This is a genomic window from Rhodococcus sp. no. 34, assembly GCF_054589475.1.
The window spans coordinates 465,014-520,057 of the sequence record NZ_BAAILK010000012.1 but is presented as its reverse complement, the minus strand read 5'-3'; the positions used below and the strand labels follow the sequence as shown (position 1 = coordinate 520,057).

59 protein-coding genes and 2 pseudogenes (1 of these 61 running past the window's edge) are annotated in these 55,044 nt (G+C 61.9%); 33 read left to right on the top strand and 28 right to left on the bottom strand.

The window, feature by feature from the left end; translation table 11 throughout:
- Positions 1-347 carry the 5' portion of an ABC transporter permease gene (locus ACYP01_RS03385; RefSeq protein WP_459678657.1) on the bottom strand. Its footprint begins 301 nt before the window's first position, so only the first 347 of its 648 coding nucleotides appear in the window; the start codon lies at positions 345-347; its stop codon lies off the left edge, out of view.
- 300 nt (positions 348-647) lie between these two features.
- Entirely contained in the window at positions 648-1,268 is a 621-nt protein-coding gene (locus ACYP01_RS03380; protein ID WP_030535208.1) for a malonic semialdehyde reductase, read from the bottom strand.
- A gap of 109 nt (positions 1,269-1,377) precedes the next feature.
- Here ACYP01_RS03380 and ACYP01_RS03375 point away from each other — a divergent pair, with 109 nt between their 5' ends.
- The 6 genes and pseudogenes from ACYP01_RS03375 to ACYP01_RS03350 all read left to right on the top strand — a co-directional run bounded on the left by ACYP01_RS03375 (position 1,378) and on the right by ACYP01_RS03350 (position 5,346).
- Positions 1,378-1,731, top strand: coding sequence for a winged helix-turn-helix transcriptional regulator (locus ACYP01_RS03375; protein ID WP_007731459.1), 354 nt, complete (start codon positions 1,378-1,380; stop codon positions 1,729-1,731).
- A 155-nt stretch (positions 1,732-1,886) separates the two neighbouring features.
- Positions 1,887-2,054 carry a hypothetical protein gene (locus ACYP01_RS03370; RefSeq protein WP_155277909.1) on the top strand — a complete coding sequence of 56 codons (168 nt, stop codon included), beginning with the start codon at positions 1,887-1,889 and terminating at the stop codon, positions 2,052-2,054.
- Positions 2,055-2,077: 23 nt separating this feature from the next.
- Positions 2,078-2,422, top strand: a pseudogene (locus ACYP01_RS03365) (transposase); the annotation flags it as partial.
- Between the two features lie 175 nt (positions 2,423-2,597).
- The gene (locus ACYP01_RS03360) at positions 2,598-3,560 is read left to right on the top strand and encodes a DUF389 domain-containing protein (protein ID WP_021332068.1); all 963 of its coding nucleotides are present in this window, start codon (positions 2,598-2,600) and stop codon (positions 3,558-3,560) included.
- Positions 3,561-4,103: 543 nt separating this feature from the next.
- Positions 4,104-4,952: an alpha/beta fold hydrolase gene (locus ACYP01_RS03355; RefSeq protein ID WP_020970664.1), complete on the top strand. Its 849-nt coding sequence runs from the start codon at positions 4,104-4,106 to the stop codon at positions 4,950-4,952.
- A gap of 190 nt (positions 4,953-5,142) precedes the next feature.
- On the top strand, positions 5,143-5,346 hold the full coding sequence (locus tag ACYP01_RS03350) for a PspC domain-containing protein (protein WP_019745155.1): 204 nt from the start codon (positions 5,143-5,145) through the stop codon (positions 5,344-5,346).
- 9 nt (positions 5,347-5,355) lie between these two features.
- Here the strand turns inward: ACYP01_RS03350 and ACYP01_RS03345 are convergent, their stop codons facing one another.
- The gene (locus tag ACYP01_RS03345) at positions 5,356-6,015 is read right to left on the bottom strand and encodes a TetR/AcrR family transcriptional regulator (RefSeq protein WP_019745154.1); all 660 of its coding nucleotides are present in this window, start codon (positions 6,013-6,015) and stop codon (positions 5,356-5,358) included.
- A 99-nt stretch (positions 6,016-6,114) separates the two neighbouring features.
- Here ACYP01_RS03345 and ACYP01_RS03340 point away from each other — a divergent pair, with 99 nt between their 5' ends.
- A complete protein-coding gene (locus ACYP01_RS03340) occupies positions 6,115-7,611 on the top strand; it encodes an MFS transporter (protein ID WP_003940566.1) in 1,497 nt (498 codons plus the stop codon).
- A gap of 49 nt (positions 7,612-7,660) precedes the next feature.
- Here ACYP01_RS03340 and ACYP01_RS03335 read toward each other — a convergent pair whose 3' ends face one another.
- Complete coding sequence (locus tag ACYP01_RS03335) at positions 7,661-8,368, bottom strand: TetR/AcrR family transcriptional regulator (RefSeq protein ID WP_459678654.1); 708 nt, start codon at positions 8,366-8,368, stop codon at positions 7,661-7,663.
- A 141-nt stretch (positions 8,369-8,509) separates the two neighbouring features.
- On the opposite strand from ACYP01_RS03335, the gene ACYP01_RS03330 reads away from it, so the two are divergent.
- Complete coding sequence (locus ACYP01_RS03330) at positions 8,510-8,947, top strand: GtrA family protein (protein ID WP_459678791.1); 438 nt, start codon at positions 8,510-8,512, stop codon at positions 8,945-8,947.
- Positions 8,948-8,997: 50 nt separating this feature from the next.
- Positions 8,998-9,768 (top strand): ABC transporter permease, encoded by a 771-nt coding sequence (locus tag ACYP01_RS03325; RefSeq protein ID WP_459678653.1) that lies wholly within the window; start codon positions 8,998-9,000, stop codon positions 9,766-9,768.
- On the opposite strand, the gene ACYP01_RS03320 is transcribed toward ACYP01_RS03325, so the two are convergent.
- From ACYP01_RS03320 to ACYP01_RS03310, 3 genes are all read right to left on the bottom strand, one after another.
- Positions 9,746-10,417, bottom strand: a complete 672-nt coding sequence (locus ACYP01_RS03320; RefSeq protein WP_459678652.1) for an SDR family oxidoreductase — start codon at positions 10,415-10,417, stop codon at positions 9,746-9,748. The two genes, ACYP01_RS03325 and ACYP01_RS03320, sit on opposite strands and share 23 nt — an antisense overlap.
- A gap of 362 nt (positions 10,418-10,779) precedes the next feature.
- Entirely contained in the window at positions 10,780-12,261 is a 1,482-nt protein-coding gene (locus ACYP01_RS03315) for a flavin-containing monooxygenase (protein ID WP_459678650.1), read from the bottom strand.
- Positions 12,262-12,336: 75 nt separating this feature from the next.
- Positions 12,337-12,795: a DUF5990 family protein gene (locus ACYP01_RS03310; RefSeq protein WP_459678649.1), complete on the bottom strand. Its 459-nt coding sequence runs from the start codon at positions 12,793-12,795 to the stop codon at positions 12,337-12,339.
- A gap of 38 nt (positions 12,796-12,833) precedes the next feature.
- On the opposite strand from ACYP01_RS03310, the gene ACYP01_RS03305 reads away from it, so the two are divergent.
- Entirely contained in the window at positions 12,834-13,988 is a 1,155-nt protein-coding gene (locus tag ACYP01_RS03305; RefSeq protein ID WP_459678648.1) for an alpha/beta hydrolase, read from the top strand.
- A 46-nt stretch (positions 13,989-14,034) separates the two neighbouring features.
- Here the strand turns inward: ACYP01_RS03305 and ACYP01_RS03300 are convergent, their stop codons facing one another.
- The 4 genes from ACYP01_RS03300 to ACYP01_RS03285 form a co-directional block, all read right to left on the bottom strand.
- Positions 14,035-14,367 carry a CD225/dispanin family protein gene (locus ACYP01_RS03300; protein WP_459678647.1) on the bottom strand — a complete coding sequence of 111 codons (333 nt, stop codon included), beginning with the start codon at positions 14,365-14,367 and terminating at the stop codon, positions 14,035-14,037.
- Positions 14,368-14,546: 179 nt separating this feature from the next.
- The gene (gene msuE, locus ACYP01_RS03295) at positions 14,547-15,113 is read right to left on the bottom strand and encodes an FMN reductase (protein ID WP_459678646.1); all 567 of its coding nucleotides are present in this window, start codon (positions 15,111-15,113) and stop codon (positions 14,547-14,549) included.
- A gap of 8 nt (positions 15,114-15,121) precedes the next feature.
- Positions 15,122-16,180: an LLM class flavin-dependent oxidoreductase gene (locus tag ACYP01_RS03290; RefSeq protein WP_459678645.1), complete on the bottom strand. Its 1,059-nt coding sequence runs from the start codon at positions 16,178-16,180 to the stop codon at positions 15,122-15,124.
- An 11-nt stretch (positions 16,181-16,191) separates the two neighbouring features.
- Positions 16,192-16,695 carry a MarR family winged helix-turn-helix transcriptional regulator gene (locus tag ACYP01_RS03285; RefSeq protein WP_311093895.1) on the bottom strand — a complete coding sequence of 168 codons (504 nt, stop codon included), beginning with the start codon at positions 16,693-16,695 and terminating at the stop codon, positions 16,192-16,194.
- Between the two features lie 158 nt (positions 16,696-16,853).
- Between ACYP01_RS03285 and ACYP01_RS03280 the strand changes: the two genes are divergently transcribed.
- Positions 16,854-18,158 (top strand): HNH endonuclease signature motif containing protein, encoded by a 1,305-nt coding sequence (locus ACYP01_RS03280; RefSeq protein WP_459678643.1) that lies wholly within the window; start codon positions 16,854-16,856, stop codon positions 18,156-18,158.
- A 91-nt stretch (positions 18,159-18,249) separates the two neighbouring features.
- On the opposite strand, the gene ACYP01_RS03275 is transcribed toward ACYP01_RS03280, so the two are convergent.
- On the bottom strand, positions 18,250-19,212 hold the full coding sequence (locus ACYP01_RS03275) for a GGDEF domain-containing protein (RefSeq protein WP_459678642.1): 963 nt from the start codon (positions 19,210-19,212) through the stop codon (positions 18,250-18,252).
- Positions 19,213-19,385: 173 nt separating this feature from the next.
- On the opposite strand from ACYP01_RS03275, the gene ACYP01_RS03270 reads away from it, so the two are divergent.
- Complete coding sequence (locus ACYP01_RS03270; RefSeq protein WP_459678641.1) at positions 19,386-20,651, top strand: vWA domain-containing protein; 1,266 nt, start codon at positions 19,386-19,388, stop codon at positions 20,649-20,651.
- A 1-nt stretch (position 20,652) separates the two neighbouring features.
- On the opposite strand, the gene ACYP01_RS03265 is transcribed toward ACYP01_RS03270, so the two are convergent.
- The 4 genes from ACYP01_RS03265 to ACYP01_RS03250 all read right to left on the bottom strand — a co-directional run bounded on the left by ACYP01_RS03265 (position 20,653) and on the right by ACYP01_RS03250 (position 24,057).
- Positions 20,653-21,744 carry an alpha/beta fold hydrolase gene (locus ACYP01_RS03265; protein WP_256063084.1) on the bottom strand — a complete coding sequence of 364 codons (1,092 nt, stop codon included), beginning with the start codon at positions 21,742-21,744 and terminating at the stop codon, positions 20,653-20,655.
- Between the two features lie 170 nt (positions 21,745-21,914).
- On the bottom strand, positions 21,915-22,541 hold the full coding sequence (locus tag ACYP01_RS03260) for a superoxide dismutase (protein ID WP_003940303.1): 627 nt from the start codon (positions 22,539-22,541) through the stop codon (positions 21,915-21,917).
- On the bottom strand, positions 22,534-23,106 hold the full coding sequence (locus ACYP01_RS03255) for a flavin reductase family protein (RefSeq protein WP_003940431.1): 573 nt from the start codon (positions 23,104-23,106) through the stop codon (positions 22,534-22,536). Before ACYP01_RS03255 ends, ACYP01_RS03260 begins: the two co-directional genes overlap by 8 nt.
- Positions 23,107-23,211: 105 nt before the next feature.
- Positions 23,212-24,057, bottom strand: a complete 846-nt coding sequence (locus ACYP01_RS03250) for an LLM class F420-dependent oxidoreductase (RefSeq protein WP_231782506.1) — start codon at positions 24,055-24,057, stop codon at positions 23,212-23,214.
- 88 nt (positions 24,058-24,145) lie between these two features.
- On the opposite strand from ACYP01_RS03250, the gene ACYP01_RS03245 reads away from it, so the two are divergent.
- The 5 genes from ACYP01_RS03245 to ACYP01_RS03225 all read left to right on the top strand — a co-directional run bounded on the left by ACYP01_RS03245 (position 24,146) and on the right by ACYP01_RS03225 (position 28,391).
- Entirely contained in the window at positions 24,146-25,072 is a 927-nt protein-coding gene (locus ACYP01_RS03245; RefSeq protein ID WP_459678639.1) for a class I SAM-dependent methyltransferase, read from the top strand.
- Positions 25,073-25,316: 244 nt separating this feature from the next.
- Entirely contained in the window at positions 25,317-26,174 is an 858-nt protein-coding gene (locus ACYP01_RS03240) for an ABC transporter permease (protein WP_003939782.1), read from the top strand.
- Positions 26,171-27,271: a taurine ABC transporter substrate-binding protein gene (locus tag ACYP01_RS03235; RefSeq protein WP_459678638.1), complete on the top strand. Its 1,101-nt coding sequence runs from the start codon at positions 26,171-26,173 to the stop codon at positions 27,269-27,271. The genes ACYP01_RS03240 and ACYP01_RS03235 overlap by 4 nt, the downstream gene beginning before the upstream one ends.
- Positions 27,255-28,082 carry an ABC transporter ATP-binding protein gene (locus ACYP01_RS03230; RefSeq protein WP_459678636.1) on the top strand — a complete coding sequence of 276 codons (828 nt, stop codon included), beginning with the start codon at positions 27,255-27,257 and terminating at the stop codon, positions 28,080-28,082. Before ACYP01_RS03235 ends, ACYP01_RS03230 begins: the two co-directional genes overlap by 17 nt.
- Before the next feature lie 81 nt (positions 28,083-28,163).
- Positions 28,164-28,391: a hypothetical protein gene (locus ACYP01_RS03225; RefSeq protein ID WP_007733785.1), complete on the top strand. Its 228-nt coding sequence runs from the start codon at positions 28,164-28,166 to the stop codon at positions 28,389-28,391.
- Between the two features lie 40 nt (positions 28,392-28,431).
- Here the strand turns inward: ACYP01_RS03225 and ACYP01_RS03220 are convergent, their stop codons facing one another.
- The 6 genes from ACYP01_RS03220 to ACYP01_RS03195 all read right to left on the bottom strand — a co-directional run bounded on the left by ACYP01_RS03220 (position 28,432) and on the right by ACYP01_RS03195 (position 33,093).
- Positions 28,432-28,620 carry a helix-turn-helix transcriptional regulator gene (locus ACYP01_RS03220; RefSeq protein ID WP_373937780.1) on the bottom strand — a complete coding sequence of 63 codons (189 nt, stop codon included), beginning with the start codon at positions 28,618-28,620 and terminating at the stop codon, positions 28,432-28,434.
- Positions 28,620-29,039 carry a hypothetical protein gene (locus tag ACYP01_RS03215; RefSeq protein WP_030535224.1) on the bottom strand — a complete coding sequence of 140 codons (420 nt, stop codon included), beginning with the start codon at positions 29,037-29,039 and terminating at the stop codon, positions 28,620-28,622. The genes ACYP01_RS03220 and ACYP01_RS03215 overlap by 1 nt, the downstream gene beginning before the upstream one ends.
- Before the next feature lie 90 nt (positions 29,040-29,129).
- Positions 29,130-29,648 (bottom strand): GNAT family N-acetyltransferase, encoded by a 519-nt coding sequence (locus tag ACYP01_RS03210; RefSeq protein WP_003940356.1) that lies wholly within the window; start codon positions 29,646-29,648, stop codon positions 29,130-29,132.
- A gap of 19 nt (positions 29,649-29,667) precedes the next feature.
- Positions 29,668-30,546 (bottom strand): SDR family oxidoreductase, encoded by an 879-nt coding sequence (locus ACYP01_RS03205; RefSeq protein WP_007733788.1) that lies wholly within the window; start codon positions 30,544-30,546, stop codon positions 29,668-29,670.
- Complete coding sequence (locus ACYP01_RS03200; protein ID WP_054187715.1) at positions 30,543-32,075, bottom strand: flavin-containing monooxygenase; 1,533 nt, start codon at positions 32,073-32,075, stop codon at positions 30,543-30,545. The genes ACYP01_RS03205 and ACYP01_RS03200 overlap by 4 nt, the downstream gene beginning before the upstream one ends.
- 13 nt (positions 32,076-32,088) lie before the next feature.
- Positions 32,089-33,093 carry a patatin-like phospholipase family protein gene (locus tag ACYP01_RS03195; protein ID WP_054831204.1) on the bottom strand — a complete coding sequence of 335 codons (1,005 nt, stop codon included), beginning with the start codon at positions 33,091-33,093 and terminating at the stop codon, positions 32,089-32,091.
- A gap of 130 nt (positions 33,094-33,223) precedes the next feature.
- On the opposite strand from ACYP01_RS03195, the gene ACYP01_RS03190 reads away from it, so the two are divergent.
- Positions 33,224-33,814 carry a TetR/AcrR family transcriptional regulator gene (locus ACYP01_RS03190; protein ID WP_030535226.1) on the top strand — a complete coding sequence of 197 codons (591 nt, stop codon included), beginning with the start codon at positions 33,224-33,226 and terminating at the stop codon, positions 33,812-33,814.
- Here ACYP01_RS03190 and ACYP01_RS03185 read toward each other — a convergent pair.
- Positions 33,750-34,874 (bottom strand): alpha/beta hydrolase, encoded by a 1,125-nt coding sequence (locus ACYP01_RS03185; RefSeq protein WP_459678633.1) that lies wholly within the window; start codon positions 34,872-34,874, stop codon positions 33,750-33,752. The genes ACYP01_RS03190 and ACYP01_RS03185 overlap by 65 nt on opposite strands.
- 19 nt (positions 34,875-34,893) lie before the next feature.
- On the opposite strand from ACYP01_RS03185, the gene ACYP01_RS03180 reads away from it, so the two are divergent.
- The 3 genes from ACYP01_RS03180 to ACYP01_RS03170 are packed head-to-tail and all read left to right on the top strand — an operon-like array spanning position 34,894 to position 36,916.
- Positions 34,894-35,658: an MBL fold metallo-hydrolase gene (locus tag ACYP01_RS03180; protein ID WP_459678631.1), complete on the top strand. Its 765-nt coding sequence runs from the start codon at positions 34,894-34,896 to the stop codon at positions 35,656-35,658.
- Positions 35,655-36,314, top strand: coding sequence for an alpha/beta hydrolase family protein (locus ACYP01_RS03175; protein ID WP_054825157.1), 660 nt, complete (start codon positions 35,655-35,657; stop codon positions 36,312-36,314). The genes ACYP01_RS03180 and ACYP01_RS03175 overlap by 4 nt, the downstream gene beginning before the upstream one ends.
- Before the next feature lie 50 nt (positions 36,315-36,364).
- Positions 36,365-36,916, top strand: coding sequence for an SRPBCC family protein (locus ACYP01_RS03170; protein WP_003940599.1), 552 nt, complete (start codon positions 36,365-36,367; stop codon positions 36,914-36,916).
- Between the two features lie 4 nt (positions 36,917-36,920).
- Here the strand turns inward: ACYP01_RS03170 and ACYP01_RS03165 are convergent, their stop codons facing one another.
- Positions 36,921-37,991 carry a LacI family DNA-binding transcriptional regulator gene (locus ACYP01_RS03165; protein ID WP_054831205.1) on the bottom strand — a complete coding sequence of 357 codons (1,071 nt, stop codon included), beginning with the start codon at positions 37,989-37,991 and terminating at the stop codon, positions 36,921-36,923.
- A gap of 159 nt (positions 37,992-38,150) precedes the next feature.
- On the opposite strand from ACYP01_RS03165, the gene ACYP01_RS03160 reads away from it, so the two are divergent.
- Complete coding sequence (locus ACYP01_RS03160) at positions 38,151-39,323, top strand: acyl-CoA dehydrogenase family protein (protein WP_003939770.1); 1,173 nt, start codon at positions 38,151-38,153, stop codon at positions 39,321-39,323.
- The gene (locus tag ACYP01_RS03155) at positions 39,320-40,468 is read left to right on the top strand and encodes a CaiB/BaiF CoA transferase family protein (protein ID WP_003939934.1); all 1,149 of its coding nucleotides are present in this window, start codon (positions 39,320-39,322) and stop codon (positions 40,466-40,468) included. Before ACYP01_RS03160 ends, ACYP01_RS03155 begins: the two co-directional genes overlap by 4 nt.
- A 54-nt stretch (positions 40,469-40,522) precedes the next feature.
- Here ACYP01_RS03155 and ACYP01_RS03150 read toward each other — a convergent pair whose 3' ends face one another.
- Positions 40,523-41,524, bottom strand: a complete 1,002-nt coding sequence (locus ACYP01_RS03150) for an NADP-dependent oxidoreductase (RefSeq protein ID WP_003939765.1) — start codon at positions 41,522-41,524, stop codon at positions 40,523-40,525.
- A gap of 111 nt (positions 41,525-41,635) precedes the next feature.
- On the opposite strand from ACYP01_RS03150, the gene ACYP01_RS03145 reads away from it, so the two are divergent.
- Entirely contained in the window at positions 41,636-42,559 is a 924-nt protein-coding gene (locus ACYP01_RS03145; protein WP_404649274.1) for an alpha/beta fold hydrolase, read from the top strand.
- The gene (locus ACYP01_RS03140) at positions 42,556-42,987 is read left to right on the top strand and encodes a nuclear transport factor 2 family protein (RefSeq protein ID WP_003940510.1); all 432 of its coding nucleotides are present in this window, start codon (positions 42,556-42,558) and stop codon (positions 42,985-42,987) included. The genes ACYP01_RS03145 and ACYP01_RS03140 overlap by 4 nt, the downstream gene beginning before the upstream one ends.
- Before the next feature lie 18 nt (positions 42,988-43,005).
- Here the strand turns inward: ACYP01_RS03140 and ACYP01_RS03135 are convergent, their stop codons facing one another.
- Positions 43,006-43,779, bottom strand: coding sequence for an SDR family oxidoreductase (locus ACYP01_RS03135; RefSeq protein ID WP_459678630.1), 774 nt, complete (start codon positions 43,777-43,779; stop codon positions 43,006-43,008).
- 234 nt (positions 43,780-44,013) lie between these two features.
- Between ACYP01_RS03135 and ACYP01_RS03130 the strand changes: the two genes are divergently transcribed.
- Positions 44,014-44,925, top strand: a complete 912-nt coding sequence (locus ACYP01_RS03130; protein ID WP_459678629.1) for a hypothetical protein — start codon at positions 44,014-44,016, stop codon at positions 44,923-44,925.
- Here ACYP01_RS03130 and ACYP01_RS03125 read toward each other — a convergent pair.
- Positions 44,913-45,524 (bottom strand): phosphoribosylanthranilate isomerase, encoded by a 612-nt coding sequence (locus ACYP01_RS03125; protein WP_459678628.1) that lies wholly within the window; start codon positions 45,522-45,524, stop codon positions 44,913-44,915. The genes ACYP01_RS03130 and ACYP01_RS03125 overlap by 13 nt on opposite strands.
- 69 nt (positions 45,525-45,593) lie before the next feature.
- Here ACYP01_RS03125 and ACYP01_RS03120 point away from each other — a divergent pair, with 69 nt between their 5' ends.
- The 5 genes from ACYP01_RS03120 (at position 45,594) to ACYP01_RS03100 (ending at position 50,986) form a co-directional block, all read left to right on the top strand.
- Positions 45,594-46,895, top strand: coding sequence for an alpha/beta hydrolase (locus ACYP01_RS03120; protein ID WP_378446603.1), 1,302 nt, complete (start codon positions 45,594-45,596; stop codon positions 46,893-46,895).
- A gap of 91 nt (positions 46,896-46,986) precedes the next feature.
- Entirely contained in the window at positions 46,987-48,216 is a 1,230-nt protein-coding gene (locus ACYP01_RS03115; protein WP_230814689.1) for an acyl-CoA dehydrogenase family protein, read from the top strand.
- 126 nt (positions 48,217-48,342) lie between these two features.
- Positions 48,343-48,939, top strand: a complete 597-nt coding sequence (locus tag ACYP01_RS03110; protein WP_459678627.1) for a CatB-related O-acetyltransferase — start codon at positions 48,343-48,345, stop codon at positions 48,937-48,939.
- 300 nt (positions 48,940-49,239) lie between these two features.
- The gene (locus tag ACYP01_RS03105) at positions 49,240-49,593 is read left to right on the top strand and encodes a VOC family protein (protein WP_003939907.1); all 354 of its coding nucleotides are present in this window, start codon (positions 49,240-49,242) and stop codon (positions 49,591-49,593) included.
- Between the two features lie 73 nt (positions 49,594-49,666).
- Positions 49,667-50,986 (top strand): M18 family aminopeptidase, encoded by a 1,320-nt coding sequence (locus ACYP01_RS03100; RefSeq protein ID WP_118606539.1) that lies wholly within the window; start codon positions 49,667-49,669, stop codon positions 50,984-50,986.
- Positions 50,987-50,997: 11 nt separating this feature from the next.
- Here ACYP01_RS03100 and ACYP01_RS03095 read toward each other — a convergent pair whose 3' ends face one another.
- The gene (locus tag ACYP01_RS03095; RefSeq protein ID WP_459678626.1) at positions 50,998-51,984 is read right to left on the bottom strand and encodes a Dyp-type peroxidase; all 987 of its coding nucleotides are present in this window, start codon (positions 51,982-51,984) and stop codon (positions 50,998-51,000) included.
- A 251-nt stretch (positions 51,985-52,235) separates the two neighbouring features.
- Here ACYP01_RS03095 and purL point away from each other — a divergent pair, with 251 nt between their 5' ends.
- Positions 52,236-54,524: a phosphoribosylformylglycinamidine synthase subunit PurL gene (gene purL / locus ACYP01_RS03090; protein ID WP_373937792.1), complete on the top strand. Its 2,289-nt coding sequence runs from the start codon at positions 52,236-52,238 to the stop codon at positions 54,522-54,524.
- Between the two features lie 3 nt (positions 54,525-54,527).
- Positions 54,528-55,044: pseudogene (locus tag ACYP01_RS03085) on the top strand (alpha/beta-hydrolase N-terminal domain-containing protein); the annotation flags it as partial.

Here is a 55,044-nt window from a genome sequence, read left to right as displayed (position 1 = left end):
CGGGCTGCGTCCGTGATCGCCGGGTTGACTGCATCCAGACCTATGATCGTGTTCCGAATGATCGGGAGCAGGGCATACAAGATCAACGCGGTGATCGTGGGAGCGACGCCGAGACCGAGAATCGGAATGAGCAGTCCGAGGAGGGCGAATGAAGGAACCGTCAGGATCGTGCTGGCCAACGCCGTAGCGATGGAGGATCCCGCCGGGCTCCGGTAGACGAGAATGCCGATGATCACGGCGGCGATCGTCGCGATGATCACGGACTGGATAACTGCTGAAACATGAAGGTACGAGTCGGTCAACAACTGTTGTCGTCGTGCAACGACAAAATCCCATAGCGCGCCCATATTTCCGAACCCACTTTCTTCGGACTTCTGCTCGCTCGAACGTCTTCCCTCGACACCGACCGGCGCACAAGGGCTTTCCCCACAGCCTCCGTAGGCCGAGGGGTTTCCCTCGACTGTCGTCCAAAAACTGAGATACTGCAACTAATTCCGATTGCAGCGTGTCGGATGTTGTTCTGGACGTGAGATTTTGCGAGACGCGGGTATGTACCCACTGCGAGCAGAGTTGAAACGCGCTGGAGATGGCAAAGCGGGAGAGTTCCGCAGAACTCTCCCGCATTGCTTGATTTGTCCGAATTGGCCTCAGGCCCAGCTGAGCGCATCCTCATCGGAGAGGCGCGGCAGACGATCGAACCAGGGGTTCTCACCGGGATGGCCGATGTTCACCACGAGGATCGTCTTGAAACGTCCGTCTGCGAAGAATTCGCCGTCGATGCCGTCGGCGTCGAACCCGGCCATCGGGCCGGCGACCAGACCCTGTGCGCGAATCGCGAGGATCACATAGCCGGCCTGAAGTGCGGCATTGAACCGACTCGTCGAACTGGCGGCAGCCTCGTCGGATTCGAAGTAGTCCTTCATCTCCGGGCGAATGGGGAACAGGTTGGGGATGTGCTTGTAGAACTCGGTGTCCACCGCCAGTACGGCAACTGCAGGAGCGGCCTCGGTCTTGGCTTTGTTGCCGTCTGCCATGTGCTCGACGAGGCGTGCTTTGCCTTCCTCGGTACGGACGAACAGCACACGTAGCGGATTGGTGTTGGCCGCGGTCGGTGCCCACTTCGCGAGCTTCCAGATTGCAGTCAGTTCGTCGTCGGTCACAGGTTCGTTCGAGAAGGAGTTGGCGGTGCGAGCCGCAGTGAAGAGGAGCTCGCGGCCGGCTTCGTCGAGTTGCTGGGCGGTGAATGGGGTGGCTGCGTCGAGAGACATCGGGGGTTTCCGTTCCGTGGTAGCTCGACCGAGCATTACCCGGTAAAGCTAGTTGCTAGTAAAAAAAGAGTGCCTACGGATACGTTAGCACTGTGGCTAGGATGGTGGGGTGGCAAGCAAGAGCGAAGCGGGACATGAGCCCCGCGCATGTGACGGGGCTCTGGCCCGCGCGTTCGGCTTCCTGGGCAAACGGTGGAACGGCGTCATTCTCGGCACGCTGCTGAACGGGCCGGCGGGATTCTCCGAACTCAAGCGCGCGGTGGGCGGGATCAGTGATTCGGTGCTCTCGGAACGCCTGACGGAGTTGGCAGGGGCAGGCCTGGTGACGAGGAGCGTCGATGCAGGTCCCCCCATCGCCGTGGAGTACGAACTCACAGCGTCGGGGCAGGCGCTGCTCCCCGCTCTCAGTGAACTGACAACGTGGGCCGCCGAAAATCTGCCACCCGAGAGTTGCTCGAACTGAGCGCTAGCTCGAACGGCAGTTCGGCGACTGCGCGGGTCCTGTTTCTGCCAGTTGTTATTTCCTTACCGTTTTTCCCGGGCGATACTGGCCGAACATTTGTCGGTTCGGGGCTGCCTGGGGACGCCGGGTATGGCTCTTTTTGTGCTGCTGTTCGCATGGCTGAAGGAGAACGGCCGCCCGGTGTTCTCGACGACTCGACCTATCAATCGCCTGACGGACTTCGAAAATTCGGCCGGACGAAGTCGGAAGTGTGGTTCCGGAACAAGAAGGCATACAACGCCTCTCGGATTGACGACGCCGCGGTCGAGGCCGCAAACGGGTAGTTGGTGCGGGTGGCTGGGCAGATGTCGCCGCCACGGGTGGTGACGTGTCTGCGTTCGGAAGCGCAGACAGATTGGCCGGCATCTCAGGGTCTAGCGCCTGTGCCGCGAGATTCGGGCCGAGTCAGTGGAAATCTGCGCCGGCCGCGCAGGTACGACCGCAGGCTGTTGCGGGCCTTCTATCTGTCCGCGCAGCACAGTATCCGGCACAACGCTCAGTCGTAGGCTTTTTGTACCCGCAAACGGGCCGAGGGGCAGTGTCATACGCAGGCGGTTCTTGCGTTGGGAGGCGGAGACTGAACGTGTGGTGGGCGCTCCTCCGCGATAACGCGATCTATCAACTTGGACCGACTACCGCCGCGGCTGCGTGAGCGCCCTAGCGACTAACGCAGTGCGGTAGATGTATGTGCGCCGGGGGAGTGTGGCTCGTAGCGCTGAGAATCCACGGTGTTGAGACATGTCCGAGCCCGCTATGGTTTCCGGTGATGGACCGGCCGTCGATGCTGCCTGCACCCGAGGCCACCGCCGGCTGAAGGAGACAATACTGTGCTGCATCTGCGTGTCATCTCGCCGAGTGAGCGGACCGGAGATGTGCTGAACATGTTGGCCGCCGAACCTGGGGCTACTCATGTGACACTCGCACTCAGAGCCGCTGTCGATCCGCCGGGAGATGTGATCGAGGCCGATGTAGCCCGCGCATGCGCGAACGACGTGCTTGCCGCGTTGACTGCTCTGGACCTGGTGAGGGCTGGCGGTATTTCGTTCGAGCCGGCGGGAACCATGCTGTCCTTCTCCGCAGAACGGGCGGACACTGCGGCCCCGAGAAGACCCGACGAGACAGTGGTGTGGGAGCAGTTGCTCGGTCAGGTGCGCGAAGGTGCCCGACTGACTCCGGCGTTCCTGGCCTTCCTGGTGATCGCGTTTTTGCTCTCGGCAGTCGGTGTTGCCACGGCGTCGCCGCTGACCCTGGTCGGTGCAATGGTGGTGGGGCCGGAGTTCCGGCCGCTGGCAGCGCTTTCAGTGGGTCTGGTACGTCGAGACAAAGATCTCGTGCGAAATTCGATTCGTACCCTCGCGATCTCGTTTCCGGCCGCGATGGCCCTTACCGGCCTGGCTACCTTGCTGTGGATTCGTCTGGGCTGGGTCGGAATCGGCGATGTCGAGAACGCCCGCGCATTCGACTTCATCTACGAGGTGGGGCCGTTCTCACTGGTGGTAGCACTGCTGGCGGGAGCGGCTGGCATGCTGGCAACGGTCACCTCTACCTCTACGGTCCTGGTGGGGGTGTTCATCTCGGTGACGACGGTGCCAGCTGCGGGATTGGCGGTCGTTGCGGTCTTCGCAGGTAAGTGGAATGTCGTGCTGAGTTCGCTGGCTCAGCTCGGTGTCAATCTGATCGGTATCGTGCTCGCTGGAGTAGTTGTGCTGCTGCTGTTCTCGTTGCCCCGATCCGGCCGCCAATGGAAATCAGTCACGCGCCGGGACGCCAGGCCTGGCACATCGCCGTAGGCGCCTGACCCACTGCCGGAACTGGACTTTCGAGGCTTCAGGCTGACAGCTGTCTTGCGGATCGGTGGGAATGTCTGCGCCGACAAACGTCGCGACAAACAGATCCGGCATGCGAACTGTCGGATCTGGGTACCGCTGTCTGTACCGATCATGGCTTCCAGGCTGGTTGCAGCGACTGGAAAAGGGGATCAATCGAGACGCAACCGATTGGCCGCGTGACTTCACTCAGACCCTTCGGACCTGCAGCGCCGACGGCTCTGCCGGAGGAAACGGCCTACCGCAGTGCTTGACAAGACTTGTCGAGATTCTCCTTGGTAGCGACGAAACATCTACGCAACGTAGATGCAACGTAACCAAAACTAGTGTTCTGGATCACACAGTGTTCGTGTGGCCGAGAGGCCTTTGGTCACGAATCTGTGGGCAGAACGGGTCCTGGTTCGCTACCGGTGGTGGATGAGGGCAAGGTTCCGCGGGTTGAGCACACAGCTCGCGGAACCGCCCAACCACACGCCCCGACGAGGGCACCGGCCGACAGGAGTTCAGGTGTCCGTAGTTGCGGAAGTCTCGGCGATCGATTTCGCGGAGACCGAATTCGATTGGGCGCAGCGATCGACGCTGATTCGTGAAGTCGACCCACTCGTTCCGGGGCCACCATCCTTGGCGATGTGTCTGAGCGAGCCGACGCGCGGACTGGTCGACATCGCTTCACTGCTTCTCGCGGCTCCTTGGTTGCTTCGATCGCCGCGTGGGGACGGGCATCCGGTCCTCGTTCTCCCCGGATTGCTGACTTCGGACGTTTCGACTCTCGCCTTGAGGACATACCTGAGCTTTCTCGGATACCGGGTTCACGGTTGGAATCTGGGTCTGAACACCGGTCCGACGGCGACGGTGGTCGACGGACTGCCTGCCGCATTGGCCGAGGTAGCAGATCGATACGAGCAGAAGGTGTCGGTGATCGGCTGGAGTCTGGGCGGTATCTACGCTCGAAAGCTGGCGAGGGACCTGCCGGATTCGGTGCGTCAGGTAGTGACACTCGGAAGTCCTTTCGGTCTCACCAGTCTGGAGCAGACGAGAGTCGGATCTCTCTACGCTCGTTTGTCCGGCAATCACGCGATACTGCCTCCGGTCGACGGCATCGAATCCGAACAGGGATCGCCTATTTCCGTTCCCGCCACGTCGGTCTACTCCAGGCACGACGGTATCGTTCCATGGCAAGCGTGCTGTGAAACCTCGGCAGGCCTGTCGGAAAGCATTGCGGTGCAAGGCAGTCACATGGGGTTGACCCACAACCCGTCGGCGTTGTGGACCGTTGCCGATCGTCTGGCGCAGGACGTCGACAACTGGCAACCTTTTGCGGCTCCGAAACGACTTCGACGCATGTTTCCCTGCTGAGGTGCGAGGCTGAGGTCCGAGGCTGGGGTGTGGGGGAGAACCCTGAGTCCGACGCGGGGACGGACTCGTACCTGAGGACACACCGCGTCGGAAAAGATGGGTCCATGGCCTGATGCGCACAGGTGGATCGGAAGCGGATAGTGGAGGTCGACGCGGATGAACCGCGAGTTCCGTTGAAAGGAAACAACACATGACCTCCCCGATGAAGACCCGCAAGCTCACCCGCGCCCGCTCGGGAGCAATGTTCGGTGGAGTGTGCGCCGGAATCGCTCGATACTTCGGTTGGAAGTCGTCGACTGTCCGCTTGCTGTTCGTACTCTCGTGCCTGCTGCCCGGCCCGCAGTTTCTGATCTACATCGTGATGTGGATTTTCATTCCTCGTGAGCAGATCTGACCGAACCGCTCAACGGCGGCGGTCTTTCAGGCATTGCTTGGCCTCGTGCAATTCCTCCGAACTCAGCGGAGGAAGGGGTAGTGCGTCACGGTGCAAGCCCTCCGTGCGTAGGCCGTCGAGCATTACCGAGAGGTATCGACGCCACACGGTCGGGTTGACGGGCTGAGCAAATTCGGTGACTGCGCCCACCATGAAGATGAGGCCGAACAGGTCCGTCGGTACGGCATCGGGGCGCAGCATCCCGGCCTCCTGGGCCCGGTAGAAGATCCTCTCGACCGACGGTTCGATGATGGATCGTTGGCATGCGACTTGCTCGCATCCCTCGTCGGTTCCGTTCAGGACGTCTTTGAGTCCGCGGTTGACCGACATACGGCTGCAGGCGAATTCGGCAAAGGTGACAAGTCCGTCCCACGGATCCGGATTGGCAAGTGACGCGTCCGCGGCCGCTGCCATGTCGGCGAAGTTCTGCTGGAAGACTCCGTCGATCAATTCTTCTTTGCTGGCGAACCGCCGATAGACCGTTCCGACGCCGACCCCCGCGCGCCGGGCGACGTCGTCGAGTGTGACGTCGATCCCTTCTTCGGCGAACAATTCACGTGCGGCGTCGATGATCAACTGCCGATTACGTGCAGCATCGGCGCGAAGGGGGCGCTCCATTGCGGTACTCATGTCCCCACTCTACCCGCCAAGTGGAGACAGCCTCTCCGTTTTCGTGTAGCGTTTTTGCTAACCGGAGAAGCCATCTCCGCATAGGTTGGGCGAGGGACTATGTCAGACATTGCTGAACGGACTGAATTCGAGCAGTCCTCAGCGCCTTCAGGGGACAACCACGCAAAGCGGTGGCTGGTTCTCGCGGTTCTGGGAATTGCGCAGCTGATGGTGGTCTTGGATGCCACCATCGTCAACATCGCGCTGCCTGCTGCGCAGCGCTCACTGGAGTTCGGTGATTCGGACCGCCAGTGGATCATCACGGCATACGCATTGGCGTTCGGCAGTTTGCTGCTACTCGGCGGTCGATTGAGCGACTTGTTCGGGCGCAGGCGAACTTTCATCGTCGGCCTGATCGGCTTCGCAGTCGCTTCCGCCATCGGTGGCGCAGCCGTCAACTTCGAAATGCTTGTTGCCGCTCGTGCCGGCCAAGGCGTATTCGGTGCGCTCCTTGCCCCGGCAGCCCTGTCGCTGCTGTCCGTGACATTCACGGATCCAGGTGAGCGTGCCAAGGCGTTCGGTATCTTCGGTGCCGTTGCCGGCGGTGGTGGCGCCATCGGACTGCTGCTCGGCGGCGCACTCACCGAGTGGGTCGACTGGCGCTGGTGCCTCTTCGTGAATCTCTTCTTCGCGGCGATCGCTCTGGTCGGAGCAGTCCTGTTGCTCGCGCCGCACACCAGTGACTCGCGACCCAAGCTCGACATCCCCGGAACGATCCTGGTGTCGATCAGCTTGTTCAGCATCGTCTTCGGATTCTCGAAGGCCGAGTCGGACGGGTGGAGTGCAACTCCCACTATCTCTTGGCTCGTTGCCGGCGTCGTGTTCATGGCGGCGTTCATCTACTGGCAGACCAAGTCCGAGCACCCACTTCTTCCGCTGCGGGTGGTCCTCGACCGAATCCGGGCTGGCTCGTACCTGGCGATCTTCCTTTCCGGCGCAGGCATGTTCGCAGTCTTCCTGTTCCTGACGTACTACATGCAGCTGATCCTCGGGTACAGCCCGATCATGACCGGCCTCGCATTCATGCCGATGGTGTTCGGAATCGTAACAGCGGCAACGCTTTCGACAGCGGTTTTGCTGCCGCGCGTCGGTCCGCGAGTGCTGATCGTGAGCGGAATGGTCATCGCGGCGATCGGAATGACTCTGCTGGCCCAGATCTCTGTGGACAGCACCTATGCAGTCCACATTCTGCCGGGGCTCGTCGTCACCGGACTCGGCATGGGCAGCATTTTCGCCCCGTCGATGCAGGGAGCAACTTCAGGCGTGCATCACGAAGATGCCGGCGTCGCATCTGCCACGGTCAACACGATGCAGCAGGTGGGCGGCTCGATCGGAACTGCACTGCTCAGCACGATTGCCGCCTCGGCTTCCACCAACTACCTGGTGGGCCGCGAGATGAATCCGCTGACTCAGGCGCAGGCCGCCGTCGAGAGTTACACCACGACGTTCTATTGGGCCGCAGGCATATTCGCGGTCGGTGCGGTCTTGACCGGACTGGTTCTTCGGAGTGGACTGCTTCCGGATTCGCCGGAAGGTGAACCGGTAATCGCCCACTGACAGCAAATTTCGGGGTCGACGCCGCAATGGCGTCGACCCCGAAATCGACTCAGCAGTTCTTCCCGGGCGTTGCCTGAAACCGATGAAGGACGTGATCGAGTTGCTCGGAGGACAGCGCCGGCACGGGCAGTTCCCGATGGTCGGTGCGGGACGCGCAGAGTCCGTCGATCATGAACCCGAGTGCGCGGCGGTAAGCCTGAGGGGCCTCGTCGCCACCGAACTTCTGGGCCATTTTGACGACCTGCATGAGAAGTGGAATGTCGTTGACTTCGAAGTCGCTGCGCAGGGTGCCCTGTTCCTTGGCGCGATTGACGAGTGCCGCGGTGTGTTGAGCGATCCCGGCGCGCGCGCGAGCGAAGGTGTCGGACGTGAAGCGTCCGTCCATCAGGAGATCGCCGAATCCGCGGTTGTCTGCCATGCGCAGGGAGATCACGTCGAGAAAGTAGACAAGACCTTCCCAGGCGTCGGGCATCTCTCGGGCGGTGGCGGCGATCGTTTCGATCTCGGAACACCGCGTGTCGAACAGTGCCTGGATCAGTTCGTCCTTGCTGGCGAACCGGCGATAGACGGTGCCGACGCCGACGCCGGCGTGCTTCGCGACGTCCGCCAGCGTGGCGTCGAGTCCTTGGGCAGCGAACACCTCGCGAGCGGAGTTGAGGATGCGCTCGAGGTTGGCCTTGGCGTCGGACCGAAGGCGCGGCTGTGAGCAGTCGGCCGAGGTCCCCGCATGAGAAGCGTCGGGGTGTGTTGTCGGCATCCTCACAGTCTACGGCACTAAACGGAATGAACGATTCCGTTAGTGCTATATTACTAAGCGGAACGCATGGTTCCGATTGTCCGTATGAGAGAAGCCGATATGAGCACGTCTGACATCTGGGTCGGGAGCAATCCGATCTCGATGGTGGGTACGCGGAGTTCAGGTTTCGCGGCAACGAGGCTTCGCGCCCTTGCCGGCGACGGCGCCTTTGCTCAGCTCGTTCGTTTTGCCCTCGTCGGCGGAGCCAGCAACATCTTGTACTTTGCCGCTTTTCTGGCGCTGCGCGGTGACGGAGCGCTGGTCGCCAACGCAGTTGGTGCGGTCTTGAGCACCATTCTGGCCAATGAGCTGCATCGCCGGCTCACCTTCCACGCAGCGGATCGCGTCAACTGGTTCACCGCGCAGTGGGAAGGCGGTGGACTCGCACTGGTCGGGTTGATCGCCAGTTCTGCCGCGATCAGTGCACTCGGCTTCCTTCTCCCGGGCGCCGACGGGCTTCTTCAAGCCGGGCTTGTGATCGCCGTGAGCGGAATTGTCGGTGGCCTGCGATTCGTCGCCCTTCGCGGTTGGGTGTTCTGAGCGGTTCTCGAATTCGGATCGGACTCGGCTCGTAGGGAACACTGAGACCCATGAGCCTTTCGATAGCCGACTCCGGCATCCGTCTGGCTGTGCTCTGCATCGTCATGGCACTTGTCGCCACGCTCGTCTACCGATTCGCCTATCTCGGTAGCGTTCGGGTGGTCCCCGGCGCCCTCGCTCGTGGCGCTCTTCAGTTGGCTGCGATTTCGTTGATCCTCGCCGCCGCCTTGGCCCACATCTGGTCGGCGCTCCTCGTGCTCGTCGGCATGTTCGTTGCGGCGTCTTTCACCGCGGCACGACGCTCGAACGCGGGGACGTCCGGAGTTTGGCTGACCATCGCGTTGGCGTCGGGAATCGGTGTGGTTCTGCCACTGATGCTGCTGTCCGGAGTGGTTCCGCTGCAAGGGGTCGCTCTGGTGCCGATCGGGGGCATTGTTCTGGGTGGCACGATGACTGCAACATCGATGGCAGCCAAACGCGGACTCGACGCCGTCGACGACCGGTACGGGGAAGTGGAAGCAGCACTGAGCCTTGGATTTTCCCAACGAGATGCGCGGTGGGAGGTAGCCCGCACCGCTGCCTCCGATGCTCTGCTGCCTGGAGTCGACCAGACGCGCACCGTCGGCCTCGTGACATTGCCCGGAGCCTTTGTCGGTGTGTTGCTCGCGACGGGATCGGCCGTTCAGGCCGGTGCTGTGCAAATTCTTGTACTGGCAGGGTTGTTGTTGGCACAAACCTGCTCGGTGGCCGTGGCGTTGGAACTCGTCGCCCGCGGTTTCGTCTTTCGAGGTAAGGCTGTCAGGCCTGCGCGAGTTCGTTGATCTTGTCGCTGCGAAGGACGCGGTCGGGAAGATCGGGCGTGTTTGCCGCGAGGGTGATCATTGCCTTGCCGATGTTTTCACTGGTGGTCACGCTGCTGGGCCACACCTTGCGCAAGAGTGGGTAGAGAGGCACGGAAATTTGATAGAAGGCCTTGTACCACCACGTCTTCGACGGTGATCCCGGGCGCGGACGGATGAATCCCGGCCGGAGGATGTAGGTCGTGAGAGGGAGTGCGAGTAGCGCATTCTCGGTCGCGCCACGTACTCGCTTCCACATGGTCTTGCTGGTCTCGGTGGAGTCGGCGCTTTCACCGGACACGTAGACGAACACCATCTGAGGGTTCACACGCGACAGCGTTGTGGCGGCGGCAAGCGTGATGTCACGCGTGATGCGGGTGTAGTCGGCTTCGTTCATTCCGGCAGAGGAGACGCCGAGGCAGAAGAAGCAGGCGTCAGCGCCGGTTAGATCTGCTTCGATTGCCGAGTAGTCGAGCAGATCGCCTTGAACGATGTCGACGATCTTCGGGGCAGTTGCACCGGACGGACTGCGGCCGACGGATAAGACCGTGTCGATTCGGGAATCGTCCAGGCATTCGAGCAGCACGCTGTTGCCGACCATTCCTGTTGCCCCGAAAACGATGACCTTCATGGTGTTCCCCCCCAGCTTTGGTTCTACTTCCTGTGATGCGCACACTACGGAACGGACTGGAGGTCATCCGGCCGGAGTGGCCAACTGAACGCTTGACCTGCAATTATGAGTCCATTTTGACCCGACTCGTGACTAAAGTCCCTACAAACCGGCTGGACGGTTGGCAGAAAATAGTTTTATGGACGAAGGAGTTGATGAAATACACGTTCTCGGATCGGAGTCCGCCGGTCGAATGGTAGAGGCGTCGGCGATCATCGTTCTCGGTGCGCTCTGTGCAGTAGTCGCAGGTTCGGGTGTGTTCTTTGTCGTCGGATCGATTGGTGGCTTCGCCCGATTGCTCTACCTGGTTGTTCGTGGTCCGCTCAACTCTTACTCGGGACCGGTGCCGAATGTCGAACTGGTGCCTTCGAGAACGTCATGTGGTCGTTGATGCTCCCGAACGTGGAGTGAAGACGGTCAAGGATGTAGTTCTGACGCATGTTCCACGGTGACTTCGATCCCTGCTTCGGGAACTGTTCCACGGCACGCATGACGTACCCCGACGCCAGGTCCAGGATCGGCCGCTGGTCCATCTCTTCGCTCGCGTGCGGCACGCACTTCGAATAGCCGCGCTTGTTCATCTCCGTCAGCAGTCGGCAGACGTACATCGACGTGAGATCTGCTCGCAGAGTCCACGAGGCGTTGGTGTAGCCGACGCACATCGCGAAGTTCGGTACGTCGCTGATCATCATGCCCTTGTAGACGTAACGATCACCGAGGGTGACGGGTTCGCCGTCCACTTCGATCGACATCCCGCCGCACGCCTCCATCTTCAATCCTGTTGCAGTGACGATGATGTCAGCTTCGAGTTCGCGACCGGACGCGAGACGGATCCCGGTCTCGGTGAAGGTGTCGATGTGATCGGTCTCGATCGAGGCCTTGCCGGATCGGAGGGCTTTGAACAAATCGCCGTCGGGTACGACGCACAAGCGCTGGTCCCAGGGGTCGTAGGAGGGTGTGAAGTGAGGATCGAGGGGGATCTCTTCCGGGAGTTGACGACTGATCGCGAGGTTCAGCATCCTCTTTGCACGCGCCGGACTGCGCCGGCACAGTTGGTAGAAACTCAGGTTCACTACGACGCTCTTCCATCGAGCGATGCTGTGCGCGAGTTGATTCGGCAGTACTGCGCGGATGGTGTCCGATACCTTGTCGCTGGACGGCAGAGCCAGAATGTATGTCGGTGATCGCTGGAGCATGGTGACATGGCTCGCGTCCCGCGACATCGTGGGGACCAAAGTGACTGCGGTGGCGCCGCTTCCGATCACAACGACCTTCTTGTCGGAGTAATCGAGATCCTCGGGCCAGAACTGCGGGTGCACTACGTCGCCGCTGAATGATTCACGGCCGGGAAAGTTCGGGGTGTATCCGCCGTCGTAGCTGTAGTAACCACTGCAGAGATAGAGGAAGTTGCAGGTCAGGGTTTCATCTTCGTCACCGGTCGTGACAGTGACGGTCCACGTCGAGTCCGCTGACGACCAGGATGCCGCGGTCACCTTCCGGTTGTAGCGAATCTTCTTGTCGATCCCGTTTTCGCGAGCGGTATCGCGGACGTACCGGAGGATCGAATCACCGTCGGCGATTGCTTTGGCATCTGTCCACGGGCGAAACGGGTAGCCGAGCGTGAACATGTCGGAATCCGATCGGATGCCGGGGTATTTGAAGAGGTCCCAGGTTCCGCCGCTGTTCGCTCGGGCCTCGAGGATTGCGTACGACTTTCCTGGGAGCTCGGTCTGGAGTCGATAAGCAGCACCGATGCCGGACAAGCCGGCGCCGACGATCAGGACATCGAGGTGTTCGGTGCTCATCAGTTCGGACTCCGTATCAACTATGTGGGGCCACCGGCAGAGTTAGTGCTCGATCACCACACTACTGAACGATGCTCAGTAAGGCGAGGAGGACCATGTGATCGTCGGCGGTCGGATAGCCGCACACAGTGGTTTACCTGCGGCGTCTGTGAGGCCGAGGTCTCCGTGGAGCATGCCGGAAGCTTCGGCCTGCTCGGCGATGTGCTCGGGGATCGCGTCGAGCATCAGCTTTGCGCGCCGAAACATCTCGAACGTCTGGTCCTCGGATACCGTCACCCAGGACAGGTAGATGAAGCGTCCGCGAGGTGGACCCTGGATGTATGGACCGAGAATGTCCCAGGCACCGGCCTTTCGCTCCAGGCTCGCTGTCAGTTCCCATCGCACTGTCTCGGTGTCTCCTGGCATGAGGTCGAGGATTTCGTGTGGCTTGCCTCGGCGCTGAACGCCGACGTGGATGTTGCTGCGCTCTTCGAAGGTTGCGGTTTCGGAACACTCACGTCCGGGCAGGCTGTGACCGGTGATGATGATCTGCATATCGACATCATGCTCTGCATAGGTCGGGAGGGGTTGGCGTGGTGAGTCGTTCGGGTAGAACCTTTGTTGCGGCCGTGGTGGCGAGCATTCTGTTGTCGGGTCTCGGGTGGGGGTCAGGTGTTGCAGTGGCGACGGCGGACGAACCGGAAGTCGCGGGCGCGCTGGAGTCCTATGGCGAACTCTCGGCCGCAGTGTTTCCGGTCGGCGCCGGTGAGACGCAGCGGGTCGTGTATCGAACTCTGCGTACCGCTGACAGATGGGGGGAGTCGTCAGGGTCCGTGTTTCTGCCGGAAGGCGCCCCACCGGCGGGCGGTTGGCCCGTCATCTCCTATGCCCACGGAACTTTGGGCAGTGCGGATCAGTGTGCACCCTCGTCGACCGGATTCGGTCCGGGCGAGATCGAACCGATCGAACGCTGGTTGGAGCAGGGGTACGCGATGGTCGCTACCGACTACTCGGGAGTTGGTACCGACGGGGTGCTGGCCTATCTCGACGGACATGCCGCCGGCGCGAATGCCGTCGACATCGTGCGGGCCGCGCACGAGTTGTACGGCAATGTGCTGAGTCCGCGGTGGATGGTCGCGGGTTTGTCCGAAGGTGGTCATGCGGCGTACTTCGCGGGACACGATGCCACCACTCGTGCACCGGAATTGGATTTCCGTGGCTCGGTTGTCGTCGCAGGCCCCACACACATGGAAGGGCTGTTTCCGTTGGGCGGCCCGCTGTTTCCCGACATCGGTATCACCGGGCTGGTGGGATATGCGCTGTACGTCCTGGCCGGGATCGACGATCAACGACCCGAAGAGAACATTCGCGAGGTTCTCTCGCCGCAGGGGATCGAGTGGATGGAAAAGGCTCGGACACTGTGCGCAGGAGATCTCGGCCGACACATTCGAGCCGAACGAATCCAGTTGAGCTCGTTGTTTTCTCGGTCGGTATGGACGCCGCGCATGTACGACCTGTTCCGCGAGATGATGCAGGTGCCGGTCGACGGCTACGACCGTCCACTGCGCGTGGTGCAGAGCGTGTCGGACACAACGGTTCCTGTCGCCATCACCTGGGCGCAACTGGTCGACATGCGTTCGCGGGGAACGCAGTTCGAGTATCAAGAACTCACCGGAATCAGTCACGGCCGAACGACGGTCGCTTCGATGGACCAGACCATGGAGTTCGTCGATCGATTGATGAGGTGATGTCGTGGTGGTGTGGTTGTTCAGGGTGGTTGTTCAGGGTGGCTGTTCAGCGCATACGCCGCGGCCCGTAATCGTGGCCACCGTTGGCGAACCACACGATTGCCGCAATCGCGTACAGGATGCAGACCAGGAGTAGTAGCCCGCCTGCGATCCACAGCGAGATCTGACCGAGTCGTTTCACTCGATCGGACGCGTACCGCGACCCGGCCACATCGCCGTCAGCCCACAGCGGATACACGTTGAAGGCGTGCGTGAAAGCGGAGAAGGAAAGCGGCCAGAAGAACAGCAGCGAGACCACTGCCCAGCCCGCATTGACAGGTGGTCGAATCGGGCGCTGAGGAACGGATTGCTGGACGGTGGGTTGATCTGGAGTGGTCATGGAGGCTCCTGACATGAGGTGGCCCTTTAGACGCTACTGCGATGGATCTGAAGAATCACTGAAAAACGATGTTCGGTGATGCGATGTGGATCAACGGCGTGAGTGTGCTCGATCAGCCGCATTGCCAGTCGTGACCGCTGGTGGTGGTTCCGGGTCATTGTTGTGCAGATGAGGGGCGTTCACGTCAGTGCGACTCGGTCCCGCTCCGCGAGCATCCTGGCTACCGGCAGGACGTCCTTCGCTGCCATCTCGATACGCTCGAATACCTCGGGGTTGAGGATAGTCGTTCCGTCGAAATCACCTGAGCTGAGATAGATCCCGACCGGAGCGGTCAGCGCTTGGAAGAAAGCGAACAGTGGCCGCAGGGCATGGTCCAACACGAGAGCATGGCGGTCGCTGCCACCTGTCGCAGCAAGAATAACCGGAGTGTTGGCAAGCGCGTACTGGTCGACGAGATCGAAGAAATGCTTGAACATTCCCGTGTACGAGCCGCGGAACACCGGTGACGCTGCGATGACGATATCGGCGGACTCGACTGCTGCCAGCGCTTCGGCGGTCACTGAGTCGACGCGATCGAGATCCAGAGCAGATGCAAGACCTGGAATCAGATCCACGATCTCGAAAACTCGTGTGTCGATCTGCTCGAAGTCTCCCAAGGTTTCGACGATCAGGTCGACGAGGGCACGAGTCTTGGAGGGTTTTTGGAGGTTGCCGACAACGGCAACAATTTTGAGCGGTGTGCTCATCGAAACTCCTATTTTTGGGACGACTTCAGTGATTCGATTTCCTTACGCACAACGGGGGCTACCTCGGTGCCGAGGATCTCGATCGCACGCAGCATGTCCTTCTGCGGCACGTTGCCGAACCCCATCTGGATCATGATGCGGTCATGATGGAACAGTTCGTACTGTGCCATCGTCTTGTCGATGATTTCCTGCGGGCCGCCGAGGAAGAACGCACCCGCGGTGGTTGCCTGCGCTTCATATGCCCTGCGTGGCATGGGAACTCCGTTTCCGCGCTGATGATGATTCTGCATCCACCCGGCCTGGAAGTACGGGTAGGACGTGTCGAGTGCTGTTTGCTTCGAGGTGTCGACAAATCCTGGCGAAGCAATCGAGACAGCGAGTTTCTTCGGATCGTGTCCGAACTCCGCTGCAGCCCTGCGGTACAGATCGACGAACGGTTCGAACTGTTGGTAGCTTCCACCGATGATGGCAAGCGAAAGAGGCAGGCCAAGTTTCGCGGCACGGACGACAGAGGCCGGAGTACCTCCGACTGCGATCCACACCGGAATCTGACGGTCCGGGCGGGGCGTCACGTCACCGTCGATCAGTGGTGGGCGAAGTTGTCCTTCCCAGTTGATCGGGTTCTCGTCGCGCAGTTTCAGTAGTAGATCGAGCTTTTCGGCGAAGAGTTCGTTGTACTGGGACAAGTCGTACCCGAAGAGCGGAAATGACTCCGTGTACGAACCTCGGCCGGCAATGATCTCGGCACGGCCTTTGGAAAGCAGGTCGACTGTCGCGAACTGTTGGAACACACGTACGGGATCATCGGAACTGAGTACGGTTACGGCGCTGGACAGCTTGATGTTGTCGGTAGCCTGAGCCATTGCCGCGAGCACAACTGCAGGGGCTGAGACTGCGAAGTCGGTGCGATGGTGCTCGCCGACGCCGAAGACATCGAGTCCAACCTGATCGGCAACGGTTGCCTGCTCCACCAAATGACGAAGGTGGACACCGGGATTCATCATCGCGCCGGTAGTGGGATCTGGGGTGAGTTCACCGAAATGGTAGACGCCCAATTCGAAAGCCATGTTGTTTCTCGCTATCTGTTCGTGGGGGTGATGGAAAGTTGTTCTACGTGCGCATCGCATGCGCCGCCTTGATTCGTGTGATGTGTGGCAAGTCGGGAGAAGAAGCGTTCGAGTACCGGAAGCTCCTCGTTTTCAATGAGATCGGAGAAGTATTCGGCGATCCCTCGCGTGTGTATGGCGGACGCTTTTCGAAGCGTCTTCTTGCCTGCAGGCGTCATCGATACCGTCACGACGCGTCGATCGTTGTCCGGTCTAACGCGCTCCACTAATCCGGCCTCGACCAATCGATCGACGACGCGCGTCACGCCACTGGTGGTGACCAGGACCAGTTCGGCCAGATCGCCCATTCGGATCGTGTTTCCCGGAGCTTCGTGCAGTCGGAGCAGAACGTCGTACTGGCCAAGGGTGAGTCCGGTGGTGGTTCGAAGGTCCGCCTCCATCTTGCCGAGGATGACGCTGTGGGAGACGACGAGGTCGCGCCACACACGACCACGTACGTGTTCATCAGTTGTCATCGGTGACGCCCTCCATTTATTTGCGACCGCAAGTATTGCTTACTCAAATAATACGCGTGTGACGGTCGAACTATTCCCTGCGCTTATTTGCGCTGGTAGCGAGGTATTGACTCGAACGCATGTTCGAGTATGATTTGGGGAGGGGATCGGGGGATTCAATGAGTGTCTTGTTGTCGGACGTGGTGTCTGGTTCTGCGGTGGGGTTGCGCGGACGCCTGTGGCAGTTGACTGCTGCGGAGTTGCGTGCTGCTGCGGTGTCGGCGAGTGCGGAGATTCTGCGCCTGGAAGCCGTTCGTGTGGCTGTGGTGGACGAGTTGTCGTTGCGCCCGGATGATCAGGTGATTGCCAGCCGCGGTGTGGGGTCCTGGTTGGCGGCGAACACGATGCTGCAGGTTCGGGACGGGAAGAAGATCGCCGCCCTGGGTGCAGCGTTGCGGCTGTTTCCGGCGGTGGCGGCTCGGTTCGATGGCGGGGACTGTTCGTTCGAGCATGCTGTGTTGATCGTGGCGTTCTGCGAGTCACCGCCGAAGGGGATGCCGGAGGAGGCGCTCCCGAAGTGCATCGATTTGTTGTTGGCTGCTGCGTCGGGTGTGGAGGCGACGACGACGAAGGTGCGGAACGTGATCGCGACCTTGGAGCGGTTGTTCGAATCGGATGAGATTCCGCCCGCCGAGGATGTCGATCTCAATGAGTTGCGGATCGCGTCGACGTTGAATGGTCGGGTGGTGGTGCGTGGGGATTTCGATGCCCTCACCGGTGAAATGCTGCTCTCGGCGTTGTCGAATCTGACGATGCCGACCCCGGCACCGGACGGAACCCCCGATGCCCGGTCGGCGGCGAAACGAACTGCCGACGGCTTCACCGAACTGATCCGCCGCTATCTCGATTGCGCCAAGACTGGCACAGATGGTGGTCAGCGTCCGCATGTGAACGTGCACATCAATGCTCGGGATCTGGCCGACCATCGAGACTGCGCCGCCGCACCCGCCTCTTCTGATGGTGAAGCGGCTGTGTCGGATCTTGATGTCGGGCACATGCCCTGGCTCGGACCACTGTCCGTTTCGCAGACCAGACTCCTCGGGTGTGATTGTTTCCTCTCCACCGTCCTGCTCGACGATCATGGCGCACCCTTGGATGCGAAACCCGGAAAACGATTGGTCACCCCCGAACAACGGACTGCGTTGATTGCCCGCGACAGAGGCTGCGCGTTCCCCGGCTGCACATGCGTGCCCGCCTGGACGGATGCGCACCATATCCGGCACTGGGCCAACGGTGGCCCGACGGTGATGAACAACCTGGTCCTGCTGTGCCGTTCGCATCACCGGTTGATGCACCGCAAATCCGGGTTCGTCGGGAAGTGGGTGATCCGGATCGGGGTCGACAACAAACCGTGGTTCGTCCCGCCGCCCTCGATCGACCCCGGGCAGCACCCGCGGCCCGCGAACACCACTTTCAAAACTTGAGGTAGTACTCCTCTGGCACAACAGAACACGGGCCAGCACTGCATCGGAGGGATCCTCCGATGCAGTGCCAACAGGCCGTGGGGGAGTCGGTTCAGTCCTTCGAGCGCTTGTGGCGGTACATCTCCGCATCGGCCGTATCCCAAGTCTCGGAAAGGCTTTGGGTCATGGAAAAGTCGGCTCGGCCGATCGAACAACAGACGTCGGCATTCCGGAACGCCTTCTCCAAACACTCGACCAGGTAGTCGACGGCGCGCGGCTGTGTATCGGGTAGAGCGATTCCGAACTCGTCTCCGCCCAGCCGTGAAACCACCGCACCAGGGTGCGCGCACGCTGCCAAGATCTTGCCGGCTCTTTGAACGTATTCGTCGCCCGCGGCGTGGCCGAGTTCGTCGTTGATGGTCTTCATGCCGTCCAGATCGACGATGATGATAGATCCCGGATCAGCGAATTGGCGGTACCGAGTTTGCTCGGCCTCGAGGATGCGATTCCACCCGCGCCGATTGAGAAGACCTGTCAACGGGTCGGTTTCAGCATCGAGTTGCGCAGTTTCGGCCAGTCGGACTGACTGCGCGCGCTGATAGTCGACATCGAGAATCGTTCCGAGGAGTCGGCACAGGAGAGTGAGGAGGGCCAGGTTGTCCTCGAGTACGGAGTCGCCCGTAATCGGGTCGGCGCCACACAGAGTGCCGAAGAGACTGCCGTCGTTGTGAAGGATTGGGATGCTGACGTATGCGCCTATGCCTTCCCACCTGTCATCTCGGGAAAGTGCAGGTACGAGTGCGCGATTCGATGAGACTGGCGGCGCATTTCCGAGGACTACCTCGCTGCACATAGTGTTTTGCCAAGTCCGGGTCTCGCCGACTTCGATGTGAAGTGGGTTGGGTGAGACGGTGAGAAAGATTTGATTCGACCCGTCGAACCGCGTGATCGACCACAGTGCCAGCGGAAGATATTCGTCGAGGTAGGACACGACCGAGCGACTTGCGTCGTCGAAATTCGTCAGAGGTGGCAAGAGTGGCAACATCGGGATGGTGCGCGTCTGGCCGTGCGGCATTTTGACCTCCTGATCGACCCTAAGATTCTGTCGATGTTCAGGCTCTTGGTCCCGCGTGCGACAAATCTTCCACGAACAGTCTGCCTCGAGAATCCTCCCGATTGCTGAAAGTGTGCTGTGATTCTTCCGACCGCGGGGCCGTGGATTCTTTGGTGGCCAGCTAATCTTCCGGTATGGAGCTGGCGCGTGGAGCGAACACAGTCGTTGAGGGAACTTCGCTGAAGGTGGCGGTGAACGGTAGCGCCCCGGGCACGGTAGACCTGATGGTGTTCCAGCTCGACGAACGGAACAAAGTACGGGACGACGCAGATTTTGTCTTCTTCAATCAGCCGGTCTCACCCGAAGGCGCGGTGCGCTTGGAGTCCGGCGGCGTCATCGAAATCGACATTGCGAGGTTGCCCGCCGACATCCACCAGCTGAGTGTTGCCGTGGCGCTTGATGCGGCGGCAAACGGAACCCTTTCTGCTGTCGGGGGCCTTGGTGTCGTGGTGGAGCAGGCTGGTTCCACCGCTATCGTGGCTCAGGCTTTGGGTTTGACGAGTGAGAGGGCAGCGGTCCTCGTCGAGATCTATCGCCGCGGCACGGACTGGAAGGTTCGGAACGTTTCGGCGGGTTGGGACAGCGGATTGGCAGATCTGGTCACTGCATTCGGAGTCTCGGTCGACGAGGAACCGCAGAGCCGACCCGACTCGGCTGAATCGGCAGATGGCATTCGGACCGTGCCCGACGAAGCCAAACTCTCGATGGTGAAGCGGGAAAAGCTGGATCTGCGAAAGCGCGAAGTGGCCAAGGTCCTGCTGACCAAGGGTGGCAATGGAATTCGGGCACGGGTGGTCCTGGTGATCGACAAAACCGGAAGTATGGCCAAGCAGTACCGCACCAGAGTGGTGCATCGTGTAGTCGAACGCATGATTCCCGTTGCGATCCAACTCGATGACGACGGCAAGCTGGAGCCGTACTTGTATGCAGTCAGCTTCGTCAAACTTCCCGAGATCTCTGTCCATGACGCGGAAGAGTGGTCGGATACCTACCTGCACTTGCGCGGCTCGCACGGCGGATTCAACTACGACAAGATCGGCGCCGCAAATCGTGAAGTGCCGATCATGACTGAGATTCTTTCCGGCCTGACACGTGGTTCGGCGCCGACGCTCGTCCTGTTCTTCACCGACGGTGGCTTCAGCGAGCGCAAGGAAATCACGAAATTGATGCGCGAAGCGTCTGGGCTCCCGGCCTTTTGGCAGTTCGTCGGAATCGGCAAGGCCAACTACGGAGTGCTGGAGAAGCTCGACGACCTCGACGGCAGGGTGGTCGACAATGCCGGATTCTTCGCGCTGGACGACATCGACACCGTCGACGACGCCCAGTTGTACACCCGTTTGCTGAGTGAATTCCCGGATTGGCACAAGGCAGCTGTAGCCGCGGGCATCACGACGCCGTGATTTAGCTGGTCGAAACCAACTGCGGTGCATTCTCTTTCAAGAATTCGTCGATGTGCGCCCAGGTGGAGTCTCTCGCGGTGGGGCCGGCAACGAGCCCGAGGTGACTTCCCGGCGCCTTCTCGAACCGGACCGACGGCGCTCCGGTGAGGACCGACGTGATCGCTTCCACCGAAGCGATGGGTGCAATCACGTCAGTGGTGCCGCCGACCGCGAGAACAGGAACGCTCAGAGCTGACAGTTTGATCTCGCGCCCGGCAAGGGTGACAGCGTCGTTGTAGAGATTGTTGCCGAGCATGAGTTGTTCGCAGATCTGCTGAAATGCCTTGCCAGGGTATCCAGGCATGGCTGCCATGAACTTGTCTATCGATTCCATGCGAGCCAGAGTCTCGGTGTTGTGGAGGTTGCGCACGATGAACCATGGCTTGAGGACTTCGCGCTGCAACGCCGTCACCTTGTAACTCGCCTGAACGAGTGGAGCAGGCAGTCCGCCGACCAGATTGGTCGCGGAGGTGAGCGGGGTGTCGCCCGTGTATTTGCCGATCAGCCTCAACGGGCTGATAGCGGGAATCTTCGTGTAGTCAATTGGCGTGCCGATTGCCGTGATCGATGCGATCGGAAGGTCGGAGTGAGCGGACCCCGTGAGCAGAGACATGGTCCCGCCGAGGCTCCACCCGATCAGCGAAACAGGTGCGCCGTCATGTAGGTCCGAGATCGTACGGATCGCTTCCGGGATGATGTCGTCGACCCAGGCCTCGAAACCCATTCCGCGGTCGGAGTACCGCATGGTCCCGTAGTCGAGGAGGTAGGGCGTGTTTGCGCCATCCAGTAGGTGTGCGGCGAGGCTCTGGCCTGCACGAAGGTCGTAGCAGTCGGCTGAAACCGCGAGGGGAGGTACGAGGAGGACCGGATTGCCTCTTGGCGTCCACAATGCGCCGAAGCGATACAGATCGCGGTGTGGACCTTCGCTGATCAGCACCGACGGCGTGCGTTCGGCCTTTTCGACACCGTCGCCGAACGAGAGTCCCCATGCATTGCGCGCTGCGGTGTCCAGCGTCGGACGCCACGTCGCGATCAAACCACTGATATCGAGCACTGGTTCCCCTCGGAGTCGAATCGGCGGACGGCCGAGTCAGCCGCGCTCGGTGTATGTTACCTGCCTTCACATACATCGATCTCGGGGGTGTAAAAACCCAGCTCGGCAACGGAGCCACCGTGCCGAGCTGGGCTGATCGGGGTGATATGGCAGTGATCGGGTGGGGACGATCAGGCGGGGACGATCAAGCCGGTCGAGGCTGTGGCCGTCGCGTATCGCTGTGCAACGTCTTCCCAGTTGATGACGTTCCAGTAGGCCTTCACGTAGTCGGCCTTGACGTTCTTGTACTGCAGGTAGAAGGCGTGCTCCCACATGTCGAGCATGAGCAGTGGAACGATACCGATGCTGATGTTGCCTTGCTGGTCGGTGAGCTGCTCGATGACCAGGCGCTGCCCGACCGTGTCGTAGGCCAGTACTGCCCAGCCGGACCCCTGCAAAGTGGTTGCTACAGCGGAGAAGTGGTTGACGAATGCGTCGAAGGTGCCGAAGTGCTCGTCGATTGCGGCTGCCAACTCGCCCTCTGGCCGCTCACCGCCGTTGGGGGAGAGGTTCTTCCAGAAGATGGAGTGATTGGTGTGGCCGCCGAGGTGGAAGGCGAGGTTCTTGCTGAGCAGCGGCGCCTTCGCGGTGATCGTGCCGTCTTCGCGCGCAGCAGCCAACTGCTCGATTGCGCTGTTGGCGCCCGCCACGTACGTTGCGTGGTGCTTGCTGTGGTGCAGTTCCATGATCTCGCCGGAGATGTGCGGTTCGAGAGCGGCGTAGTCGTAATCCAGTTCGGGGAGAACGTATTCAGTCATGTGACATGCCTTCCTTTGAGGAAATGTTGTGAGTCGAGAGATTTCGATAGGTTCGATTGTGATAGACGAGCGGCGCTGATACGTGCTGCGGATCGATGACGTCGACGACGCGTGCAGTGACGATCACTGCGGCGCCACATGTAGTGGCATTCAAGGGAACCGCACGCAGGGCGTGGCCTGTCCCATGTAGGAACGGTTCACCCGTCGAGAGAAACGACCAGGGCATATCGTCGCCGAAGCGCACGGCGCCCCGGGTTGCGAACGTGGAAGCCAGTCGTTCGTTCGCCGAATTTGCCAGGTGAACAACAAAACTGCGGGCGGAAGCGATGACGCTCGCAGAACCTCGCAACGACTGCAGTGAAAACGCCAGAACTGCAGGATCGGCGCTGATCGAGATCACCGACGACGACGTGATGCCGGCCGGGCCGTCATCGCCCGTTGCGGTGATGATCGAGACGCCGGCGGGATGGTTCCGGAACGCCTCGACGAAGGAGTTTCGGATGGACGGCTCCGCATCAACAGAGTCGTCCGAAACAGATTGGGTGCCAACCAGTTTTGTGGTCACTCCTCGCCCCTCTTCTGTCTCGGGTTTTGCTGCCGTTGCACTGTCTTGTGCAATACCGACGTTAAAACCTCGAGTGCAGTTGAGGTCAAGGTGCTGTGGCGGACCTCACCGTCCGAGCTTGGCTGCCAGACGTTCCATGTATCCGACAACCTCTTCGGGGCTCTTGTCCGGAGTGCCGAACATTGCTTCGGTGACACCGATGTCTGCCCAGTGGGCGAGCTTCTCCGGATCGGGTTTGCCTGCCAGGACGGTTATTTCAGGCTCACCGACTCTGCCTGCTTCGGCCCAGATCTTTCGAAGGAGTTCCACGTTTCCGTCGATCTCCTGCTCGATGGGTGTAGTGATCCACCCGTCGGCAGACTTTGCGATCCACTTGAAAGTCTTCTCGTTGCCGCCGCCGCCCAAGAGGATGGGAGGACGGGGCTTCTGAACTGGTTTGGGCCACGCCCAACTAGGCCCGTACTTCACGAATTGGCCGTCGTACGAAGCTTCTTCCTTCGACCACAGTTCACCCATGGCTTCGAGATACTCCCGGAGTGCGGTCCGGCGTTTGTTGGGCGGTACGCCGTGGTCGGCGAGTTCCTCTGCATTCCAGCCGAATCCGACGCCGAAGACCACGCGTCCGCCGGAAAGATGGTCCAGCGATGCGATGGTTTTCGCGAGAGTGATCGGATCGTGTTCGAGGGGGAGAGCCACGGAGGTGCCCAATCGGATGGTGTTCGTGACCGACGCGGCGGTGCCGAGGGCAACCCAGGGGTCGAGTGTGCGCATGTAACGGTCGTCGGGCAATTCGGCCGACTGGGTTCCGGGGTGATCGGAATCCCTCGAGACAGGGATGTGAGTGTGCTCCGGAACGTAAAAGGCGTCGAATCCATTCGCCTCCGCAGCCTTTGCTGCATCGGCAGGGCGGATGCCGCGATCACTGGTGAACAGGCTGAGTCCGTAGCGCACTGGTTCTCCTTCGATGGTCCGTCGAAAAACTGTAACCTGTTGCATCTTCGTTCGGATAGGTTTCCAGCCCAGTAAATCGATTGCCGACGTGACCGGGGACGTGGTGAACTCGGGCGGACTTGTTGTGGGTCGAGAAGTGGATGCAGTAGAGGTGGATGCAGTAGTGATGGATGCAGCGGAGATGAATCGGTTGTCGTGGAATGCGGCGACCGTCGCTCACAACAGTCACAAAGGGGACCAGGCACAGTTCTTTCGCAACGGCGGGTCGACCTTGTTTCCGGAAGAAGTGGCGCTGCTCGGCGAGATCGACGGCTCCTCGATTCTTCATCTGCAGTGCAATTCCGGTCAGGATTCGTTGAGTTTGGCTGCTCTCGGTGCCACAGTGACCGGCGTCGACATCGCGGATTCCGCGATCGACTTCGCCCGAACCTTGTCCGCGGAATCCGATATTGCCGCCGATTTCGAGCGTGCCGATGTATCTGCGTGGCTCCGCGCTGCTGCCGCTGGCCAGAGAAAGTTCGACCGAGTCTTTTCTTCGTACGGAACGGTGATCTGGTTACCCGATCTCGACGAGTGGGCCGAGGGGATTGCCGGTGTTCTGGCGCCGAACGGTCGATTCGTTCTGGTGGAGTTTCATCCGTTTGCCATGTGTTTCGACGAGAAGTGGTCGCTGACATACCCGTACGGAGGCGGGACTCCCGTGACCGAACCCCGTGGCGTGGGCGACTACGTGGCAGATTCGGCCGATCTCATCTTGCCAGGCGCTGAGGGAAACGGAGTCGAGAACTTCGAAAATCCTTTCCCCTCATGTGAATTCAACTGGTCCATTTCCGAGGTGCTAGGAGCTTTGCGGCGCGCCGGATTGACGCTCGAGTCTTTCGACGAGTACCCGTACGCCAACGGTTGGCAAGGATTCGAGGAGATGGCTGAACTCGGCGGCAAGCGTTGGGGAGTCCCGGCCGGACGACCCGAGATCCCGCTCATGTATTCGCTGTCGGTTCGCTTGGCCGACTGACGCCTATTTCCCCCGCATTTGCGGGTAATTGCAGACACAGGTAGTAATTACCCCCATGCCCTCGACGCCACTGACACGACGCATCGCCGTCGACCTGTGCCGTCTTGGTGCCAACTGCTGTTGCTGTTAATTCCTTCCGACTCTCCTGAGTGAGAATGGCGCCGCTCTGTGCGCCTTCGCCCCTGCATATGCGCTCGTTGCTGCATGTGTGCCGGAATTTTCCGTACGTCGAGGAAGAACAGCGATGTCGACTCCTGTCGAAGCAATAGAACCAACATCAGTCACGGAACCGAACCGTGAGCCGCGTCGGCCGTGGACTTCGAGTGCGACCACTGTTGGACTGCCGGTGCTTTCCGTGATCGCATTCTTGGCCCTGTGGCAGGTCGCTGCCGCGAGCGGCACCTGGAGTGAGACCTTCGTGCCGTTCCCGAGCACGGTCTGGCATGCCTTCGTCAACACGATGACCACGCACGACGGAGTGCGCGGCTACCAGGGTTACCTGCTCTGGGAGCACCTCTACATGACGCTGCGACGGGTGCTGGTCGGTGTGATCATCGGCGTCGGATTGGGCGTGATCCTCGGTTTGGCCATGGGATCGGTGACATGGCTGCGGAGCCTGCTCGAACCGTGGTTGACGTTCCTGCGCGCACTGCCGCCCCTGGCGTATTTCTTCCTGCTGGTGATCTGGCTGGGAATCGATGAGGCGCCGAAGATTACATTGCTGGCGCTCGCTGCTCTTCCGCCGGCAGCGGTGGCCACCACAGCTGCTGTGGTCGCGGCGCCGGTCGGACTGGTCGAAGCGGCCAGGGCCCTGGGAGCCTCACGGGCGCAAGTGATCCGGGACGTCGTCGTCCCGTCGGCCTTACCGGAAACTTTCACGGGCATTCGGCTGTCGGTAGGTATGGCGTACTCGTCGGTGGTCGCGGCCGAACTGTTCAACGGCATCCCCGGAATCGGCGGAATGGTCAAGGATGCAAGCAATTACAACAACACGCCGGTCGTGCTGGTGGGGATCTTTGCCATCGGATTCTCCGGCCTGATCATCGACGGACTGCTGCGGGCTGCAGAGCGCCGCGCCGTTCCCTGGAGGGGAAAAGTATGACTGACAATCAGAAACACGCCAGCAGCAATCTGAAGCGCAGCAGTAATTCGACGCGCAATGAAGGAAGGGCTGCCCGGACGGCGTTCACGGTGCTGATCGGCGTCCTTGCCCTTGTTCTCGGTGCGTGCTCGGTGGATCATTCGGGCCAGGATTCGTCCAAGGAAACGATCCGTATCGCTTACCAGTCGTTCCCGAGCGGCGACTTGATAGTCAAGAACAATCGCTGGCTCGAAGACGCACTGCCCGAGTACAACGTGAAGTGGACGAAGTTCGATTCGGGAGCCGACATCAACACCGCCTTCATCGCCGGTGAAATCGACTTCGGCGCAATCGGTTCGAGCCCGGTTGCTCGTGGCCTCTCGGCACCGCTGAACATTCCGTACCAGGTTGCGTTTGTTCTCGACGTGGCCGGCGACAACGAAGCCCTGGTGGCGCGCAACGCAACCGGAATCAAGACCGTCGCAGATCTGCGTGGCAAGAAAGTGGCCACGGCATTCGCCTCGACCGCGCACTACAGTCTGCTGGCAGCGCTGAACCAGGCCGGACTCAGTGCCGACGACGTCCAATTGGTGGATCTCCAGCCGCAAGCATCCCTCGCAGCCTGGCAGCGCGGTGACATCGATGTCGTCTACACCTGGCTGCCCACGCTCGACGAACTCCGTAAGGACGGAACACAGTTGATCGCCAGCCGTGAGCTCGCGACAGCAGGAAAGCCGACACTCGATCTTGGTGTGGTGTCGACTGCGTTTGCCAAGGATCACCCCGAGATCGTCGACACCTGGCGCCAGGTTCAGGCCCGCGCGCTCACGACGATCGCCACTGATCCGAACGCGGCAGCGGAAGCTGTTGCCGCACAATTAGGCGCCTCGAAGGAAGACGCGGCAGCGCAGTTGAAACAGGGTGTGTTCCTCACTCCGGAGCAGATCTCCTCGCCGGAATGGTTGGGCACCGAGGGCGCTCCCGGGAATCTGGCAGTGAACCTGCAGAGTGCAGCGCAATTCCTGGCCGAGCAGAAGCAGATCGACAGTGTGCCTGATCTGGCGGTCTTTCAGAATGCTCTCTATGTGAAGGGGCTTCCCGATGTCCTTGACCAGTAGCGTGACCGCGCAGCAGGCCTCGGGAGGATTCGCTGCCGACCGCCCGGGCGCGATCCGAATCGACACCGTCTCGCACAGGTACGGCCACGGTCGAGAGTCCGTCACGGCACTCGGGCCCGTATCGATCGACGTCACACCTGGTGAGTTTCTGGTTCTCGTCGGAGCGTCGGGTTGCGGCAAGAGCACATTGCTGCGGCTGATCGCGGGATTCGAAAACCCATCCAGTGGAACGGTTCAGGTCTCCGGATCCGACCCGATTCCCGGGTCGAGTGCGGGAGTGGTGTTTCAGCAGCCACGGCTCTTTCCGTGGAAATCGGTGGGCGGCAACATCGATCTGGCACTCAAATACGCCGGCGTTGCAAAGAGCGAGCGCGGGCGAAGGCGCGACGAGCTTCTCGACCGCGTCGGTCTGGTCGGCACTGCGGACCGGCGTATCTGGGAAATCTCCGGCGGGCAGCAGCAGCGGGTGGCAATTGCTCGTGCCTTGGCGGCCGAAACGTCGTTGCTCCTGTTGGACGAACCCTTTGCCGCGCTGGACGCCCTCACTCGCGAGCGTCTGCAGGAGGACCTGCGCAACGTCAGTGCCGAATCGGGGCGAACAAGTGTCTTCGTCACTCACAGTGCCGACGAGGCAGCCTTTCTCGGCTCCCGCGTCGTAGTTCTGACAAGCCGGCCGGGCAAGGTCGCGCTCGACCTGAAAATCGATCTGCCACGAACCGGCGTCGATCCCGACGATCTCCGAGGCTCACCCGAATACGCGGCATTCCGAGCCGAAGTCGGCCATGCGGTCAAGGTTGCAGCTGCAGCGTAGGTACCCTGCGCGTCGACTACCAGGTGGCCGCGTCGATAATGGGAAGGAGAACGTGCAGGACACGACGAACAAGGAGTGGTCATGGCAACTGAGGTGGAGTCCGGTGACCTCGTGCAGGCAGCCGGCCATGCGGGTCCGTGGACGGTAGTCGAAGTTCGCCAGGGGATGGCGCTGCTCGAACACAGTGACGGGCACAGGTTGTCGCGTCGAACGACGACGTTGACCGTCGTCCGCAAGGGCTCGGGCAAGAAGGCAACGGCCGTCGAAGACGGGAACGACGAAAACGGATCGCCAACTCTGTTCGACTGAAACCGCAGCTCGACTGATCTTCCGTCAGTTCGAGACGGCGTCAGCTGGAGAAAATGTCGTCTACGCCTTTGTCGAAGTATTCGGCGATTCGGAACGCCAGTGACAGACGTGGGTCGAAGTGACCCTTCTCGATAGAGATGACGGTCTGGCGTGTGATGCCGAGCGCGTCGGCGCACGCTTGCTGTGACAATCCGGCTGCCGTACGAAGTTCTTGAAGGTTGTTGCGCATCAGATCTCGTCAGATCTCGAATGTGGGGTGCGGTCCCTCGACACTGCCCAGTACCGGATTCCGAAGTCGGCCAGACCGAGGGCTGTAAACATTACGAGCGGCAGTTCGGGAGCGCCGAAGACATTGTGCGCGATCAGCGCGATCCCCATGGCAGTGATCAAGTCGGTGAACGCGCCGAAGCCGGCCTTGCGACTCCATTCTGTTTCGACGGTGTCCTCGGGGTAGGCGGGGGCCTTGTCGTTCTCCGATGGAAAAAGGGCCCACGCCGACCCGATACAAGCCGGTGCCATGACGATTGCGAAGACGATGAAGGCCAACGTCTTCCGATCATCGGCGGTCAATGCTGCAAAAAAGCTGAAGGCTAGCGTTGCTGCGACGCCGATACCGATGATCAGGCTCCACCGTGCCGTGGTGCTCATGAAGCCTCCCAGGTGTAAGAGTTCTTTGACATGCCTGAGCGTAGGTCTACGTGCGCTGGATGTCAAAGAACTCTTACATCGCGCTGAGGGTCAAGCGACCCCGAAAGGCGCTGCGTATGAAAACTTCCCTGTCTGATCGGGGCGGTGCGTGGTGAGGGTCCTGATCTGAAAGTGCTCGCCCCACTCGGCTTCCGGAGACTCGATCCCGGCGTCCGTGCTGGTGACGAACCCGAACTGCGGGTAGTACTCGGTGCTGCCCAGGAGGGCGAGCAGTGGCACGTCCAGAGCGTCGGACGCACCGATCACCGCGTGCATCAACGCCGAACCGACGCCGCTGCGTTGGTTGTCCGGTGTGACTGCCAACGGGCCGAGGCCAACCGCCTCAACGGGACCGACCCATCCGCGTGTTCCGATCACGAAACCAACGATCTCATCACCGGCGACGGCGACAAGGGACAACTTCGGTAAGTAGTCGTTCGAGGCGAAGAGCTGACGTGTCAGTTCGATCTCGTAGGGAGACTCGCCGGGCGGCGCTTGGTCGGCAAACGCCGCCCCGAGCAGTGAATAGATTGCGTCACGGTCGGAAGAAGTTTCGCGGCGGATGTACATGGCCACGAAACTACCCGCTTCATCTCCGATCGTGCTCCTCGTTTTCGGCCTGACGTGCCACTCGCTTTTCGTAATCCGCACGCCCGTTCGGATCTACCGATGTCAGCGCGCGGCGATCGTCGATCACCCGGCGTCCGATGTTGATCATCCATTCGGGTACTACAGCGTCGATGAGGTCCCAGCCCGCAAGGTAACGCGGAACAGTAGTTTCGGCTCGCCGGTGCGCGACCGTGTCGACGACAGCTTTGGCCACGACCTCGGGTTCAACCGTCGGCATGCCCTTTCCGAGTGGCACACCGGAGGAGAGCCCGGTGCGCACCGCGCTGGGCAGGATGGCGCTGACGCTGACTCCGGAATCTGCGAATTCGACACGAGCAGAGGCGGAAAGGCCCACCGCACCGAACTTGCTTGCGTTGTACACGGCCATTCCTGGCACCGGTAGCTTGCCTGCCATGGATGCGATGTTGACGACGTGGCCGCGTCGCCGATCCACCATGCCTGGCAGCACGGTGCGCATCCCGTGAATCGGGCCCCAGACATTGACGTCGAGGGTTACTCGACTGGTGGCGTCGGACTCGTCGAGGAAGCTGCCGAGCGGCATCACGCCCGCATTGTTGACCAGAATGTCGATGTGACCGAATTCGCCGATCACTGTGGAGACGAACACATCCCAGGATTCGCGTGAGGTGACGTCCAGAGCGTACCCGCGGGCCCGTGCGCCGATGGATGCGGCGGTGTCGACGGCCGTCTCCTCGTCGAGGTCGCCGACGCAGACGAGTGCGCCGCGAGCTGCGAACAACTCCGCTGTGGCCCGGCCGATTCCGCGGCCACCTCCGGAGATGACGACGACTGCTCCGTCGAGATCGATCGGCGGGTAGGTGGTGCCGAAAAGGCTCATGTGGTGTACTCCGGTTCGGGGGTGGTGGTGGGCTCAGCGGGGGTGTCGTCTGACGCAGGGTTGTCGGACAGCGTGTGGTTGTAGGCGTATGGATCGAAGGCCCGTAGCCGTCGACGCATGGCTCCTGACGACCACGGCCAGTTGAAGCTGTTGCGGCCGTTGACGTCGAAGAAATAGCTTTCGCAACCACCAGCGTTGTAGACCGTTGTACCCAATGCCTCCTGAACTTGAGAGTTGAAGGCTGCCTGTACTTCCGGGCGCACGTCGATGGTTTTCCAGCCGTGCCGACGAGCGTGGCCGATCGCCTGTGCCACATAGTTCAGTTGGGCTTCCAGAATCATGAAGGCCGACGTGTGTCCGGTGCCGAGGCTCGGGCCCAGCAGAATGAACGCGTTGGGGAATCCGCTGACGGCGGAACCGAAGTACGCCCGCGGGCTTCCCTGCCAATGATCGTCGAGTGATCGACCTTCTCCGTCGAATACCTTTGATGCAATGGGCATGTCGAGGATGTGGAATCCCGTTCCGAAGATGATGGCGTCCACTTCCGATTCCACTCCGTCGGCTCCGATCACGGTGTTGCCGTGGATCTCTTCGACTGCGTTGGCATGGACGGTCACGTTGGGTCTGCCGAGGGCCGGGTAGTACGAGTTCGACATGAGTAGTCGCTTGCAACCGAGGGTGTAGTCGGGAGTCAGCGCCTTGCGTAGCTTCGGATCGCGCACCTGCAAGCGCAATTGGGCCGACCCGAGTTTCTGCACGATACGCAGAATCCACGGATTGCGGAACCCCAATCCAAGCGCTTCCATGATTCCGTATTCGATGCTGCGTAGAGCCTTGTGCGCTCCCGGTACGAATCGCATGACGGACCTTTCGATCCGCGGTACGTAGTGATCGGGTTTGGGAAGGACCCATTGAGCGGTGCGTTGGTAAAGGTGAAGGGCGGACACGTCGGAGACGATGCGCGGCACGAATTGGACTGCGGAAGCGCCGGTACCTACGACGGCGACGCGCTTTCCGGTCAAGTCGTAGTCGTGATTCCACTGCGAGGAATGAAACACCTCGCCCTCGAACGTTTCCAGCCCGGGAATCGCCGGCGTCAAGGGTTCGTTCCACGGGCCGGCGGCGGCTATCACGAATCGAGCAGTGAGTTCACCGCTGGAAGTTGTGATCTTCCAGAGTGATTGCGATGCGTCCCACTGTGCGGAGAGCATTTCGACCCCGAAGCGAACGTGCTTGTCGACGCCGTGGCGGACGGCCGTGTCCTCGATGTACTCGCGGATCTCCGGCTGCTCCGCGAACAGTCGGGTCCAATCCGGATTGGCGGCAAAGGAATACGAGTACAGGCCGGACGGAACGTCGCAGGCACAACCGGGATAGGTGTTGGCGCGCCAGGTGCCGCCGAGGGAGTCAGCTTTCTCGAGCAGGACAAAATTGTCGATCCCGAGGCGCTGCAGGTGAATTGCGGCACCGATCCCGGAGATCCCGCCACCGATGATCACGACCTCGAAGTGGTCAGTTCTGTTGTTCACTGAGTCTGCGCTTTCACTGGTGGGACGGGGTGGAGTGGAACGGGCGCGCATCGAGTTCGCGTTTCACGCTCGCACGTGTTGTACGTAGTGATGATTCGAACGTGGCGAGCCGCCGTCGGCCGTCCATGAAGTTGGCGCCCATGACGGCGAGATCGTCGTCGGTGGCGTCTATGCGCAAGACCCTGGTTCCCGCAGCGCGGACCAGTTCGATTTCCCGGTCGAGGCCCTTGGACATGGAGTTCCGCAGGGCGCCGCGTTCGATGCGGGCAGCACCGCGCGCCGGCTTCAGTGTTCGAGATGCCATGGGCGCCAGTACAACCAGCTCGTCGAGTTCGAGGGGGAGCAGGAGGTCTACCGATGCCGTGGATGCCGCGCCGCCGTCGATGTACCTGACGCCGTCGATGGTGACAGGTGGGAACCAGCCGGGAATCGCCCAAGACGCTCGAAGCGCTTCACCGACTGTCGCTTTCGGAGCCCCCTGTGCCCCGAACGCGACCCGTCGCCCGGTTCTGTAGTCCATGGATACCATGTACGCGCACGGATGTGGGAGCCACGAATCGCCAGGGGCAAGAGATTCGGCGAGCGTGGTGAGCCAGGACGGGTCGCCGCCACCACGCGGTGCGATACCGCTCATCCGGCTCAGAACGGGAAGATCTCGACGCGTCACCAGTCGTGGATTGCCGATCCCCAAACTCGGTAGTGGCGGGATTTTTCCGGGTGCCGATGCTGTGTGGGCGAGGAGTTCGGGACGTGCGGCGGGTTCTCCGAGTTGCATGGCTACCAGCTCGTCGACGCCGACTCCGCTGCCGAGCATTGTCACGAACTCGGCTCCGGCGGACGTGCCGATGATGGCGGTGGCTTCGCGGGGATCCCAGTCGAGGGCGTCCCGAACCGAGGCGAGGGCAGCAACGGTCCAGGCGAAGCCGAGGGTGCCGCCGCATCCGATTGCCAAGCCGCGTCTAGGCGCGCTGTGTCGTCCGGGCCCGGGCGCGGTGGTGCCGGTCACTTCTGAAGTCATATTTCGGAGACTATCAGTATCTGAATAACGTGGGTACCCCAAATTTGGGTTTCGGGAGTGCGCCTGCGGTGCGCTTCCGGTATTCGGCTACCGTTGGAATCTCGATACTCAGAACCGCGAGGAGGTTCCGATGGCGCGATTGACCAGGCAGGAAGCGCAGGCGATGACCCGCGAGACCTTGTTGGCGACGGCCGTCGAACATTTCCTCGATCGCGGGTACGCCGCCGCGTCGCTCGATCAGATCGCCGAGGATGCCGGCTATTCCAAAGGTGCGGTGTACTCGAACTTCAAGAACAAGGACGAGTTGTGCGCCGAGGTGCTCGGCCGAATCAGGTTGACCAAGGTCGGCGAGATCACCTCACAGCTCGGAGCCAATTCGACGCTCGACGACGCGGTGGCCGAGTTCGCGCGATGGGCCGAGCGAACCATCGGGGACAAGAGATGGACGCTGCTCGAAGTCGAGTTCTCGGTGCGATCGCGGCACAGCGAAGAGATCCGCGAAAAGATCGCGACGGGTGCCGATCAGGTGCGCGGATTGATTGCCGGAGTGGTGCAACATCTTGCCGAGTCCAACGGCGTGACGCCGGCACTGGACCCGAACGCCGCGGCACTGCGCATACTCAGCGTCGGAATCGGTTTGGGGCTACAGCGTGCGATCAGCCCTGAGCTGCCTGTTGATCCGCTGGTGGATACGTTGCGGGAGATTTTGCTGGGTGGGTGAGTAGAACGCGGAGCATTCCGCCGATCTCGGCGACGGCGGTGCGCGAACCGGCGCTCGGTCCCAGAACGTTGACGAAGCCGTGGATGAACCCGCGATAGCGTCGATCGGTCACGTGAACACCGTTGTCGCGCAATCGAGCTGCGTAGGCTTCGCCTTCGTCCCGGAGTGGATCGAATCCCGCCGTGATCACGATGGCCGGCGGCAGTCCGGTCGCGTCGGGGGCGCGTAGCGGCGACACCATCGGATCGAGTCGATCGGCATTGCTGCCGAGGAAGCTGGACTCGTAGAAGTTCATGTTGGCCTCGGTCAGGAAGAAACCTTCACCGAACGTCGTTCGCGAGGGGGCCTTCTCGTGAAAGTCGGTCGCGGGGTAGATCAACAGCTGCGCCGCCGGTGGGGTCTTGCCGTCGTCGCGGGCACGCGGCGCGACCGTTGCGGAAAGATGCCCGCCCGCGCTGTCGCCCCCGACAGCGATGCGCGTCGGGTCTGCGCAGAACTCGTCGGCGCGGTCGACGATATCGAGGTAGGCGGCATAGGCATCGTGTACCGGTGTGGGGAAAGCGAATTCGGGTGAGAGCCGGTAGTCGACCGAGATGACCCGTGCGCCGGAGGTTTCGGCCAACAGGCGGCACGGGGCATCGTGGGATTCGATGCTGCCCTGTACCCACCCGCCGCCGTGGAAATAGACGAGCAGAGCGCCAGTGTCGGCTGTCGGGACGTAGAGCCGGGCGCGAAGCGGGCCGTCGGCACCCGAAACGGAGATCTCCTCGGTGTGGACGGGCGTGGGCCTGCCGCCCATCATGATCGCGGTTCGGGTGAGATTGGCGCGAGCAGCGGCGAGTGACTGGGGATCGGTTGAATGCGAGGGGAGTGGCCGCGTCTTCGCGAGCGTGAGCAGAAGGTGTGCGTCGGCGTCGAGCGTGTTGCCCTCGATGACGACGGGTGGTCCGGTGATTCGACGTTTCACCGCGCTGGGCAGTGCGAATGCGGCTGCCACCAAGGATGCTTCGGCGCGATCTCGAATGCTGCGGCTGCTGGCCTGCTTCACGGATTCCGACACGTGGCGCAGACTACCAAGCATGACTACTGCGGCACTGTCGATCACGCAGATCGAGAACACACATCTGGTTCGGTGCGGTCACGCCAATTGGGTCCTGGTCGAAGAGGGGTCCGATCTGACCTTGATCGACGGCGGATATCCGGCCAACGGCACCGACGTCGAACGCTCGATCGAACAGATCGGTCACCAGCTCGGGGATGTTCGGGCAATTCTCGTCACTCACGCGCACATCGATCACATCGGTGGGATCGCGGACATCGTGACTCGGCTCGAGGTTCCGGTCCTGATGGATCCGTTGGAAGTGCCGCATGCGAAGAGGGAGTATCTGCAACAGTTGTCGCCGGCCGGAGTTCCGTTGCTGTTGTGGCGGCGAGGTGCTCCGAAATGGCTTCGCGACGTGATCGGAGTCGGCGCGTTGAAAGGTGCGGAACTGCCTCGGGCACAGTCCTTTGCGTCCGGTGGTGCGCTGGACGTTCCCGGTCGGATCGTGCCGATTCCCACTCATGGGCATACCGACGGCCACAGCGCTTACCTTGTTCCCGACGCAGGAGTGATCGCGTCGGGTGACGCTCTGGTGACCGGACACGCGACGTCGAGCATCGCCGGACCACAATTTCTGGTGTGCCCCTTCAATCATGACCGTGAAGCGACGGACCAGGCGTTGGACAATATCGCCGCTGCACCTGCCGGCGTGCTGTTTCCCGGACACGGTCCGGTTTACGAGGGCAGCATGACTGCCGCGGTCGAACAGGCCCGAGCGGGCCGGACAAGGATGCGTCCATGACTACTGTCGAAACGGTCGACGAAGGTGCGGTGCACGGTTTCCTTCATCGACCTGCTTCTGTGTCCTTCGCGTCGCCCGTCGCCACGCTTGCACTGACTCACGGCGCAGGAAGTAACTGCGACACCGTGCTGTTGCGTGCTGTTGCCGACGGCTTTGCTGCGGCAGGAGTGCAAGTTCTGCGCTTCGATCTCGCGTTTCGGGTGCGTCGAGCTTCGGGGCCTCCGCATCCGTCGCGTGCTGCGGAGGATCGCGCGGGCATTGCCGAGGTGATTGCTGCTCTTCGCAAGGACTACTCGGTGCCCGGACCCGTTCTGCTCGGCGGACATTCGTACGGCGGTCGGCAGGCGTCGATGCTTGCGGCGGAGAACCCGGGACTTGTCGACGGCCTGGTCCTTCTCTCCTATCCACTGCATCCACCGAAGAAGCCCGAGAAGCTCAGAACCGAACACCTGCCCGACCTGAACACACCGACCGTTGTCGTCCACGGTTCGAAGGACGAGTTCGCGACAACGGAGGAGATGCGGGCAGCACTCGCCTTGATTCCCGCCGCGACGCGTCTGGTGGAGTTCGAAGGAGCTCGACACGACTTGTCCGTGGTGAAATTTCCGGTGGTGGAGGAGACAGTCGCGGCCGCATCGGCGGTGTTTGCGTTCTGAACGCCCAGCGGGCGGTTGCTCGTGTCGGTGGTTCCTGGTGAGATCGAACCATGAGTGCCCAGCCGTATCAGCCCAGTGCCCTGTCCGACGTCACGGTGAGCGTCGACGGTGACGACACAGTCGTCAGCTTTCCTCGGGTGCTGCCGTATTCCGTCGAGAAGGTGTGGGAGGCGATCACCGACCCGGAGATGTTGGCGCAATGGACGCCGTACACCGCCGATCGGAACCTGAGCCGTACCGGTGATGCGGTGATCACCATGCTCACCGAGGACGGCGCCCCCGAAATGTCGCTGCCGGTCACCGTTCACGTCGTGGAGACCACTCGGCGGCTCGAACACGAGTGGGGCCCGGACGAATTGGTGTGGGACCTGACCCCGATCGAAGGCGGTACCCGCGTCGTGCTGACGCAGAGGTCGCGCGCCGAGGGGATGGCGTCGGCGCTCGCTGCGGGGTGGCATCTGTGCTTCGACGTACTCGATGCCCTTTTGGCAGGCGAGCCCTTCGGGCCGATCGTGGGTGAACGGGCGCGCGAGTACGGCTGGGACGCACTCAACTCCGGTTACGCGCGACAGTTGGGCATCGACGAATCTCAGGTCTGGTAGCTGCTCAGAGTTTGCGACTGGCAGGCTTTCTGGTGGAGGCTCGCGCGATCAGTTCGACGGGAAGCTTCACGGATTCGACGTTCTTGCCGGAGATCAGTGCCAGTAGGTGCTCGAGCCCGGTCGCACCGATCTTTCGGGCGGGGGACCTGACCGTCGTCAGGGGCACCGGGAGTTGGGAGACAACCGGAATGTCGTTGTAGCCGACCAACGCAAGATCGTCGGGAATGCTCAACCCGAGATCACGGGCCACACCGAGTACGCCGATCGCGATGGTGTCGCTCACCGTGAAAACGGCGTCAGGGCGCGTGTTCCCGCTGAGCAGTGTGGCCGCCGCATCGACACCCCCTTGAACTTCGAACTCGGACGCCACTATTCGGTGCGGCGGCAGTTCCAGACCGGCTTCGGCCAGGGCATCGCGGAAACCCGCGACGCGTTCCCGCGACGTGCTGGCGTGATCCGGCCCCGCGATCACTCCGAGATCGCGATAGCCGCAGTCCAGTAGATGCTTCCCCGCGAGGTAGCCGCCGAGGCGGTCGTCGCCGCTGACAAAGGGAAGGCTTCGGTTGACGGATGACGTCGCCGAGTCGATGTGCCGGTTCAGCAGCAGGATCGGCAGTGAGCGCAGGGGGAGCGAGTCGACGAAATCGGTACCCGGCAGGTGGATGCTGCTCAGCATGAGACCGTCGACCTGTCGGCTCACCAGGAACTCGACCGCTTTGCGTTGCGCTTCCAGATCGTCGGGCGGGCTGGAGAGCAAGACGGAGTACCCGGCTGCGGTGGCGGCTTCCTCGATGCCTTGGAACATGGTGGCCACTACAACGTCTGTCAGTCTCGGCATCACGACGCCGATGGTGGTGGTCTTGCGGGTACGAAGGCTGGCCGCCCACAGGTTCGGTTGGTAACCGAGTTCCTCGGCAACCTGACGAACTCGGAGTGCGGAGTCGGACCAACCGTCGGCGGGCTCGGGCTGACGGAGGACCCGCGACGCCGTCGAGATGTGGACCCCGGCCTGGTCGGCGATTTCGCGCAGCGTCGGCGGACGGCCGTTGCTGCGGTTCGACGGATCGGGCGTCATCTGCGTCGTGGCTCCTGGTGTGCGTCGGTTCTGAGTTGGTTCGGTGTCGGTCGGCAGTTCGGGGATTGACGGGTGCGCAACCGGGCTCTACTCTAGGCGATGCAAACGATTGCGCAATCGTTCTCGCAAAGGATTGCGCCCGAGAACACTGGAGGCCCCGTGACCACTCCGCAGTCCCTGTCCGAGCTTTTTGCCATCGATACCCTGCTGGACGCCGAGGAGATCGCGATCCGCGACACGGTCCGCAAGATGGTCGACGATCGCATTCGCCCGCACGTAGGTGAATGGTTCGAAGCGGCAGCACTGCCGGCTCGTGAGCTGGCCAAGGAACTGGGCGCGCTCGGCGTACTGGGCATGCACCTCGAGGGCTACGGCTGTGCCGGGATGAGCGCCACGGCGTACGGGTTGGCCTGCCAGGAACTCGAAGCTGTCGATTCGGGCATTCGCAGCCTCGTCTCGGTCCAGGGCTCGCTCGCCATGTTCGCGATCCACCACAACGGAAGTGAAGAGCAGAAGGAAGAATGGCTCCCGCGAATGGCGGCGGGTGAAGCCATCGGCTGCTTCGGTCTCACGGAACCCGATTTCGGATCCAACCCCGGCGGTATGCGAACCAACGCCAAGCGCGACGGGGACGACTGGATCCTCAACGGCACCAAGATGTGGATCACCAACGGCTCCATCGCGGACGTCGCCGTGGTCTGGGCTCGAACCGACGACGGCGTGCGCGGATTTGTCGTTCCCACCGACACTCCGGGATTCTCCGCCCCCGAGATCAAGAACAAGATGTCGCTCCGGGCGTCGGTCACCTCGGAACTGGTGCTCGAGGACGTGCGTCTGCCTGCCTCGGCGATGCTGCCCAAGGCTCGCGGACTGTCCGGCCCGCTCGGCTGCCTCAACGAGGCACGCTTCGGCATCATCTTCGGGGCAATGGGTGCAGCACGTGACTGCCTCGAGACTGCGATCTCATATGCACGTGATCGCAAGGTCTTCGACAAGTCGCTCGCCGCGTATCAGATCACCCAGGCCAAGATCGCCGACATGGCAGTCGAATTGGGCAAGGGGCAGTTGCTCGCCATCCACCTCGGGCGCCTCAAGGACGCCGGGACGGTTCGCCCCGAGCAGGTCAGCACCGGCAAGCTCAACAATGTCCGCGAGGCCATCAAGATCGCCCGTGAATGCCGAACCATTCTGGGCGCCAACGGCATCACGCTCGAGTATCCCGTGATCCGGCACGCCAACAACCTCGAATCCGTTCTCACCTACGAGGGCACGTCCGAGGTTCACCAGCTCGTGATCGGCCGCGCTCTCACCGGTGAAGAAGCTTTCCGGTGACGGCAGACGCTGTCGGAGCGCTCGACGGGTTGGTGATCGCTGATTTCGGCCGCGTCCTCGCCGGTCCGTACGCCACGATGATTCTCGCCGACCTGGGTGCCGAGGTCGTCAAGATCGAGCGGCCGGGTGTCGGGGACGACACTCGCAGCTGGGGCCCACCGTGGGTGGGGGACGAGTCGAGCTACTTTCTGTCGGTGAACCGCAACAAGAAGTCGGTCACTCTGGACCTGCGCGAGCGCGAGGATCTGGAGAGTGCACGCGAGCTGGTTCGCAATGCGGACGTCGTGGTGCAGAACTTCCTGCCGGGAACGATGGACCGTCTGGGGCTGGGCTACGACGCTGTCCGAGAAATGAATCCGCGTGCGGTCTACTGCTCGATCAGCGGCTTCGGTGGCAACAACTCTCTGCCGGGATACGACCTGTTGATTCAGGCGGTCGGCGGATTGATGAGTATCACCGGACCCGATCCCAAGACTCCCACCAAGGTCGGTGTCGCGGTGGTCGACGTCATCACCGGCCTGCATGCCAGCGTGGGAATCCTTGCAGCGCTGCGCCATCGCGATCGCACAGGCGAAGGGCAGCACGTCGAGGTCAATCTGTTGTCCTCGTTGCTGTCCGCACTGGCCAACCAGTCGTCCGGCTACGTGGCCGCGGGCGTGGTGCCGCAGGCAATGGGCAACCGGCATCCGAGCATCGCACCATACGAGGTATTCGACACCGCGGACCGTCCGCTGGTCCTCGCGGTCGGCAATGATCGGCAATTCAGTTCGTTGACAGAGGTTCTCGGAGTTTCCGAACTTGCCGCTGATGCGCGTTTCGCGTCCAACAGCGACAGGGTTGCGCATCGAGAAGAACTGTTCGACGCCGTCACTGCTGCATTGGCCAAGGGCTCTGCGGACTCGTGGTTCGAGGCACTGACCGAGCGAGGTGTTCCGTGTGGGCCTCTCAACGACATCGCCGACGCGATAGCGCTGGCGGAACGGCTGAATCTCGATCCGGTGGTGTCCATCGACGACCCGCGTCGCGATGCACCGACTCGGCAGGTAGCCAATCCGATTCGGATGAGCGGCACGCCGGCAACCTATCGGTCGGCCCCGCCGCGGTTGGGTGAGGACAGCGTTCCCACTCCGTCCGGAGTCAGTTGACCCAAGCGAATCGGCCACCGGAATACCGGTGGCCGATCTGCGTGTGTGGCCGACTCAGCTGACCTTCAGGACCAGCTTTCCGGTGTTCGCTCCGGCGAAGAGAAGATTGAGGCTGTCGCCGAACGCGTCGATACCGCCGTCGACGACGTGCTCGCGAGCAGTCAATTCGCCACTCTTGATCCACTTTCCGATCTGCTCTTGTGCTTCTGCGTAGCGATCGAGGTAGTCGAAGACCACGAAGCCGGCCATCGTGGCGCGGTTGACGAGAAGTGACAGGTAGTGAGCAGGGCCTGGCTGAGGTTCGGTGGCGTTGTAGCCCGCGATGGCGCCGCAGATGACCACCCGAGCGCCGAGGCGCAGACGGGAGAGAGCGGCGTCGAGAATTTCTCCGCCGACGTTGTCGAAGTACACGTCGATTCCGTCGGGAGCGTTGGACTTGAGCGCCTTGTATACGGATTCGTTCTTGTAGTCGATGGCGACATCGAAGCCGAGGTCCTCGGTGAGCCACGCGCACTTCTCCGGACCGCCGGCGATGCCGATGACCTTGCATCCGTGAAGCTTTGCGATCTGGCCGACCAGACTGCCGACCGCACCCGCGGCACCGGACACGACGACGGTGTCACCGTCTTTCAGCTTTCCGACGTCGAGTAATCCGAAATACGCAGTGACGCCGGGGAAACCGAGAGCGCCGAGCCAGGTCGGCAGGGGAGCGATCGATTCGTCGACCCGAGTGACGTCTGTACCGTCGGAAACGCCGTACTCGGAAGCGCCGAAGGATCCGGCCACGATGTCCCCGACCTGGTAATCGGGGTGCTGTGATTCGGTGATGCGTCCGACGCCGTGGGCGCGCATGACGGAACCGAGCTTGACCGGCGGAACGTACGACTTGACGTCGTTGAGCCAACCGCGCATCGCGGGGTCGAGGGAGAGGTATTCGACCTTGACGACAAACTCGCCCGGTCCGGCGGACGGGATCTCGGCATCGACGTATTCCCAGGTGGAAGCGTCGGGAAGTCCTGTCGGGCGGGCGGCGAGGCGTACTTGGCGGTTGGTCATCTCTCCCCTTCGGCGAAACGAATTGAACTTGAGGCCGGATTCAATATAGGTGATGGATCACGAACTGGGAAGAGTTGGATGAACCGATTGACGACTATGTATGTTCGATCGATGAGCAATGTGGTCGAAGACGCGCCTGGTTGGTTCACTCGGGCGTTGGCAGCGCCGGTCGAGACGGGGTCGGTGGAGGTCGAGGGCGCCTCGGTGCACTTTCGGGCTTGGGGGCCGGCGGGGCCGGGAATCGTGCTGATTCACGGCGGCGCCGCCCACAGTCGCTGGTGGGATCACATTGCGCCGCAGTTCGCCGAGGGGCGCCGCGTCGTCGCTCTCGACTTGACGGGCCACGGCGACAGTCACACTCGCGACGCCTACGCGATGTCCCAGTGGGCTCGCGAGGTGCTGGCGGCGGCCGAGGCAGGGGGAATCGACGGCAAGCCGATTCTGGTGGGGCACAGTATGGGTGGGATTGTTTCTTTCGTGGCCTCGCATCTGCATGGCGAACTGTTGGACGGGGTTGTCATCATCGATTCTCCGCTCAAGGCGCGTACGCCCGAAGAGGAGGCGGCTCGACGCCAGAATGCGTTCGGCCCCAAGAAGGTTTATCCCACCAGGGAAGACGCGATGGGCCGGTTCCGCTTCGTTCCACCGCAGGATTCGGGTCTGCCTGCGGTGCGTGACCATGTGGCGGCCACGTCGATGGAGGAAGTCGAGGGCGGTTGGTCGTGGAAGTTCGATCCGAATTTCTTTCTCCGAGTAGGCGCCGAAGATGTTCTCGACAGCGAACCACGTTGCCGCGTAGCCTATTTCCGAGCTGAGAACGGCATCGTGTCCGATCGACTCATGGAGCACATGCGCGGATTGTTCGGACCGGAGGCCATCGTGGCGGAGATTCCCGAAGCCGGACATCACGTCATGATCGATCAGCCGTTGCAACTCGTGACCGGGGTGCGAACTGTGTTGAGTGCGTGGTCCGTCGCAAGTCAAGTGCCGGTAGAACAAGCGGCAGGTAACGTCGAGGGAAGGGTAGAAGCATGAGCACGGAATTGACGCTCGAACCGAAAGTCGAAGCTGCACTGAAGTTGTGGCACACCATGATCGAAACCGGCGATCTGTCGGCGCTACCGACGATCGTCGCGCCCGACGCGCAGTTCCGATCGCCCACGGGATTCAAGCCGTACCAGTCCGCGGATGCCGTTGTGCTCATTCTCAATACGGTGATCCAGGTGTTCGAGAACTTCGAGTACCACCGTCAGTTCGCCGGAGCCAACGGTCGACAGGTCGTGCTCGAATTCAGTGCGAACATCGGCGACAAGAGTCTCAAGGGAATCGACATGGTCGAATTCGACGAGGACGGCAAGATCGTCGATTTCGAGGTCATGGTGCGTCCGGCCAGCGGGCTCGCGGCTTTGGCTGCCGAAATGGGTAAGAGGCTCGGGCAGACGCTACCGACCTACAAAGCCTGAACTGAGTCCGTCCAAGGCTCAGTTCGTACTGAATCCGCCGTTGGAGTGAAGGAGTTGTCCCGTAATCCAGCCTCCGGCGTCGGACATCAGAAACCGAACGAGGTTTGCAGTGTCGCCGGGAGTACCCAGCCGGCCGGCAGGAGTCTGGAGGGTTGTGGCCTGTCTGATCTCGGGTGTCATCCATCCTGTGTCGATAGGTCCTGGGTTGACGACGTTGGCTCGTATGCCGCGTGATCCAAGTTCGACTGCGGCGGCGATGACGATGCGGTCGAGAGCGCCCTTGCTGGCCCCGTACGGAAGATTGTGGGCCGCATGGTCGCTGGTGAGTGCGATGATCCGCCCGGCCACCTGACTGACGTCGCGCTGTTCCGGAAGCCGTTCAGCGAACGCTTTGATCAGCAGCCAGGAGGCGCGAGCGTTGACGGCGAAATGTCGTTCCCAGCTCTCGACGGTGGTATCGAGGATCGAGCTGTCGACGCTTTCGCAATGTGAGAGCACCAGCCCACGGAGGTCGTTCCGCGCTGCGGCAGCGTCAACGAGCTGATCGGCCACGTCGGGCGAGGCCAGATCTCCGGGAACCAGGTCGACACGGCTTCCGAGTGCGCGACACTTCTCGGCAATGTCTTGCGGATCGTGCGCTCCGCGCCCGAACCCGACGCGTTCGTCGTAAGGCTCCCAGTAGCCGATCGTCAGATCCCAACCATCCTCGGCGAGACCCAATGCGAGGCTTGCTCCGATCGACTTGCTCCGGCCGACACCGGTGATCAACACGGTTCCGCGCTTGTTCGGCACTGCTCGCCTCCGGAAACTTCGTGTAACTGACGCGGGACTTCTTGCACTGACGCGCACAACTCGAGCGGTCAACCGCGGGTGAGGGCACTTCAGTTGGAAGGACCACTGTATCGGGCGAGCGGGTGCTGTCGGCCCCTCGACCTGGCAAGAGTCTTGACACGGCGCTGTTCACAGCGTTTGACTGAGATGCAAGCTCGAGTTGATTCGCCGGACTGTGTCCCGGGAGGTTGACCTATGCGCGGCAAGGGAATTGCAGGCAAGGCTTTCTCAGACGAGGGCTGTAGACGTCGAGCACGGTCGCACCGGGGGACCATCCCGGTATTGGCTTTGGTTGGGGTGTGCGTACTTTCGTTTGCCATGACTCAGACGGCCGGCGCTCAACCTGTTGCGGAGACTGTCGATACCGGGTTCGTGATCCCCTTTGCCGGGGCACCTGGCTACGAGAGCGTCGCGCCCACGCAGATGACCAGTCCGGATCAGCTCAACCAGCCTTTGGGTCAACAGGTAGCGGACGAGATTGCCGCGCAGATCGGACTCGAACCAGCCGACACTTTGTCCGAGGAGCAGTATCGCGATCTCATCTCCGGCGGTGGGGTCGGGGGCAATCGCGAGGACGCCGAGGTGATCGACGAATGCGCCCGAATATTGACCAATACGAACGGGCGCCCTCTCCACTCCGGCACTACGCCGTCGATTCTGGCCAGTTACGGGTTGTACGTGAATCCCGACGGATTGTTGCAGAGCCCCGCCAACGCGGATGCGCCGACGCGGCAGGTGAATACGCTGATCGCTCCCGGCGGTTTTGTGGGCACCTGGCTGCGCAACAACGGTGCGACGCACACTCTGATTGCGCTCTATCAGTCGGCATACACGGTGCAAGCGGTCTACGGATTTGCAGCGCAACAGATTTCGGGTGAAGCGCAGCTGGTGACCAACACCAAAGGCGATGTGAGTTCGGAGGTCGGCATGTCGATGGCGCCGCCGCTCTGGATAGTGAACTTCGCTCTGCTCTACATCTTGAAGCCCTCACTGGCGGCAGCGATGCCTGCACACTGGGCTCCCATTCCGCCTGCCGTTGCCGACGCAGTGAAGGCGAGTCCCACCGGCCAAGTCGCGTTCAGTGACTACGCGTCCTACTTCGAGTGATCGGTCTGCCGGACAGCGCTCACGAACTTCTCGATCAAAGCATGGTCCTTGACGCCGCGGGACGATTCGACGCCGCTGGAGACGTCGACGCCCCAGGCGCCGGTGGCATCCAATGCGTCGCGCACGTTGTCCGGGGACAGTCCGCCCGCCAGGATCCACTGGCCTTGCGGGCGCGATTGCTGTTGGGCCCAGTTCCAGGGCACCCCGGATCCGGCATCCGCGCCGTCGATCAGGAGTTCGTCCTCACCGAGGTCGAGGTTGTAACCGTCGCGGACGTTGCTGGAGACGACCGCGCGGATGACGGTGAGGCCGGCGTCGTGCAGCCGCTGCACTTGCTCGGCGTCGACAAGATCGTGAATCTGCACGGTGCGAAGCCCGGTGACCTCGGCGATCTCGAGGATCTGATCGATCGGGTTACCGAGAAAGACTCCGATTGCCCGGATATGAGCGGGGACCCGCGCAAGTAGTTCGACTGCGAGAGCGGGGTCGACTTTGCGGACGCTCTCGGCGAAGACGAAACCGATGGCGTCGACGCCCAGTCCCACCGTGAAGTCAACCGTGTCAACGTCGCGTAGGCCACAGACCTTGATGAATGTCACCTGATCCAGAGTACTAGCGTCGTCGTCTAGCCTCGAGCGTGCGACATTTCTACGCGCGAGAGGCTTGACGTGGACTGGCTCTACCGAATCAGTTTGATCTCGGGACCGCTGCCGGTGATCCTGACTGTCCTTGGGGTCCTGGGTGGTGTGTGGCTGCTCGGTTCGAACGTGCGGTGGTACTACCGCCGAGCGGTGCCGATCGCGGGGCTGATCGCACTGGTGATCATGATCGCCGTGTGGATCACCGTCGAAAAGGTGATCGTGCCGTTCCCCGATCCCATCGCGATGTCGATCTACGTGTGGATCGGTCTCGGTATCTACGCGCTGCTACTTCTCGGGCCGCGAATCAAGGCGGGCGGAACCGTCGCGAAGGCGGTGCTGTCCGTGGTCGCGACCGTGCTGGTCATCGTCACCGCCGCAACGCAGATCAATCTGGTCTTTGCCGCCTATCCGACTGTGGGAATTGCGTTCGGCCACGACGATTTCGACCGCATTTCACTCAGTGAAGTTCCCGGTCCGACGGATCCTGTTGTCACCGGCGACCCCACCGACACGGTGTGGAAAGCGCCCGAAGGCATGCCGATTCGCGGACGAGTCACGACTTTGCCGGTCCCCGGAACGATTTCGGGATTCTCCGCGCGTGACGCTCAGGTGTATCTGCCGCCGTCGTACTTCACTAATCCGCGTCCGCTTCTTCCTGTACTGGTGCTGATGGCCGGCCAGCCTGGCAAACCCGAGGACTGGCTTCAAGGCGGAAAGCTGACCGCGACAATGGATTCTTTCGCGCGCGATCATGCCGGGCTCGCTCCGGTTGTCGTGATCGCCGACGGAACGGGTTCGCAGATGGCCAATCCGTTGTGCACCGACTCTTCGCAGGGCAAGGTCGGCACGTATCTGGCAAAGGACTTGCCCGCGGCAGTGGCGAGTGCGTTCCAGATCGACACGAATCCGAGAGCGTGGGCCATCGGCGGGCTCTCCTACGGCGGTACCTGTTCACTACAGATGGCGACCAACTATCCCGACGTGTACCCGACATTCCTCGATCTGTCCGGTCAGTTGGAGCCTTCGCTCGGTGACCGACAGCGGACCGTCGACGAGATATTCGGCGGCGACGAGGCAGCGTTCGTGAAGGTGAATCCGATGGATCTCCTGGCGACGCGGAAGTTCCCGAACTCGGGCGGAGTGTTTGTGGTCGGAACGGATGACAACGAGTTCAAGCCCGGCCAGCAAAAGGTGTACGAAGCGGCCAAAGCGGCCGGAATGGACGCCAGGTATCTCGAGCTTCCCGGTGGTCACAGCTTTTCGGTGTGGTCCGCGGGCGTCGAACAGGAACTGGTGTGGATCTCGCAGCGAATGGGACTGATCAGCTGAATCCTGTTCCGGTTTTGGAACGTGTTCTATATTCGGTGTGTGGCTGTCGTTCGGCAGTCTCCCGATCGTTCACCGACTGGAGTTCAGGCACATGTACGAGTGGTCCGACACCGACCTGATGTTCCGCGACGCCTTGCGGGGCTTTATCGACAAAGAGGTGCGACCTCACGTCGACGAGCTCGAAAGTGGTGCGCTGCCGCCGTTCGACATCATCCGCAAGCTGTACTCGACCTTCGGTCTCGCCGACATGGCACGCGAGGGTCTCGAGAAGTCGCTGGCACGTGAGCGTGGCGATGCACCCTCCAGTGACGGTGAGAAGTCGAGCGCATTCAGCGGCGCCGGCAGCATGGGCGTCGTGCTCAACAGCGAATTGGCCGGAGTCAGCCTCGGCCTGGTCGCATCGTTGGGTGTCAGCCTCGGATTGGCCGCCGGAACTATCCGCAGCCGCGGCACACTCGCGCAGAAGGAACGCTGGCTCCCCGGCTTGGTAACTTTCGAAACCGTCGGTGCATGGGCGATCACCGAACCGGACTCCGGCTCGGATGCCTTCGGCGGTATGAAGTCCTACGTACGCCGCGACGGTGACGACTACATCCTCAACGGCAACAAGACCTTCATCACCAACGGTCCGTACGCCGACGTGATGATCGTCTACGCAAAGCTCGACGAGGGCGATGCGTCGGTTGATCGTCGTGACCGCAAGGTGCTCGCCTTCATCCTCGACAAGGGCATGGAGGGGCTCACGCAGAGCCCGCCGTTCAAGAAGATGGGAATGAACTCCTCGCCGACGGGTGAGCTGTTCTTCGACAACGTCCGCATCACCAAGGATCGTCTGCTCGGCGAAACCGAGGACAGCGGAAAGTCCGACGGAAAGTCCAGCGCCAAGGAGAGCTTTGCCGCCGAACGCATCGGCATCGCGTCGCTCTCACTGGGCATCATCAACGAATGTCACCGTCTGAGCATCGAATACGCGAAGTCCCGCAAACTGTGGGGACGTGAGATCGGGCAGTTCCAGCTCATCCAGCTCAAGCTCGCAGAGATGGAGGTCGCTCGAATCAACGTGCAGAACATGGTCTTCAACGCGATCGAACGCACCGCGGCCGGAGACAAAGTGAGCCTGGCGGAGGCGTCGGCGATGAAGCTGTACTCGTCGCGCGCAGCGACCGAGGTCGCGATGGAAGCCGTGCAGCTGTTCGGTGGAAACGGCTACATGGCCGAGTACCGAGTCGAGCAGTTGGCGCGTGATGCCAAGTCGCTCATGATCTATGCGGGCAGCAACGAAATTCAGGTCACCCATATCGCCAAGGGTCTCCTGGGCTGACACCGGAACGTTTTCGCTTGTCGGTCGACCGCAGCAGGAACCGGATAGTCTTGCTGCGGTCGGCGACACCGCGCCGACGGATCGGAGTAAGCAGTGAACGCGCCAGATCCCACAAATGTTCATCCGATGGCCGGGCAACCGCGAGTGGTGTTGCTGAAGCCGTTGATCGACAACCCGTTGATCGAGGTAGGGGAGTACACCTACTACGACGATCCGGAGTTCGCCGAAGAGTTCGAGACTCGAAACGTGTTGCATCACTACGGTCCCGACAAACTGGTGATCGGCAAGTTCTGCGCCCTGGCCACCGGTGTCACCTTCATCATGAACGGCGCGAACCATCGTATGAACGGTGTCTCCACCTACCCGTTCCCGATCATGGGCGGCGATTGGGCCAGGCACATGGATTTGGTGCAGGATTTGCCGTCGCGCGGTGACACCGTCGTGGGGAACGACGTGTGGTTCGGCGGGAACGTGACAGTCATGCCCGGTGTCCGGATCGGTCACGGGTCGATCGTGTCCACTGGCGCCGTCGTAACGCGCGATGTCCCGGACTACGCAATTGTCGGCGGCAACCCGGCAACGGAGATCAAGCGCCGCTTCAGTGCTGAAGACATCGAGAAGTTGGTGCGAATTGCGTGGTGGGACTGGCCGATCGAGACGATCACCCGCCACGTCCGGGTGATCTCGGACGGGAGTGTCGCGGAACTCGAAGCGGTCGAGTGATCTACCGATCTGCTAGTTCGATCGAGTGAGCGAGTAGTTCCGGACGTGAAGCAGAGTGGCGGCGAAAAGACCGACAGCAAGGCCTGTGGCCGTGAAGGTGATCAGGTTCGGTTCGAGGTCGAAGTGGATGATGGTCAGGCGAGCACTCCGAGGATGCTCAGGAGCAAGCCGGTCGCGATGAAAACTGCGAAGAGTAGTTCTGCAACACGGTCGCGCAGCGTTGTGAGTCGCATTCGACGATCGTCTCATCTCAGCCCGAGATCGAGAGTCTTTGTCGGTGGCTTCCATTAACGTGTGCGCATGACTCTCACACTCGGCATGATCACCTTCGACAGTCTCGATCCCGGTCCGCTCGCAACGTGGTGGGCAGCGCAGTTGGGCGGAAACATCGTCGAGGAAAACGACGGTTGGTTCTACATCGTCTCGGTCCCTGACAGCGCCACCAACTTCGCATTCCAGAAGGTCCCGGACCCCACCGCCGGCAAGAATCGCATCCATCTCGATTTGGGGAGTCCGGATCTCGACGCCGAGGTGGCGCGGCTCGTCGAGGCCGGAGCTACCGAGCACCACCGCGAGAACATGGACGGTTTCCGCTGGGTGACGCTCCTCGATCCTGATGGGAATCAGTTCTGCGTATCCGGTCCTCACGCCTGAGCTAACCGATTCTGTGCCCACCTGATTCGTGGCCACTGATATCCCGGACACCTGTTCGGGCATGATGAGAGGCATGACTTCTCAGACTTCTCGGACGGCTCGGGCCGGGGCGGCTTCTCCGACCGGGGCCGACGCAGACGGCTTGTGCAGCTTCGTCGATTCGTCACCGTCGCCGTTCCATGTGTGCGCGACGGTGGCGACCGAGCTGACGGCCGGCGGGTTCGTCGAAGTCCACGAAACGCAGTCGTGGCCAGCCGAGCCCGGACGGTACTTCCTCGTGCGAGGCGGTTCGCTGATCGCCTGGAGCACCGAGGGCGTGGGAAGTACCGCTCCGTTCCGGATTGTCGGAGGTCATACCGACAGCCCGAACCTGCGGGTCAAACAGCATCCCGACCTCACTTCGGCCGGGTGGCAGATGGTGGGCCTCGAACCGTATGGCGGTGCGTGGCTGAACTCCTGGCTCGACCGCGATCTCGGTATCTCGGGCCGATTGAGTGTCCGGGTGGGAAACACTGTGGAGCAGAAGCTGGTTCGCATCGACGACCCGATTCTTCGTGTTCCGCAGCTGGCTATCCACCTGTCCGAAGATCGCAAGGGTGTGACGCTGGATCCGCAGAGGCACGTCAACGGAATCTGGGGCGTGGGTTCGAAGCCCAAGTCTTTCATCGGCTTTGTCGCCGAGCGTGCGGGTGTAGCCGCGTCGTCGGTTCTCGGCTGGGAATTGATGACACACGACCTTGCGCCCAGCGCAGTCGTGGGGGTGGACAAGGAATTGGTCAGCGCCCCCAGGCTCGACAATCAGGGCACGTGTTATGCAGGGACACAAGCACTTCTGGCCGCGGCTGAGTCGCCCGGTCAGCAGGTCCCAGTGCTTGCACTCTTCGATCATGAAGAGGTCGGCAGCATGTCCGATCGCGGAGCTTTCTCGGACCTGCTGAACACCGTGCTCGAGCGGATCGTGTTGGGACGTGGTGGTGGCCGCGAAGAATTCCTGCAGGCGATGGCCGGCTCGGTATGCGCGTCGGGCGACATGGCACACGCGACGCACCCCAATTACCCGGACCGCCACGAGCCCGCTCATCGGATCGAGATCAACGGTGGGCCGGTACTCAAGGTGAACCAGAACCTGCGCTACGCCACCGATGCGGCCGGTGCCGGCGAATTCGCGCTCGCGTGCGATCAGGCGGGAGTGCCGATGCAGCGCTACGTCCACCGCGCCGATTTGCCGTGCGGCTCCACCATCGGACCGATCACGGCATCACGCACCGGACTGTCCACCGTCGACGTCGGCGCGCCTCAGCTCGCGATGCACTCTGCCCGCGAGCTGATGGGCGCGGCAGATGTCCGCATGTATGCCGACGCGCTCGGTGCCTTCCTCACGCCGCGTAGTTAGAGGGCGCGTAGTCAAAGTGCAGGGAGCCCAGTGGGCGTAGAGGGCGCAGCCGGTAGATCCTCGAAGAAGTCGGCGCTCGGAGTGAAGAACATCGAGCCCGTCACGGCCGTCGAGAAATCGAGCAGACGGTCGTAATTGCCGCGAGGGTTGCCGAGAAACATGTTCTCGAGCATCCGTTCGGTGATCGCCGGCGTGCGGCAGTAGCCGATGAAGAAGGTGCCGATCTCGTCGTCGCCGAGGCGTCCGTACGGCATGTTGGCGCGCAGGATCTCGAGAGCCTTGCCGTTCTCGTCCTTGATCGCGTTGAGGGCGACGTGCGAGTTGGACGGCTTCACGTCGGACGTCATTTCGATGTCCTCGAGCTTGCTGCGTCCGATCACACGCTCCTGCTCATCGACGGTGATTGCTTCCCAGTCCCGCATCTTGTGGATGTATCGCTGGATGTGGACGTAGCTGCCGCCTGCGAACTCGGGATCCTCGTCGCCGACCGTCACCGCGGCGACGGCGTCGCGGCCCACCGGATTCTCGGTGCCGTCGACGAAGCCGATGAGGTCTCGGTTCTCGAAGTACTGGAAGCCGTGAACCTCGTCGACCACCGTGGCTGCGCCGTGCAGTCGCTTCGTGATCTGCCGAGCCACCTCGAAACACGCATCCATGCTCATCGCGCGGATGTGGAAGAGCAGATCGCCGGGAGTCGACGGCGCCGAGTGAACGTCGCCCTGCAAAGCGGTGAACGGGTGCAGTAGCGCGGGACGCGGACCGGCGAACAGTCGATCCCAAACCGACGAACCGATGCTTGTCACCACATCCAAACCTGATCCGGGGACGCGCAGCCCCACTGCGCGCTGCAGGCCGGCGACGTCGGCGAGTAGTTCTCGTGTGGTGTTCTCGCCACCCGGATTCACGGTCGCGACCAGGAAAATCGCAGCCGGAGTGAGGGGAGTGGTCACCGACTGGGACTGTGCCGTGAGGTCGGACTGACGAACATCCTGGGGCATGCGAGGCCTTTCGAGGGAGAGAGTGGGCCGACCCTGACTTTAAGAAAACCGACCGGATTACCCAAACCGGGGCGGGTGTGACGGGCGATACTTCGCAGGCCCGGAGGTGTTGCGGGTGCTGCCGTCTGCGGAAGTCGTCGGCCCGCACCGATAGACTGTCCCCCGGCACGTTCTTTCGTTGGGCACATTCGTGGTGTCCCGCTCCGCGCCGGCTTGCCTCTTGACTCCCGTAGGGAAGGGACCACTCTCCAGTGTCTGCTCACCAGGTCGATACCGTCACGCACGCATCGGCTGATCCCGATGCCGCTCAGCCGTTCAAGGAGCTCGGTCTCAAGGACGACGAATACGCACGCATCAAGGAGATCCTGGGCCGCCGTCCCACGGACGCCGAACTGGCGATGTACTCGGTGATGTGGAGCGAGCACTGCTCGTACAAGTCCTCGAAGGTCCACCTCGGATACTTCGGCAAGACCACCACCGACGAGATGCGCGCCAACATGCTGGCCGGTATCGGTGAGAACGCCGGCGTCGTCGACATCGGTGACGGCTGGGCAGTCACGTTCAAGGTCGAGAGCCACAACCACCCGTCGTACGTCGAGCCCTACCAGGGTGCGGCGACCGGTGTCGGCGGCATCGTCCGCGACATCATGGCCATGGGTGCTCGTCCGATCGCCGTCATGGATCAGCTTCGGTTCGGTGCTGCTGACGCCCCCGATACCCGTCGCGTCGTCGACGGTGTCGTGCGTGGTGTCGGTGGATACGGAAACTCCCTCGGCCTGCCGAACATCGGCGGCGAGACGGTCTTCGACGAGTCCTATGCAGGTAACCCGCTGGTCAACGCCCTCGCTGCCGGCGTCATGCGCGTCGAGGATCTGCATCTGGCCTTCGCTTCGGGCGCGGGCAACAAGATCATCCTGTTCGGCGCACGCACCGGTCTCGACGGAATCGGCGGCGTCTCGGTCCTCGCGTCGGCGACGTTCGACGACGAGGGTGGAGACACCGGCGGACGTAAGAAGCTGCCCGCGGTTCAGGTCGGCGACCCGTTCACCGAGAAGGTGCTCATCGAGTGCTGTCTCGACCTCTACAAGGCCGGCCTCGTCGTCGGCATCCAGGACCTCGGCGGCGCCGGGCTGTCCTGCGCCACCTCCGAGCTGGCCGCGGCCGGCGACGGCGGCATGCACATCAACCTCGAGAAGGTTCCGATGCGCGCCACCGGAATGACCCCGGCCGAGGTGCTCTCGAGCGAATCGCAGGAGCGCATGTGCGCCGTGGTCACGCCCGAGAACGTCGATGCGTTCATGGAGGTCTGCAAGAAGTGGGACGTCCTGGCCACCGACATCGGCGAGGTCACCGACGGTGAGCACCTCACCATCTCCTGGCACGGCGAGACCGTCGTCGACGTTCCCCCGCGCACCGTCGCGCACGAGGGTCCGGTTTACCACCGCCCCGTCGAGCGTCCGGCAACGCAGGATGCCTTGATCGAGAATACGACCGCCGGACTGAAGCGTCCCGAAACCGACGCCGAACTCGAAGCGACCCTGCTGAAGATGATCGCCTCGCCTGCCCTGTGCAGCCGCAAGTGGATCACCGAGCAGTACGACCGCTACGTCCGCGGAAACACCGTCCTGGCCGAGAACGCCGACGGCGGTGTCATCCGCATCGACGAGAAGACCGGACGCGGAATCGCACTGTCCACCGACGCTTCGGGCCGCTACACCGCGCTCGACCCGTACACCGGTGCGCAGCTCGCGTTGGCCGAGGCTTTCCGCAACGTGGCAGTCACGGGCGCAACGCCCAAGGCCGTCTCCAACTGCCTGAACTTCGGTTCTCCCGAGGACCCGGGTGTCATGTGGCAGTTCCAGCAGGCCGTTCGCGGCCTTGCCGACGGCTGCGCCACCCTCGGCATCCCCGTCACCGGCGGCAACGTCAGCTTCTACAACCAGACCGGATCCACGGCAATCCTGCCGACGCCGGTGGTTGCCGTCCTCGGTGTGATCGACGACGTTCACCGCCGCATCCCGACGGGCCTCGGACTCGAGCCCGGCGAGACGCTGATCCTGCTCGGCGAGACCCACGACGAGTTCGACGGTTCCATCTGGTCGCAGGTCGAGCACGGTCACCTCGGTGGCGTGCCGCCGAAGGTCGACCTCGCCCGTGAGCAACTGCTCGCCGACATTTTGCTCGCCTCTTCGCGTGACGGTCTCGTCACCGCAGCCCACGACCTCTCCGAGGGGGGACTGGCCCAGGCTGTCGTCGAAGCCGCGCTGGCCGGCGAAACCGGTTGCCGCATCCTGATTCCCGAGGGCGCCGATCCGTTCGTCACCCTGTTCTCGGAATCGTCGGGACGCGTCCTCGTTGCAGTTCCGCGCACCGAGGAGACTCGCTTCACCGGTATGTGCACCGCCCGCGGCTTGCCGTGGACGCGTATCGGGGTCGTCGACGAGGGCAGCGACTCCGTCGAGGTCCAGGGACACTTCTCCGTCACGATGGCCAAGCTCCGTGAGGCCTTCGAGGGAACGCTGCCCGCACTGTTCGGGTGATAGATGGTCGATTCCGGAGAACTGACTTCTTCTGACAGCCAGCCGCAGGAACACCACCTGCGGCTGGCTGTTCCCGCACCCCTCGAGAAGCTCGACAACCGCTTCACCGAGTGGGCGTGGGGGCTCCTCAAACTCGACTTCACCGGCATCGCGTTTGCCGCGTTCTTCTTCTGCTGGTCGTTGACCCCTTCGCTGTTGCCGCGCGATTGGCTTTTCCAAGGTCTGATCGGCGGAATCAACTCGGCCATCGGCTACGGCGTCGGTACTGCGATCGGTTGGGCTGTCGAGCGATACCTGCTCAGCGGGCGACGGTGGTGGCCACTGCCCGAGCCGGTGCCTTCCGCGATCAAGGTCTTCGTTCCGGTCGCGTCCATCGTCGCGGCGATCATCATGCTGGTCTACGCGGCCGGGTGGCAACGTGAAATCGCGGCACTGACCGATGCCGAAGGCACGACCACTTCCGGCTACATCCGAACCCTCGGACTGAGCCTGCTCGTCGGTGGCCTGCTCATCTCGATCT

Excerpts from the sequence above, each read along its gene's own strand:
- ACYP01_RS03380 (WP_030535208.1), bottom strand. The coding sequence starts at position 1,268 with ATGTCTCTCGACGCAGCCACCCCATTCACCGCCCAGCAACTCGACGAA.
- ACYP01_RS03370 (WP_155277909.1), top strand. The coding sequence starts at position 1,887 with ATGGCTGAAGGAGAACGGCCGCCCGGTGTTCTCGACGACTCGACCTAT.
- ACYP01_RS03350 (WP_019745155.1), top strand. The coding sequence starts at position 5,143 with ATGACCTCCCCGATGAAGACCCGCAAGCTCACCCGCGCCCGCTCGGGA.
- ACYP01_RS03345 (WP_019745154.1), bottom strand. The coding sequence starts at position 6,015 with ATGAGTACCGCAATGGAGCGCCCCCTTCGCGCCGATGCTGCACGTAAT.
- ACYP01_RS03340 (WP_003940566.1), top strand. The coding sequence starts at position 6,115 with ATGTCAGACATTGCTGAACGGACTGAATTCGAGCAGTCCTCAGCGCCT.
- ACYP01_RS03335 (WP_459678654.1), bottom strand. The coding sequence starts at position 8,368 with ATGCCGACAACACACCCCGACGCTTCTCATGCGGGGACCTCGGCCGAC.
- ACYP01_RS03330 (WP_459678791.1), top strand. The coding sequence starts at position 8,510 with ATGGTGGGTACGCGGAGTTCAGGTTTCGCGGCAACGAGGCTTCGCGCC.
- ACYP01_RS03325 (WP_459678653.1), top strand. The coding sequence starts at position 8,998 with ATGAGCCTTTCGATAGCCGACTCCGGCATCCGTCTGGCTGTGCTCTGC.
- ACYP01_RS03320 (WP_459678652.1), bottom strand. The coding sequence starts at position 10,417 with ATGAAGGTCATCGTTTTCGGGGCAACAGGAATGGTCGGCAACAGCGTG.
- ACYP01_RS03315 (WP_459678650.1), bottom strand. The coding sequence starts at position 12,261 with ATGAGCACCGAACACCTCGATGTCCTGATCGTCGGCGCCGGCTTGTCC.
- ACYP01_RS03310 (WP_459678649.1), bottom strand. The coding sequence starts at position 12,795 with ATGCAGATCATCATCACCGGTCACAGCCTGCCCGGACGTGAGTGTTCC.
- ACYP01_RS03300 (WP_459678647.1), bottom strand. The coding sequence starts at position 14,367 with ATGACCACTCCAGATCAACCCACCGTCCAGCAATCCGTTCCTCAGCGC.
- msuE (WP_459678646.1), bottom strand. The coding sequence starts at position 15,113 with ATGAGCACACCGCTCAAAATTGTTGCCGTTGTCGGCAACCTCCAAAAA.
- ACYP01_RS03290 (WP_459678645.1), bottom strand. The coding sequence starts at position 16,180 with ATGGCTTTCGAATTGGGCGTCTACCATTTCGGTGAACTCACCCCAGAT.
- ACYP01_RS03285 (WP_311093895.1), bottom strand. The coding sequence starts at position 16,695 with ATGACAACTGATGAACACGTACGTGGTCGTGTGTGGCGCGACCTCGTC.
- ACYP01_RS03280 (WP_459678643.1), top strand. The coding sequence starts at position 16,854 with ATGAGTGTCTTGTTGTCGGACGTGGTGTCTGGTTCTGCGGTGGGGTTG.
- ACYP01_RS03275 (WP_459678642.1), bottom strand. The coding sequence starts at position 19,212 with ATGCCGCACGGCCAGACGCGCACCATCCCGATGTTGCCACTCTTGCCA.
- ACYP01_RS03270 (WP_459678641.1), top strand. The coding sequence starts at position 19,386 with ATGGAGCTGGCGCGTGGAGCGAACACAGTCGTTGAGGGAACTTCGCTG.
- ACYP01_RS03260 (WP_003940303.1), bottom strand. The coding sequence starts at position 22,541 with ATGACTGAATACGTTCTCCCCGAACTGGATTACGACTACGCCGCTCTC.
- ACYP01_RS03240 (WP_003939782.1), top strand. The coding sequence starts at position 25,317 with ATGTCGACTCCTGTCGAAGCAATAGAACCAACATCAGTCACGGAACCG.
- ACYP01_RS03235 (WP_459678638.1), top strand. The coding sequence starts at position 26,171 with ATGACTGACAATCAGAAACACGCCAGCAGCAATCTGAAGCGCAGCAGT.
- ACYP01_RS03230 (WP_459678636.1), top strand. The coding sequence starts at position 27,255 with ATGTCCTTGACCAGTAGCGTGACCGCGCAGCAGGCCTCGGGAGGATTC.
- ACYP01_RS03225 (WP_007733785.1), top strand. The coding sequence starts at position 28,164 with ATGGCAACTGAGGTGGAGTCCGGTGACCTCGTGCAGGCAGCCGGCCAT.
- ACYP01_RS03220 (WP_373937780.1), bottom strand. The coding sequence starts at position 28,620 with ATGCGCAACAACCTTCAAGAACTTCGTACGGCAGCCGGATTGTCACAG.
- ACYP01_RS03215 (WP_030535224.1), bottom strand. The coding sequence starts at position 29,039 with ATGAGCACCACGGCACGGTGGAGCCTGATCATCGGTATCGGCGTCGCA.
- ACYP01_RS03210 (WP_003940356.1), bottom strand. The coding sequence starts at position 29,648 with ATGTACATCCGCCGCGAAACTTCTTCCGACCGTGACGCAATCTATTCA.
- ACYP01_RS03205 (WP_007733788.1), bottom strand. The coding sequence starts at position 30,546 with ATGAGCCTTTTCGGCACCACCTACCCGCCGATCGATCTCGACGGAGCA.
- ACYP01_RS03195 (WP_054831204.1), bottom strand. The coding sequence starts at position 33,093 with ATGACTTCAGAAGTGACCGGCACCACCGCGCCCGGGCCCGGACGACAC.
- ACYP01_RS03190 (WP_030535226.1), top strand. The coding sequence starts at position 33,224 with ATGGCGCGATTGACCAGGCAGGAAGCGCAGGCGATGACCCGCGAGACC.
- ACYP01_RS03180 (WP_459678631.1), top strand. The coding sequence starts at position 34,894 with ATGACTACTGCGGCACTGTCGATCACGCAGATCGAGAACACACATCTG.
- ACYP01_RS03175 (WP_054825157.1), top strand. The coding sequence starts at position 35,655 with ATGACTACTGTCGAAACGGTCGACGAAGGTGCGGTGCACGGTTTCCTT.
- ACYP01_RS03170 (WP_003940599.1), top strand. The coding sequence starts at position 36,365 with ATGAGTGCCCAGCCGTATCAGCCCAGTGCCCTGTCCGACGTCACGGTG.
- ACYP01_RS03165 (WP_054831205.1), bottom strand. The coding sequence starts at position 37,991 with ATGACGCCCGATCCGTCGAACCGCAGCAACGGCCGTCCGCCGACGCTG.
- ACYP01_RS03150 (WP_003939765.1), bottom strand. The coding sequence starts at position 41,524 with ATGACCAACCGCCAAGTACGCCTCGCCGCCCGCCCGACAGGACTTCCC.
- ACYP01_RS03145 (WP_404649274.1), top strand. The coding sequence starts at position 41,636 with ATGAGCAATGTGGTCGAAGACGCGCCTGGTTGGTTCACTCGGGCGTTG.
- ACYP01_RS03140 (WP_003940510.1), top strand. The coding sequence starts at position 42,556 with ATGAGCACGGAATTGACGCTCGAACCGAAAGTCGAAGCTGCACTGAAG.
- ACYP01_RS03130 (WP_459678629.1), top strand. The coding sequence starts at position 44,014 with ATGCGCGGCAAGGGAATTGCAGGCAAGGCTTTCTCAGACGAGGGCTGT.
- ACYP01_RS03115 (WP_230814689.1), top strand. The coding sequence starts at position 46,987 with ATGTACGAGTGGTCCGACACCGACCTGATGTTCCGCGACGCCTTGCGG.
- ACYP01_RS03110 (WP_459678627.1), top strand. The coding sequence starts at position 48,343 with ATGGCCGGGCAACCGCGAGTGGTGTTGCTGAAGCCGTTGATCGACAAC.
- ACYP01_RS03105 (WP_003939907.1), top strand. The coding sequence starts at position 49,240 with ATGACTCTCACACTCGGCATGATCACCTTCGACAGTCTCGATCCCGGT.
- ACYP01_RS03100 (WP_118606539.1), top strand. The coding sequence starts at position 49,667 with ATGACTTCTCAGACTTCTCGGACGGCTCGGGCCGGGGCGGCTTCTCCG.
- ACYP01_RS03095 (WP_459678626.1), bottom strand. The coding sequence starts at position 51,984 with ATGCCCCAGGATGTTCGTCAGTCCGACCTCACGGCACAGTCCCAGTCG.